This window comes from Inhella crocodyli, from assembly GCF_004004565.1.
Lineage (GTDB): Bacteria > Pseudomonadota > Gammaproteobacteria > Burkholderiales > Burkholderiaceae_C > Inhella > Inhella crocodyli.
Window position 1 is genome coordinate 282,033 of record NZ_SACM01000004.1, and the last position, 52,703, is coordinate 334,735.

The 52,703-nt window shown below is 70.5% G+C and carries 62 protein-coding genes (2 of these 62 cut by a window edge); 37 read left to right on the forward strand and 25 right to left on the reverse strand.

Going from position 1 to position 52,703, the window contains the following annotated elements:
• The 5 genes in view from rsmG to EOD73_RS14470 are tightly spaced (at most 10 nt apart) and all read left to right on the forward strand, a layout consistent with a single transcriptional unit that may run on beyond the window.
• Positions 1-115, forward strand: the final stretch of a protein-coding gene (gene rsmG / locus EOD73_RS14450; RefSeq protein WP_127683731.1) for a 16S rRNA (guanine(527)-N(7))-methyltransferase RsmG. 548 nt of this gene lie to the left of the window's left edge; the window shows 115 of its 663 coding nt (coding positions 549-663); the start codon falls outside the window, past its left edge; its stop codon occupies positions 113-115.
• 10 nt (positions 116-125) lie between these two features.
• Entirely contained in the window at positions 126-896 is a 771-nt protein-coding gene (locus EOD73_RS14455) for a ParA family protein (RefSeq protein ID WP_127683732.1), read from the forward strand.
• A gap of 7 nt (positions 897-903) precedes the next feature.
• Entirely contained in the window at positions 904-1,701 is a 798-nt protein-coding gene (locus tag EOD73_RS14460; protein ID WP_127683733.1) for a GNAT family N-acetyltransferase, read from the forward strand.
• Positions 1,691-2,548, forward strand: a complete 858-nt coding sequence (locus EOD73_RS14465; protein ID WP_127683734.1) for a dienelactone hydrolase family protein — start codon at positions 1,691-1,693, stop codon at positions 2,546-2,548. Before EOD73_RS14460 ends, EOD73_RS14465 begins: the two co-directional genes overlap by 11 nt.
• Positions 2,538-3,020 carry a hypothetical protein gene (locus tag EOD73_RS14470; protein WP_205702478.1) on the forward strand — a complete coding sequence of 161 codons (483 nt, stop codon included), beginning with the start codon at positions 2,538-2,540 and terminating at the stop codon, positions 3,018-3,020. The genes EOD73_RS14465 and EOD73_RS14470 overlap by 11 nt, the downstream gene beginning before the upstream one ends.
• A 39-nt stretch (positions 3,021-3,059) precedes the next feature.
• Here EOD73_RS14470 and EOD73_RS14475 read toward each other — a convergent pair whose 3' ends face one another.
• On the reverse strand, positions 3,060-4,004 hold the full coding sequence (locus EOD73_RS14475) for an AraC family transcriptional regulator (RefSeq protein WP_127683735.1): 945 nt from the start codon (positions 4,002-4,004) through the stop codon (positions 3,060-3,062).
• 108 nt (positions 4,005-4,112) lie between these two features.
• Here EOD73_RS14475 and EOD73_RS14480 point away from each other — a divergent pair, with 108 nt between their 5' ends.
• Complete coding sequence (locus tag EOD73_RS14480) at positions 4,113-4,946, forward strand: SDR family oxidoreductase (RefSeq protein ID WP_127683736.1); 834 nt, start codon at positions 4,113-4,115, stop codon at positions 4,944-4,946.
• Here EOD73_RS14480 and EOD73_RS14485 read toward each other — a convergent pair whose 3' ends face one another.
• Positions 4,947-5,936: a GlxA family transcriptional regulator gene (locus EOD73_RS14485; protein ID WP_240660726.1), complete on the reverse strand. Its 990-nt coding sequence runs from the start codon at positions 5,934-5,936 to the stop codon at positions 4,947-4,949.
• Positions 5,937-6,009: 73 nt separating this feature from the next.
• Between EOD73_RS14485 and EOD73_RS14490 the strand changes: the two genes are divergently transcribed.
• Positions 6,010-6,657 carry a DJ-1/PfpI family protein gene (locus EOD73_RS14490; RefSeq protein ID WP_127683737.1) on the forward strand — a complete coding sequence of 216 codons (648 nt, stop codon included), beginning with the start codon at positions 6,010-6,012 and terminating at the stop codon, positions 6,655-6,657.
• A gap of 153 nt (positions 6,658-6,810) precedes the next feature.
• Positions 6,811-7,386: a PEP-CTERM sorting domain-containing protein gene (locus EOD73_RS14495; protein ID WP_127683738.1), complete on the forward strand. Its 576-nt coding sequence runs from the start codon at positions 6,811-6,813 to the stop codon at positions 7,384-7,386.
• A 78-nt stretch (positions 7,387-7,464) separates the two neighbouring features.
• Here the strand turns inward: EOD73_RS14495 and EOD73_RS14500 are convergent, their stop codons facing one another.
• Together EOD73_RS14500 and argC are read right to left on the reverse strand one after the other, a co-directional pair.
• Positions 7,465-8,106, reverse strand: coding sequence for a hypothetical protein (locus EOD73_RS14500; RefSeq protein WP_127683739.1), 642 nt, complete (start codon positions 8,104-8,106; stop codon positions 7,465-7,467).
• The gene (gene argC, locus EOD73_RS14505; protein WP_127683740.1) at positions 8,103-9,044 is read right to left on the reverse strand and encodes an N-acetyl-gamma-glutamyl-phosphate reductase; all 942 of its coding nucleotides are present in this window, start codon (positions 9,042-9,044) and stop codon (positions 8,103-8,105) included. The genes EOD73_RS14500 and argC overlap by 4 nt, the downstream gene beginning before the upstream one ends.
• A 37-nt stretch (positions 9,045-9,081) precedes the next feature.
• Here argC and EOD73_RS14510 point away from each other — a divergent pair, with 37 nt between their 5' ends.
• A complete protein-coding gene (locus tag EOD73_RS14510) occupies positions 9,082-9,645 on the forward strand; it encodes an RBBP9/YdeN family alpha/beta hydrolase (protein ID WP_240660727.1) in 564 nt (187 codons plus the stop codon).
• Positions 9,635-10,207 (forward strand): hypothetical protein, encoded by a 573-nt coding sequence (locus tag EOD73_RS14515; protein ID WP_127683742.1) that lies wholly within the window; start codon positions 9,635-9,637, stop codon positions 10,205-10,207. The genes EOD73_RS14510 and EOD73_RS14515 overlap by 11 nt, the downstream gene beginning before the upstream one ends.
• A gap of 19 nt (positions 10,208-10,226) precedes the next feature.
• Here the strand turns inward: EOD73_RS14515 and EOD73_RS14520 are convergent, their stop codons facing one another.
• The gene (locus tag EOD73_RS14520) at positions 10,227-11,066 is read right to left on the reverse strand and encodes a hypothetical protein (protein WP_127683743.1); all 840 of its coding nucleotides are present in this window, start codon (positions 11,064-11,066) and stop codon (positions 10,227-10,229) included.
• A 56-nt stretch (positions 11,067-11,122) separates the two neighbouring features.
• Here EOD73_RS14520 and EOD73_RS14525 point away from each other — a divergent pair, with 56 nt between their 5' ends.
• The 5 genes from EOD73_RS14525 to EOD73_RS14545 all read left to right on the forward strand — a co-directional run bounded on the left by EOD73_RS14525 (position 11,123) and on the right by EOD73_RS14545 (position 17,981).
• Positions 11,123-12,007: a ParB/RepB/Spo0J family partition protein gene (locus EOD73_RS14525; RefSeq protein WP_127683744.1), complete on the forward strand. Its 885-nt coding sequence runs from the start codon at positions 11,123-11,125 to the stop codon at positions 12,005-12,007.
• 7 nt (positions 12,008-12,014) lie between these two features.
• The gene (locus EOD73_RS14530) at positions 12,015-12,533 is read left to right on the forward strand and encodes a GNAT family N-acetyltransferase (protein WP_164846088.1); all 519 of its coding nucleotides are present in this window, start codon (positions 12,015-12,017) and stop codon (positions 12,531-12,533) included.
• A 207-nt stretch (positions 12,534-12,740) separates the two neighbouring features.
• Complete coding sequence (locus EOD73_RS14535) at positions 12,741-14,663, forward strand: PrkA family serine protein kinase (protein WP_127683746.1); 1,923 nt, start codon at positions 12,741-12,743, stop codon at positions 14,661-14,663.
• Between the two features lie 23 nt (positions 14,664-14,686).
• Positions 14,687-15,943 (forward strand): YeaH/YhbH family protein, encoded by a 1,257-nt coding sequence (locus EOD73_RS14540; protein WP_127683848.1) that lies wholly within the window; start codon positions 14,687-14,689, stop codon positions 15,941-15,943.
• Between the two features lie 535 nt (positions 15,944-16,478).
• A complete protein-coding gene (locus EOD73_RS14545; RefSeq protein WP_240660735.1) occupies positions 16,479-17,981 on the forward strand; it encodes a SpoVR family protein in 1,503 nt (500 codons plus the stop codon).
• A 61-nt stretch (positions 17,982-18,042) separates the two neighbouring features.
• Here EOD73_RS14545 and EOD73_RS17580 read toward each other — a convergent pair whose 3' ends face one another.
• The 5 genes from EOD73_RS17580 to EOD73_RS14570 form a co-directional block, all read right to left on the reverse strand.
• Positions 18,043-18,303 carry a hypothetical protein gene (locus EOD73_RS17580; RefSeq protein WP_164846089.1) on the reverse strand — a complete coding sequence of 87 codons (261 nt, stop codon included), beginning with the start codon at positions 18,301-18,303 and terminating at the stop codon, positions 18,043-18,045.
• Positions 18,304-18,416: 113 nt separating this feature from the next.
• On the reverse strand, positions 18,417-19,151 hold the full coding sequence (locus tag EOD73_RS14555; protein ID WP_127683748.1) for a YoaK family protein: 735 nt from the start codon (positions 19,149-19,151) through the stop codon (positions 18,417-18,419).
• Positions 19,151-19,912, reverse strand: a complete 762-nt coding sequence (locus tag EOD73_RS14560) for a spermine/spermidine synthase domain-containing protein (protein WP_127683749.1) — start codon at positions 19,910-19,912, stop codon at positions 19,151-19,153. Before EOD73_RS14560 ends, EOD73_RS14555 begins: the two co-directional genes overlap by 1 nt.
• Before the next feature lie 37 nt (positions 19,913-19,949).
• Positions 19,950-21,209 (reverse strand): cytochrome c, encoded by a 1,260-nt coding sequence (locus EOD73_RS17970; protein ID WP_127683750.1) that lies wholly within the window; start codon positions 21,207-21,209, stop codon positions 19,950-19,952.
• Positions 21,206-21,901, reverse strand: coding sequence for a c-type cytochrome (locus EOD73_RS14570; RefSeq protein WP_127683751.1), 696 nt, complete (start codon positions 21,899-21,901; stop codon positions 21,206-21,208). The genes EOD73_RS17970 and EOD73_RS14570 overlap by 4 nt, the downstream gene beginning before the upstream one ends.
• An 83-nt stretch (positions 21,902-21,984) precedes the next feature.
• Between EOD73_RS14570 and EOD73_RS14575 the strand changes: the two genes are divergently transcribed.
• A complete protein-coding gene (locus tag EOD73_RS14575) occupies positions 21,985-23,124 on the forward strand; it encodes a hypothetical protein (protein WP_127683752.1) in 1,140 nt (379 codons plus the stop codon).
• 13 nt (positions 23,125-23,137) lie between these two features.
• On the opposite strand, the gene EOD73_RS14580 is transcribed toward EOD73_RS14575, so the two are convergent.
• The 3 genes from EOD73_RS14580 to EOD73_RS14590 are packed head-to-tail and all read right to left on the reverse strand — an operon-like array spanning position 23,138 to position 27,835.
• Positions 23,138-24,976, reverse strand: coding sequence for a S8/S53 family peptidase (locus EOD73_RS14580; RefSeq protein WP_127683753.1), 1,839 nt, complete (start codon positions 24,974-24,976; stop codon positions 23,138-23,140).
• Entirely contained in the window at positions 24,973-26,061 is a 1,089-nt protein-coding gene (locus EOD73_RS14585) for a phosphatase PAP2 family protein (RefSeq protein ID WP_127683754.1), read from the reverse strand. Before EOD73_RS14585 ends, EOD73_RS14580 begins: the two co-directional genes overlap by 4 nt.
• Positions 26,062-26,098: 37 nt before the next feature.
• Positions 26,099-27,835 (reverse strand): tetratricopeptide repeat protein, encoded by a 1,737-nt coding sequence (locus EOD73_RS14590; protein ID WP_127683755.1) that lies wholly within the window; start codon positions 27,833-27,835, stop codon positions 26,099-26,101.
• A gap of 190 nt (positions 27,836-28,025) precedes the next feature.
• Here EOD73_RS14590 and EOD73_RS14595 point away from each other — a divergent pair, with 190 nt between their 5' ends.
• Positions 28,026-28,214, forward strand: coding sequence for a hypothetical protein (locus tag EOD73_RS14595; protein WP_127683756.1), 189 nt, complete (start codon positions 28,026-28,028; stop codon positions 28,212-28,214).
• A gap of 8 nt (positions 28,215-28,222) precedes the next feature.
• Here the strand turns inward: EOD73_RS14595 and EOD73_RS14600 are convergent, their stop codons facing one another.
• Both EOD73_RS14600 and proC read right to left on the reverse strand, forming a co-directional pair.
• Positions 28,223-28,816 carry a chorismate--pyruvate lyase family protein gene (locus tag EOD73_RS14600; protein ID WP_127683757.1) on the reverse strand — a complete coding sequence of 198 codons (594 nt, stop codon included), beginning with the start codon at positions 28,814-28,816 and terminating at the stop codon, positions 28,223-28,225.
• Complete coding sequence (proC, locus tag EOD73_RS14605) at positions 28,813-29,622, reverse strand: pyrroline-5-carboxylate reductase (RefSeq protein ID WP_127683758.1); 810 nt, start codon at positions 29,620-29,622, stop codon at positions 28,813-28,815. Before proC ends, EOD73_RS14600 begins: the two co-directional genes overlap by 4 nt.
• Before the next feature lie 84 nt (positions 29,623-29,706).
• On the opposite strand from proC, the gene EOD73_RS14610 reads away from it, so the two are divergent.
• The gene (locus EOD73_RS14610; RefSeq protein ID WP_127683759.1) at positions 29,707-31,041 is read left to right on the forward strand and encodes a TrkH family potassium uptake protein; all 1,335 of its coding nucleotides are present in this window, start codon (positions 29,707-29,709) and stop codon (positions 31,039-31,041) included.
• The gene (locus EOD73_RS14615; RefSeq protein WP_127683760.1) at positions 31,031-31,705 is read left to right on the forward strand and encodes a potassium channel family protein; all 675 of its coding nucleotides are present in this window, start codon (positions 31,031-31,033) and stop codon (positions 31,703-31,705) included. Before EOD73_RS14610 ends, EOD73_RS14615 begins: the two co-directional genes overlap by 11 nt.
• 4 nt (positions 31,706-31,709) lie before the next feature.
• On the opposite strand, the gene EOD73_RS14620 is transcribed toward EOD73_RS14615, so the two are convergent.
• A complete protein-coding gene (locus EOD73_RS14620) occupies positions 31,710-32,687 on the reverse strand; it encodes a helix-turn-helix transcriptional regulator (RefSeq protein WP_127683761.1) in 978 nt (325 codons plus the stop codon).
• 103 nt (positions 32,688-32,790) lie between these two features.
• Here EOD73_RS14620 and EOD73_RS14625 point away from each other — a divergent pair, with 103 nt between their 5' ends.
• Positions 32,791-33,828: a hypothetical protein gene (locus EOD73_RS14625; protein ID WP_127683762.1), complete on the forward strand. Its 1,038-nt coding sequence runs from the start codon at positions 32,791-32,793 to the stop codon at positions 33,826-33,828.
• A 13-nt stretch (positions 33,829-33,841) separates the two neighbouring features.
• Here EOD73_RS14625 and EOD73_RS14630 read toward each other — a convergent pair whose 3' ends face one another.
• The 4 genes from EOD73_RS14630 to EOD73_RS14645 all read right to left on the reverse strand — a co-directional run bounded on the left by EOD73_RS14630 (position 33,842) and on the right by EOD73_RS14645 (position 35,759).
• The gene (locus EOD73_RS14630; protein ID WP_164846090.1) at positions 33,842-34,360 is read right to left on the reverse strand and encodes an Lcl domain-containing protein; all 519 of its coding nucleotides are present in this window, start codon (positions 34,358-34,360) and stop codon (positions 33,842-33,844) included.
• An 81-nt stretch (positions 34,361-34,441) separates the two neighbouring features.
• Positions 34,442-34,624, reverse strand: a complete 183-nt coding sequence (locus EOD73_RS14635) for a hypothetical protein (RefSeq protein ID WP_127683764.1) — start codon at positions 34,622-34,624, stop codon at positions 34,442-34,444.
• A gap of 130 nt (positions 34,625-34,754) precedes the next feature.
• The gene (locus EOD73_RS14640) at positions 34,755-35,420 is read right to left on the reverse strand and encodes a 3'-5' exonuclease (protein ID WP_127683765.1); all 666 of its coding nucleotides are present in this window, start codon (positions 35,418-35,420) and stop codon (positions 34,755-34,757) included.
• A gap of 15 nt (positions 35,421-35,435) precedes the next feature.
• Positions 35,436-35,759 (reverse strand): nucleotide pyrophosphohydrolase, encoded by a 324-nt coding sequence (locus EOD73_RS14645; RefSeq protein ID WP_127683766.1) that lies wholly within the window; start codon positions 35,757-35,759, stop codon positions 35,436-35,438.
• A gap of 433 nt (positions 35,760-36,192) precedes the next feature.
• On the opposite strand from EOD73_RS14645, the gene EOD73_RS14650 reads away from it, so the two are divergent.
• The 13 genes from EOD73_RS14650 to EOD73_RS14710 all read left to right on the forward strand — a co-directional run bounded on the left by EOD73_RS14650 (position 36,193) and on the right by EOD73_RS14710 (position 46,797).
• The gene (locus EOD73_RS14650) at positions 36,193-36,996 is read left to right on the forward strand and encodes an enoyl-CoA hydratase-related protein (protein WP_127683767.1); all 804 of its coding nucleotides are present in this window, start codon (positions 36,193-36,195) and stop codon (positions 36,994-36,996) included.
• A gap of 2 nt (positions 36,997-36,998) precedes the next feature.
• A complete protein-coding gene (paaI, locus tag EOD73_RS14655; RefSeq protein WP_127683768.1) occupies positions 36,999-37,448 on the forward strand; it encodes a hydroxyphenylacetyl-CoA thioesterase PaaI in 450 nt (149 codons plus the stop codon).
• A gap of 1 nt (position 37,449) precedes the next feature.
• Positions 37,450-38,451: a 1,2-phenylacetyl-CoA epoxidase subunit PaaA gene (gene paaA / locus EOD73_RS14660; protein WP_127683769.1), complete on the forward strand. Its 1,002-nt coding sequence runs from the start codon at positions 37,450-37,452 to the stop codon at positions 38,449-38,451.
• Positions 38,448-38,741 carry a 1,2-phenylacetyl-CoA epoxidase subunit PaaB gene (gene paaB, locus EOD73_RS14665; protein WP_127683770.1) on the forward strand — a complete coding sequence of 98 codons (294 nt, stop codon included), beginning with the start codon at positions 38,448-38,450 and terminating at the stop codon, positions 38,739-38,741. Before paaA ends, paaB begins: the two co-directional genes overlap by 4 nt.
• A complete protein-coding gene (paaC, locus tag EOD73_RS14670) occupies positions 38,741-39,517 on the forward strand; it encodes a 1,2-phenylacetyl-CoA epoxidase subunit PaaC (protein WP_127683771.1) in 777 nt (258 codons plus the stop codon). Before paaB ends, paaC begins: the two co-directional genes overlap by 1 nt.
• A complete protein-coding gene (gene paaD, locus EOD73_RS14675) occupies positions 39,514-40,026 on the forward strand; it encodes a 1,2-phenylacetyl-CoA epoxidase subunit PaaD (RefSeq protein WP_127683772.1) in 513 nt (170 codons plus the stop codon). The genes paaC and paaD overlap by 4 nt, the downstream gene beginning before the upstream one ends.
• Positions 40,023-41,102: a 1,2-phenylacetyl-CoA epoxidase subunit PaaE gene (paaE, locus tag EOD73_RS14680; protein ID WP_127683773.1), complete on the forward strand. Its 1,080-nt coding sequence runs from the start codon at positions 40,023-40,025 to the stop codon at positions 41,100-41,102. Before paaD ends, paaE begins: the two co-directional genes overlap by 4 nt.
• A 43-nt stretch (positions 41,103-41,145) precedes the next feature.
• Positions 41,146-41,388: a hypothetical protein gene (locus EOD73_RS14685; RefSeq protein ID WP_127683774.1), complete on the forward strand. Its 243-nt coding sequence runs from the start codon at positions 41,146-41,148 to the stop codon at positions 41,386-41,388.
• Positions 41,385-41,981 (forward strand): TetR/AcrR family transcriptional regulator, encoded by a 597-nt coding sequence (locus EOD73_RS14690; protein ID WP_127683775.1) that lies wholly within the window; start codon positions 41,385-41,387, stop codon positions 41,979-41,981. The genes EOD73_RS14685 and EOD73_RS14690 overlap by 4 nt, the downstream gene beginning before the upstream one ends.
• Positions 41,978-42,505, forward strand: a complete 528-nt coding sequence (locus EOD73_RS14695; RefSeq protein ID WP_127683776.1) for a GNAT family N-acetyltransferase — start codon at positions 41,978-41,980, stop codon at positions 42,503-42,505. Before EOD73_RS14690 ends, EOD73_RS14695 begins: the two co-directional genes overlap by 4 nt.
• Before the next feature lie 10 nt (positions 42,506-42,515).
• Positions 42,516-44,570 (forward strand): phenylacetic acid degradation bifunctional protein PaaZ, encoded by a 2,055-nt coding sequence (paaZ, locus tag EOD73_RS14700; RefSeq protein WP_127683777.1) that lies wholly within the window; start codon positions 42,516-42,518, stop codon positions 44,568-44,570.
• Complete coding sequence (locus EOD73_RS14705) at positions 44,570-45,061, forward strand: ankyrin repeat domain-containing protein (protein ID WP_127683778.1); 492 nt, start codon at positions 44,570-44,572, stop codon at positions 45,059-45,061. Before paaZ ends, EOD73_RS14705 begins: the two co-directional genes overlap by 1 nt.
• A gap of 107 nt (positions 45,062-45,168) precedes the next feature.
• Complete coding sequence (locus EOD73_RS14710; RefSeq protein ID WP_127683779.1) at positions 45,169-46,797, forward strand: GGDEF domain-containing protein; 1,629 nt, start codon at positions 45,169-45,171, stop codon at positions 46,795-46,797.
• Between the two features lie 58 nt (positions 46,798-46,855).
• On the opposite strand, the gene EOD73_RS14715 is transcribed toward EOD73_RS14710, so the two are convergent.
• A complete protein-coding gene (locus tag EOD73_RS14715) occupies positions 46,856-47,044 on the reverse strand; it encodes a hypothetical protein (RefSeq protein ID WP_127683780.1) in 189 nt (62 codons plus the stop codon).
• A gap of 154 nt (positions 47,045-47,198) precedes the next feature.
• On the opposite strand from EOD73_RS14715, the gene EOD73_RS14720 reads away from it, so the two are divergent.
• Positions 47,199-47,552 carry a PilZ domain-containing protein gene (locus EOD73_RS14720; RefSeq protein WP_164846091.1) on the forward strand — a complete coding sequence of 118 codons (354 nt, stop codon included), beginning with the start codon at positions 47,199-47,201 and terminating at the stop codon, positions 47,550-47,552.
• A gap of 21 nt (positions 47,553-47,573) precedes the next feature.
• Here EOD73_RS14720 and EOD73_RS14725 read toward each other — a convergent pair whose 3' ends face one another.
• Both EOD73_RS14725 and EOD73_RS14730 read right to left on the reverse strand, forming a co-directional pair.
• The gene (locus tag EOD73_RS14725) at positions 47,574-48,872 is read right to left on the reverse strand and encodes a glycosyltransferase (RefSeq protein ID WP_127683782.1); all 1,299 of its coding nucleotides are present in this window, start codon (positions 48,870-48,872) and stop codon (positions 47,574-47,576) included.
• Between the two features lie 34 nt (positions 48,873-48,906).
• The gene (locus EOD73_RS14730; RefSeq protein ID WP_127683783.1) at positions 48,907-49,296 is read right to left on the reverse strand and encodes a hypothetical protein; all 390 of its coding nucleotides are present in this window, start codon (positions 49,294-49,296) and stop codon (positions 48,907-48,909) included.
• A gap of 276 nt (positions 49,297-49,572) precedes the next feature.
• Here EOD73_RS14730 and EOD73_RS14735 point away from each other — a divergent pair, with 276 nt between their 5' ends.
• From EOD73_RS14735 to EOD73_RS14740, 3 genes are all read left to right on the forward strand, one after another.
• Entirely contained in the window at positions 49,573-50,394 is an 822-nt protein-coding gene (locus EOD73_RS14735) for an SDR family oxidoreductase (protein WP_127683784.1), read from the forward strand.
• Positions 50,391-50,522 carry a hypothetical protein gene (locus EOD73_RS17905; protein ID WP_259370333.1) on the forward strand — a complete coding sequence of 44 codons (132 nt, stop codon included), beginning with the start codon at positions 50,391-50,393 and terminating at the stop codon, positions 50,520-50,522. Before EOD73_RS14735 ends, EOD73_RS17905 begins: the two co-directional genes overlap by 4 nt.
• Positions 50,523-50,766: 244 nt before the next feature.
• The gene (locus tag EOD73_RS14740; RefSeq protein ID WP_127683785.1) at positions 50,767-51,174 is read left to right on the forward strand and encodes a hypothetical protein; all 408 of its coding nucleotides are present in this window, start codon (positions 50,767-50,769) and stop codon (positions 51,172-51,174) included.
• Between the two features lie 30 nt (positions 51,175-51,204).
• On the opposite strand, the gene EOD73_RS14745 is transcribed toward EOD73_RS14740, so the two are convergent.
• Positions 51,205-52,212 carry a pseudouridine synthase gene (locus tag EOD73_RS14745; protein ID WP_127683786.1) on the reverse strand — a complete coding sequence of 336 codons (1,008 nt, stop codon included), beginning with the start codon at positions 52,210-52,212 and terminating at the stop codon, positions 51,205-51,207.
• Positions 52,202-52,703 carry the 3' portion of an oxygen-dependent tRNA uridine(34) hydroxylase TrhO gene (gene trhO / locus EOD73_RS14750; protein WP_127683787.1) on the reverse strand. 335 nt of this gene lie beyond the right edge of the window, so 502 of the gene's 837 nt are visible here — the last part of the coding sequence; its start codon lies beyond the right edge, outside the window; the stop codon is at positions 52,202-52,204. The genes EOD73_RS14745 and trhO overlap by 11 nt, the downstream gene beginning before the upstream one ends.

A 52,703-nucleotide genomic window follows, 5' to 3' on the forward strand; every position in this document is an offset into this window, starting at 1 on the left:
GATCGCCGCGCTGCAGTCCGCCCACCCGGACGTCGAGGTGTTTCACGTGGAACCACTGGAAGTCCCGGGGGTCGACGCCCAGCGTTGCCTCGTGTGGATGCGCCCCAAGAACTGAGAATCCTCCGATGGCCAAGATCTTCTGCATCGCCAACCAAAAGGGCGGCGTCGGCAAAACCACCACCTGCGTCAACCTCGCCGCCGGCCTGGCCCAAATCGGCCAGCGCGTGTTGCTGGTCGACCTGGACCCGCAGGGCAATGCCACCATGGGCTCGGGCGTGGACAAGCGCAGCCTCGATCCTTCTGTGTACGACGTGCTGCTGGGCAACGCCACCGTGGCCGAAACCCGCCGCCGCAGCGAGCTCGGCGGCTACGACGTGCTGGGCGCCAACCGCGAGCTGGCCGGCGCCGAGGTCGAGCTGGTGGGTCTGGATGGCCGCGAGCGCCGCCTGAAGGACGCGCTGGCCGTGGTCGACGCCGAGTACGACATCGTGCTCGTCGACTGCCCGCCGTCCTTGAGCATGCTCACCCTCAACGGCCTGTGCAGCGCCCACGGCGTGCTGGTGCCCATGCAGTGCGAGTACTACGCGCTCGAGGGCCTGACCGACCTGGTCAACACCATCAAGCAGGTGCACGGCAATCTGAACCACGACCTCAAGGTCATCGGCCTGCTGCGCGTGATGTTCGACCCCCGCATCACCCTGCAGCAGCAGGTGGCCGACCAGCTCAAGGCCCACTTTGGCGACAAGGTGTTCAACACCGTCATCCCCCGCAACGTGCGCCTGGCCGAGGCCCCCAGCTACGGCCAGCCCGGCGTCGTCTTCGACCCCCACGCCAAAGGCGCCCAAGCCTACGTGGAGTGCGCACGGGAGATGGTGGCGCGGGTGAAAGCGCTCTGAACCTGCCATGCCCCTGCGCCCCCGCGACGCCCCCCCCACCTTCACCCTGGCGCGCCGCATCGAGGACGCCGGGCTCAACGCCAGCGCGCCACCGCAGCAGGCCTTCGTCGACGGCTGGCTGCTGCGCCTGTCCCCGGGCAAGGCCAAGCGCGCGCGCTGCATCAATGCCTTGCAGCGCGGGCGCATGCCCTTGGACGACATGCTGGCCCGCTGCCGCGCGGCCTTCGCCTCGGCCGGCCTGCCGCTGATGGTGCGCATCACGCCCTTCTCCGAGCCGCAGGACCTGGACGCACAACTGGCCGCCCGCGGCTGGCACCGCTTTGACGAAACCCGCGTGATGGCGCTCGTTCACCTCGACGCCTTGGCCGACCCGGCGCTGCAGCCCGGTCAGCGCCTGCTGCCTTTGAACGCCAGCGCCTACGCCCAGACCGTGGGCGAGCTGCGCGGCACCTCGGCCGAGGGCATCGCCGCGCACGCCGAGCGCCTGGTGGCCAGCCCCGTGCCCTACCAAGGCTTCGCGCTCACCGGGCGCGACGGCACCTTGCAGGCCGTGGGGCAATTCGCCTTGGGCGACGATGGCTTGGCCGGTTTGTACGACGTCTTCGTGCCCACGGCCCAGCGCCGCCAGGGCCACGCCCGGCGCCTGTGCCTGAGCCTGCTGCGCGCGGCCGCCGCCCAAGGGGCGCGGCATGCGTACCTGCAGGTCAGCGACGACAACGCCAGCGCCGTGGCGCTGTACGAGCAAATCGGGTTCGTGTTTGCCTACCGTTACCACTACCGCAGTGAGGAAGCCCATGTCGAATGACGTCTGTGAAGAAACCGGCTCGAACCAGCAGCGCCGTGCCTTGGTGATGGGGGCCTTTGCCGCCGCCGCCCTGCCCGTGGCGGCCAGCACCATCAAGACGCCGCACGACGGCCTGACGGCCGGCGAGATCAGCATCGACGTCAACGGCTTCGCCATGCCGGCCTACCGCGCCATGCCCGCCAAAGCCCGGGGCAAGCTGCCGGTGGTGCTGCTGGTCAGCGAAATCTTCGGCATCCACGAGCACATCGCCGACGTGGCCCGCCGCTTCGCCAAGGCCGGCTACCTGTGCATCGCCCCGGAACTCTTCGTGCGCCAGGGCGACGCGATGAACCAGCCCGACATCCAAACCCTGGTGCGCGAGGTCATCAGCAAGGTGCCCGACGCCCAGGTCATGGGCGACCTCGACGCCTGCGCCGCCTGGGCGGCCAAGAACGGCGGCGACCCCAAGAAGCTGGCCATCACCGGCTTCTGCTACGGCGGCCGCATCACCTGGCTGTACGCCGCCCACAACCCGGCCGTGAAGGCCGGCGTGGCCTGGTATGGTCGGTTGGTGGGCACTAGCTCCGCGCTGACACCTCGCCATCCCATCGATGTGGTCAGCCAGCTCAAGGCGCCGGTGCTGGGCCTGTACGCCGGCGACGACCCCGGCATCCCCAACAACACCGTGGCCCAGATGCAAAACGCGCTGGCCGCCTCGCCCAACCCGGCGGCGCGCAACAGCGACTTCGTGCTCTACCGCAACGCCAAGCACGGCTTCCACGCCGACTACCGGCCGATGTACGACGAGGCCTCGGCCAAGGACGGCTGGGCACGCTGCCTGGCCTGGTTCCAACGGCATGGGGTGTAGTCCCGGCGGGCGCCTCGGGCTTGCCCTGGCCGCCGCCGCCCTGCTGGCGGCTTGCGCCAGCAGGCCACCGGCCCCGGGTCTGCAGCCCTTCCAGACCGACGGCTGCAGCCGCTTTGCCGACCGCTCCGAGCGCTCGCGCAGCGATTGGTGCCACTGCTGCGTGGCCCACGACCTGGCCTACTGGCAAGGTGGCACTGTCGTCGAGCGCGAGGCCGCCGACGCCGCCTTGCGCCACTGCGTGACCCAAGCCAGCGGCAGCGAGGGCTTGGGCCGCCTGATGCTGGCCGGCGTGCGCGTGGGCGGTGGACCGGCCTGGCCCACGCCCTACCGCTGGGGCTACGGCTGGCCAGCCGGCCGCGGTTACGCCCCCCTGAGCCCCGACGAGGCTGCCCAGGTGCGGGCGCTGCGGGCGCAGATCGAGGTCCGGCCGGAGGTCCTGGCCTGCCCGATTACCGCGCTGCCGTCGCCCTGAGGCCTGGAAACCGTCCGCGCCCCCTGCGCCAGCCTGGAGCTAGAAACGGTAAGCCAACGCCCGGTCGGCCTCGTCCCGCCGCCGGAACTCCCGCGGGGACACGCCCACCTCGCGCTTGAAGGCCTTGCTGAAGCTGAAGGCGTCTTGGTAGCCCACGGCCTGGGCCACCTGCTCCAGCGTTTGCTCGGTGCTGCCCAGCAGGCGCATGGCGGCTTGCAGGCGCAGGGTGCGCAGGTGGGCCAAGGGGGTGTCGCCCATGGCCTCGCGGAAGCGCTCGGCCAGCGCGGTGCGCGACAGCCCGGCTTCCTGCGCCAGGGTTTCCAGCGTCCAGGCCCGCGCCGGCTCGCCCTGCATCAGGGCCAGCGCGCGGCGCACCTGCGGGTCGCGCACGGCCTGGGCCCAGCCGTGCTCGGCCGGGGCGTGGCGGGCCAGCATCTCGCGCAGCAGGTAGGTGAAGACCACGTCCATCAGGCCGTTGAGCACCGTCTCGGCGCCCAGCGGGCGTTGGCGCAGCTCGTCGATCAACAGGCCCACCGTCAAGGCCAGGGGGCCCAGCTTGGGCAGCTCGTCGGCCCGCAGCACGAACCACGCCGGCATCTCGCGGAAGAAGGGGTGCAGCGGGGGGTTCCACAGCTGGTAGGCGCCGCCGATGACGGTGGCCTCACCCGGCGCAACCGCGCCCACGTCGTCGTCCGCGCCGATGGTTTGCACCGGCAGGCCGTCCACCCCGGGCCCCAAGCTCAGCAGGTGCTCGCAGCCCCGCGCCATGAGGGCCAGGTCCCCGGCACGCAGGGCCAGGGGCGTGCCCAAGCCCGGCGCGTGCACGTGCAACTCGCCCTGCGTCACCACGTGCAGACCGATGCTCTTCTCGCAGGGGAAGCGCAGCGCCACCCCAGCGGGCACGCGCCGCTGCCCCAGCAGGCGCCGGCGCACGCCGGCCTGGCTCAGCAGGTCGGTCAACAGGTCGAGGCGGTCGGTGTTCATGGTTCAGAAGTCCGTACGGAATGACATGCATTGTGAACTTACCGCCATTTGAAGTACAGGCTTGCCGCCGAACAATGGCGCCATCGCAACCCACCCAGGAGCCTTTCCATGGCCACCCTCCTTGTCGTCGGCGCCAGCGGCACCGTCGGTTCTGAACTCTCCAAGCAACTGGCCGCCGCCGGCCACACGGTGCGCAAGGCCACGAGCCGCACGCCCTCCGCGCCCGACCAAGTCCCCCTGAACCTGCTGACCGGCGAGGGCCGCGACACCGCCTTCGCCGGCGTGGACCGCGCCTTCTTCCTGGCGCCCCCCGGGCACACCCGCCAAGACCAGCTGCTGAACCCGCTGGTGGACGCCGCCCGCGCGCAAGGCGTGCAAAAGGTGGTGCTGATGAGCGCCATGGGGGCCAATGCCGACGAGGCCGCGCCCCTGCGCGTGGCCGAGCGCCACCTGGAAACCTCAGGCTTGGCCTTCAACGTCATCCGCCCGAACTGGTTCATGCAGAACTTCAACACCTTCTGGCTGCACGGCATCCTGACGCAGGGCCAGATCCTGCTGCCGGTGGGCGACGCCAAGGGCAGCTTCATCGACGCCCGCGACATCGCCGCCGTGGCCGCCGAGCTGCTGGTCAGCGACCGCTTCAACGGCCAAGACTTCGACCTCACCGGCGCCGAAGCCCTGGACCACCACCAAGTGGCCGCGCTGTTGACGCAAGCCACCGGCAAGGCCATCGGCTACACCGACATCCCGCCCGAGGCCATGCGCGAAGGCCTGCTGGCCGCAGGCTTGCCGGCCGACTACGCCGAGTTCCTGCTGACGATCCTGGGCTACTTCAAGGCCGGCTACTCGGAGCGCATCACCGACGCGGTGCAAGCCATCACCGGCCGCGCCCCGCGCACGCTGGCGCAGTACGCGGCGGACTACAAAGCGGCGTGGGCCTGATCAGGCCTGTGGCCCGACGGGCGCGGCGTGCCCTTGGGTACGCCGGTACTCGGCAGGTGACAGGCCCAAGCGGCGCTGAAAGGCGCGGCCCATCACCGTGTCGCTGCCAAAACCCGCCGCCCGCGCGGCGGCTTTGGCGCTGGCGCCCGCGGCCAGCTGCTCGCGCGCCGCTTGCAGACGCAGCTGCTCCACAAATGCCGCGGGCGTTTGCCCCGTGGCTTCCACGAAGTGGCGGTGGAAGCTGCGCGGGCTCTCGCCCGCCTGCTCGGCCAATCGCTCCACCGTCAGCGCTTCGGTCAGGCGCGCCCGCGCCCAGTCCACCAAGGCGCCATAGCGCCCGGCCTGCGCCTGCAGCACGTCGGCGTACTGGCTTTGGTTGCCCACGCGGTGCGCCGGCAGGATCAGCTCTTGCGCCACGCGCGCCGCGAGCCATCGCCCGCCGTCGGCGGCCACCATGGCCAGCGCCATGTCAATGCCGGCCGACACGCCGCCGCTGGTCCACAGCCGACCGCTCTGCACATACAGCGCGTCCTCTTCGACCCGCACCGCCGGAAAGCCCTGCCGCAGTCGCGCCGCGCCCGCCCAGTGCGTGGTGGCGCGGTGCCCGTCCAGCAAGCCCCAGGCCGCCAGCAAGAAGGCGCCGGAGCACACCGAGCCCAAGCGTTGCAAGCGCGGGGCCGCCGCGCGCACGGCCCGGGCGGTGGTGGCATCCAGGGCGGCGGTGCGCAGCTCGGCCTCGCGTGCCGCCCCCGTCAGCAACAGCGTGTGCAGCCGGGCCAAGCGCGCCGGCGTGGCCGCCTCGGTGGCCAGGCTCACCCCACTGCTGGTGCGCACCGCGCCGCCTTCGGGCGACAACAAGCGCACGCGGTACATCGGCGTCGGGGCCAAGCGGTTGGCCACGTCGAACACGTCGGCCGGGCCGGCGGCGTCCAGCAACTGGCTGCCCGTGAACACCAGCAGACCGACGGCACGCACGTTGGCAGGATTCATCGAACCATTGTCATGGCTGCCACGGCGGATGGCGCGCACCATGGCGGCCTCGTCACTCCAAGGCCCTGCTGCCATGACCTCCCTCCAAGTTGGCCTGCTCCTCTTTCCCGGCGTCACCGCCCTCGACTTCGTCGGCCCCGCCCAGGTGCTGGCCACCCGAGCGCACACGCAGTTGCACCACGTTTGGAAGGACTTGGCCCCCGTCATGAGCGACGTAGGCCTGGCCCTGAGCCCCACCACCACGCTGGAGGCCTGCCCGCCGCTCGATCTGCTCGTCGTGGCCGGCGGCCCCGGCCAAGCCGCTTTGATGAGCGACGGCCCGCTGCTGCGTTGGATCGCCACCCGAGGCCGCGCGGCACGCTGCGTGGCCAGCGCCTGCACCGGCTCGCTGTTGCTCGGTGCGGCCGGTCTGCTGCAGGGTCGGCGTGCCGCCAGCCACTGGGCGTTTCGCGACCTGCTGGTGCACTTCGGCGCCACGCCCGACCCGGCCCGCGTCGTGGTCGACGGACCGATCGTCACGGGGGGCGGCGTGACGGCTTGCCTGGACATGGCGTTCCGGCTGCTGGCCGAGCTCGACGGGCGCGAGACCGCCGAAGATGCCATCCTGCGCCTGGAGTACGCGCCCGAGCCGCCCTTCGCCACCGGCCGGCCCGAAGGACTGCCGGCGGCGCAAGTGGCCCGCGTGCGCGAGCACCTGTGGCGCGAGGCGGGCTTGGCCTGAGCGAGAGCCCCGGGTTTCCCTGAGTCGGCATGCTTGACGCCGCCCGCGCGCGGGCCGAGCGCGGCACCGGCAAGTCCCCGCCGGCAAAGGCCATGCGTGGGGCTGGCGCATAACTTGCAGTTATTGCGCCATTCCCCACCGAGGCTCACTTCCATGAAAAAGACATTCACCGCGATCGCCCTGTCCCTGGCCAGCCTGGCCGCGTCGGCCGCGCCGACCTACGTCTACGACTTCACCTTTGACGGCACGACGACCACGACGAATGCCACGGCCGCCGGCAACCAATTGCAGAACGGCCAATCGGTGGGCATGACCCTGCGCGCCGCCGGCAACGACTTCTTCAGGGCCAACGCCACGTGGGGCGTGTGGGCCCCGATCTTGATGGGCGAGAACGCCACCCGCATCGGCGACCTCACCTTCACGTTCTGGCTGGACGGCATCGCCGTGGGCTCCGGCTCGTACAGCGCCCAAGCGCACACCTACGTCCACCTTGCCAACGCCGCGCCGCTGGCCATGGGCACGGCCTTCGACGTGTTCTCCTGGGAGTTCACCCTCGTCTCGTCGGACAGCGCCTCCAACACGATGAACAGCGTTTTCAACACGAGCAACCCCACCCTGGGCACCACCGTCTACGAGCGCGGCCAAGCCGTCCCTGAGCCCTCCAGCCTGCTCTTGCTGGCCGCCGCCGTCGGCGGCCTGTTGGCCCGCCGTCGCATCGCGAAAGCCTGAGTCTGCGGCGCCTTTGGGGCGCAGCAACGCGAAAGGGCGGTGCTTGGGCACCGCCCTTTTTTCATGGCTTGCCGCGGCTCAGCGCTCCGGCCGGTCCCACAGCGCCTGGGCCAAGTCCGACACGTCGATCGCCTCGCCGGCAATGGCCGCCGCCTGCCGCCAAGCCAGGGGCTCGGGCGCGGCCTTGCGCGGCCAGGGGGCGCCGTCCAGGCTGAGCTTCAGGGCGATCAGCACCGGCCCTTGGCGCACCACGGGCGGCAGGGTGCGGGCGGTGCGTTGGCGCAGGGCGTCGGCCAGGGCTTCGGGCAGCGGGGGCTCGACGTCCAACCACAGGCGGGCCTGCTGGCCGGGCCGCACGGCCAGCACCACGAAGCCCGCCGCCGGCTGGGGCAGGGCATGGGCGCGAATCGCCTCGAACCACGCGGCGCGAACGGCGTTGACGTAGTCGCCGTAGGCGTCCACCGAAGGCACGCGGGCGCGCAACTCGGCATCGGGCTGCAACAGCACCACCTCGTGGCGCGTGAGCTCCGCGGCCCGCGCTGGAACGAGCACGCTCAGCAGCGCCAGCGTGGCCGCGCCAACGCGCAGGGTCAAAGCCCCAGCCCTTCGGTTGCTTTGCACCTTGGGCAGGTTCAAAGCCCCAGCCCTTCGGCTGCTTTGCACCTTGGGCAGGTTCAAAGCCCCAGCCCTTCGGCTGCTTTGCACCTTGGGCAGGTTCAAAGCCCCAGCCCTTCGTCCACCCCCAGGTGGACGTTCATGCTTTGCACGGCCGCGCCGCTGGCGCCCTTGCCCAGGTTGTCCAGGCGGGCCATGACCATCGCGTGCCGCTCGCTGGCGAACACGAAGACGTCCACACGGTTGGTGTCGTTGCAGGCCTGCACGTCGAAGAAGCCGTCCTTCAACGCGTCGGCGTCGCGCAGCGGCATCACGCGCACGAAGGGCTCGCCGCTGTAGCGGGCGGCCAGGGCCGCGTGCAGCAGTTCGGGCGTGGTGCCGGGCTTCAGGTCGGCCAGGTGCAGGGGCACGCTCACCGCCAGGCCTTTGTAGAAGGGCCCGACGATGGGTTGGAACAGCGGCGGGCTCGTCAGGCCGGTGTGCGCGGCCATCTCGGGCTGGTGCTTGTGGGTCAGCGTCAGCGCGTAGGGGCGGGGGCTCAGCAGCTTGGCGTCACCGCCCGCTTCGTACTGGGCAATCATGCTTTTGCCGCCGCCCGAGTACCCGGTGATGCTGTTGGCGCTGATGCGCGCGTCCGCCGGCACCAGGCCGGCGTCCACCAGGGGGCGCAGCGCCAGGATGAAGGCGCTGGCGTGGCAGCCGGGGTTGGCGATGCGCTTGCTGGCGCGCAGCTTGGCGCGCTGGTCGCTGGCCAGCTCGGGCAGGCCAAAGGCCCAGCCGGCTTGCGTGCGGTGCGCGGTGCTGGCGTCGATGACGCAGGTGTTGGGGTTGTCGATCAGCGCCACGGCCTCCTTGGCCGCGGCGTCGGGCAGGCACAAGAAGGCGACGTCGGCCGCGTTGAGCAGGCGGGCGCGCTCGGCGCTGTCCTTGCGCTTGTCGCTGTCGATGACCAGCAGTTCGATGTCGGCGCGCTGCGCCAGATACTCGTGGATGCGCAGGCCCGTGGTGCCTTCGTGACCGTCAACGAACACCTTAGTCGTCATGTCTGTTCTTCCTCATGCGGGGGTCCGCCATTCTCCGTTGCCCACCGACCCCGCCGTGCTGCTGCTGCCCGGTTGGCAAAACAGCGGCGAGGGGCATTGGCAAACGCTGTGGGAGGGCTACTTTGGCGACCGGCGCGTGGACCAGCACGACTGGATGACCCCGCGCCGGGGTGACTGGATGACCCAGCTGGAAGAGGCCGTGCTCGCCCACGCCGCCGGGCCCGAGGCGGCGCGGCCCTTGTTGCTGGCGGCGCACAGCCTGGGCTGCCACCTGGTGGCGGCGTGGGCTGCGCACAGCCAGAACGCCGCCCGCGTGTCCGGCGCGCTGCTCGTCGCCCCGCCGGACACCGAACAGGACGACTGGCCGACCGTGCTGCCCAGCTGGCGCGAACCGGTGCGGCAGGCCCTGCCCTTCCCGGCGCTGGTGCTGAGCAGCACCGACGACCCCTACGACCGCGCCGGCCGCGCGGCGCTGCTGGCCACCGCCTGGGGCGCCACGCACCTCAGCCTGGGCAGGCGCGGCCACGTCAACGCCGACAGCGGCCTGGGCCTGTGGCCGCAGGGGCGGGCATACCTGCGGAGCTTGCTCGATGGCCAGTGAAGGCCGCGACCCCGACCCCTTGTGGCGCAACAGCCCGGTCAAGCTGGGCCTGCTGCACGCGGCGTTCTATGCGCTCTACATGGCCTTGGGGGCGCTCGCGGTGGGGGGCATCACGCGCTCTTGGCTCGGTGCGGCCATTGGTGCAGCCGTCATGGGCCTGCTTGTGCTGACGGCCGGGCTGAGCGTGGTCGACGGCTTGTTCGCACCCTTTGAATGGCTGCGCCGGGGCAGCCTGGCGCGCCTGGAAGGCCGCCACTACAGCTTCGCCGGCCAGGCCCTGGACATCCACGACGACGGCCGCGAGTGCTGGATCGCCGAGCACAGCATCCGCAAGGCCCTGGGCCACGCGCGCGACGACGCCTTCAAGGCCCGCTTCGCCAACCAATGGCGCGAGGCGCGCGAGCTCGGCCTGCCGGGCAAGGCGCTGTGGGTGCGCGTGAGCGCGCTGCACCAGCACCTGGCCGACGCGCCCGAACGCATGGACCCGCGCCGCGTGCGCCTGCGCACCTACCTCGACCGCGACGTGATGCAACCGGCCGCGCGCCGGCGAGACCGCGTCTGATTCGCGCCGACCCCGGCCCTCAATCGCTGATCGCCGTCCGCTCGGCCCGCTGGCGCAGGTACTGCTGCAGCTGCAGGCGTTGCTCGTCGCGCGCGCCGGGCGGGTAACTCAGCACCTTCAGCTGCAACCAGGCGTCTTGGCGGGACAGCTGACGCACCGCCGCGTCGATCTGCAGCAGCAAGTCCTGACCCACCGACCGGCCACACGCGACGTGCACCGGCGGCGTTTGCCGGCCCTCGCGCACCAAGCGCAGGTCCAACTGGCCCGGCTGGGTTTGGAGCCACCCGTTGGCGTTCTCCAGCAGGTAGTCCATGCGGCCCTGCTGCAGCATGGGCAGGAGCTTGGCGTCCGGGGGCATGGATTCGCGGCGCGGCTGGAACTCGTCCAGCACGCGGTCCAACTCGTCGCCATAGCTGCGCTGGCGACCGAACAGGCCGCGCAACTCGCCCGCGGCCAGCAGCTCGCGCAGCGACAACTCCGGCCCCGGCGGCAGGCGCCCGGGCAAGGCCACCAGCAGCATGCGCAGGCTGGGACTCAGCTCCACGAAGCGGGCCACCTTCAGGCGCTCGTTCGTTTTGAAAGCGTCGGCGAAGCAGACCGGGCGGCCCAAGCGCATGTCGCGCCAGACCTTCTCCAAGGACATGGCCTCGACGCGGTGCTCGACGTCTGGCAGCTGCGCCGCCAGCATCCGCAGGGTTTGGTCCATCGGCCCCTGGCCCAAGGCCTCGATGCGACGGGCCTCGGGGCGTTCGTGCTCCGGGGGGCCCTCCACGATTGCCCAGACCAGAACGGGACGCGCCCATGCCGCGGCGGGCAGCAGGGCCCACAGCAAGGCCAGGCCAAGCAGCAGCGGTCGCATGGCCTGGAATCTACCCCGAGGCCCGCTGGCGTGAGCAGGCAACGACAATCCCGGCCATGGTCACGAAACGCCCCAAAGGTCTTGGTCTCGGCCTGGACGCCCTGCTCGGCCCCAAGGTGGCCGACGCCCCCGCGCCCGCCGGTGCGCCGTCGACGCTGAAAGTTGCCCAGCTGCAGGCCGGCAAGTACCAGCCGCGCACGCGCATGGACGAGGGCTCGCTGTACGAGCTGGCCGAGAGCATCAAGTCGCAAGGCGTGATGCAACCGATCCTGGTCCGCCCGGTCGGCAAAGACCGCTACGAGATCATTGCCGGCGAGCGCCGCTTCCGCGCCTCACAACTGGCCGGCCTGAGCGAGGTGCCGGTCCTCGTCAAGGACGTGCCCGACGAAGCCGCGGCGGTCATGGCGCTGATCGAAAACATCCAGCGCGAGGACCTCAACCCGCTGGAAGAAGCGCAGGGCCTGCAGCGCCTGGTGAACGAGTTCGGCCTGACGCACGAGCAGGCCGCGCAGTCCGTCGGCCGATCGCGCAGCGCCGCCAGCAACCTGCTGCGCCTGCTGCAGCTGGCCGAGCCAGTGCAAGGCCTGCTGATGGCCGGCGACCTGGACATGGGCCACGCCCGCGCCCTGCTCGCGCTCGACAAGACCGCGCAGATCACCACCGCCCACGAGGTGGTGGCCAAGAAGCTCAGCGTGCGCGACACCGAGAAGCTCGTCGCCCGCACCGCCGCCGGCCGCCAACAGCCGCTGCTGCGCGTGAAGAACGAAAAGAGCCGCGACCTGCTGCGCCTGGAAGAAGAGCTCAGCGACCTGCTGGCCGCCGAGGTCGAGATCCGCGTGCTCAAGACCAACAAGCGCGGCCAAAGCGGCGAGATGGCCATCGCCTTCGGCTCGCTGGACGCGCTGCAGGGCGTGATCGATCGCCTGCGCGGGCCGCAGTGAGCGCGGCTTGAGCTGGACCCTGCGCGTCGCCACCCCGGCCGACGCGCTGCGCTTGAGCGTGCTGGCCACCCAGGTCTGGCTGGACACCTACTGCGCCGAGGGCGTCGACGACTCGCTGGCGCGCGAGGTGCGCCACAGCTGCGGCCCCGAGGCCTTCGACGCGCGGCTGCAAGAGCCCCTGCGCCACCACCTGCTGGCCGAGCGCGACGGTGGCTTCGTGCAGGCCTTCGTCGAGCTGTTGCCCGACCAAGCCCTCCCGCTGGCCGGCCTCGAGCCCGGGGCGGAGGTGGTGCGCCTGTACGTGCAACCGTCGGCGCAAGGCCACGGCCTGGGCGGGCGCTTGCTGTCCGCCGCCGGCGACTGGGCCCGCGCGCGTGCGCAGCGCAGCCTGTGGCTCACCGTGTGGACGGGCAACGCACGGGCGCGGCGCTTCTACGCCGGCCAGGGCTTCCACGACCTGGGGGCCACCCACTTCGAGTTCGAGGGACGGCGCTACGCCAACCAGGTGCTTCAGCGCGGCCTGTGACGCGCCTTTGAAGCCGAACAACAAGGCACCTGCGGGGGCCTTGTTCGTGTCCACCCCACCGCCCGTCGGGACGTTCAATCGAGACACTGCACAAGCCCCCCTGCTTTGGGGCAAGATGGGGCGCAACGGTTTCGCAAGGTTTCGTTTCGACGCAGGGTGTTGTCCAGCCCGGTCACCACCCTCGCGCCTTCTCAGGAGGTGAACGCGATGGACGTGATCAGCCACTTTGCGCAGCGCTACGAGCGCACCAAGGTCGAAGAGCTCTCGCTCGAGGACTACCTGGCCGAGTGCAAGCGCAACCCGATGGCCTATGCCAGTGCGGCCGAGCGCATGCTGCAGGCCATCGGCGAGCCGCAAACCATCGACACGCGCAACGACCCGCGCCTGTCGCGCATCTTCCAAAACAAGCTCATCAAGATCTACCCGGCCTTCGCCGAGTTCTACGGCCTGGAAGACGCCATCGAGCAGGTGGTGGCCTACTTCCGCCACGCGGCGCAGGGCCTGGAAGAGAAGAAGCAAATCCTCTACCTGCTGGGCCCGGTGGGCGGCGGCAAGAGCAGCATCGCCGAGCGGCTCAAGCAACTGATGGAGCAGGTGCCGTTCTTCGCCATCAAAGGCAGCCCGGTGAACGAGAGCCCCTTGGGCCTGTTCGACCCGGTGGAAGACGGGCCCATCTTGGAGCGCGAGTACGGCATCCCCAAGCGCTACCTCAACCGCATCATGAGCCCCTGGGCGGTGAAGCGCCTGGAGGAGTACGGTGGCGACATCCGGCAGTTCAAGGTCGTCAAGCGCTACCCCAGCGTGCTCAAGCAGGTCGGCGTGGCCAAGACGGAACCCGGCGACGAGAACAACCAAGACATCTCCAGCCTCGTCGGCAAGGTCGACATCCGCAAGCTCGAAACCTTCGCCCAGGACGACCCCGACGCCTACAGCTACAGCGGCGGCCTGTGCCTGGCCAACCAAGGCCTGCTGGAGTTCGTGGAGATGTTCAAGGCGCCCATCAAGGTGCTGCACCCGCTGCTGACCGCCACGCAAGAGGGCAACTTCAAGGGCACCGAGGGCTTCGGTGCCATCCCGTTTGACGGCGTGATCCTGGCGCACTCGAACGAGAGCGAGTGGAAGGCCTTCCGCAACAACAAGAACAACGAGGCCTTCCTCGACCGCATCTACATCGTCAAGGTGCCCTACTGCCTGCGCGTCACCGAAGAGATCAAGATCTACGAGAAGCTGGTGCGCCACTCGTCGCTGGCCACCGCGCCCTGCGCCCCGGGCACGCTGAAGATGATGGCGCAGTTCGCCGTGCTCACGCGCTTGAAGGAGCCCGAGAACTCGTCGCTGTTCAGCAAGATGCAGGTCTACGACGGCGAGAACCTCAAGGACACCGACCCCAAGGCCAAGTCCATCCAGGAGTACCGCGACTACGCCGGCGTCGACGAGGGCATGAGCGGCATCAGCACGCGCTTCGCCTACAAGATCTTGAGCAAGGTCTTCAACTTCGATTCGCAAGAGGTGGCCGCCAACCCGGTGCACCTGATGTACGTGCTCGAGCAGCAAATCGAACGAGAGCAGTTCCCCAAAGAAACCGAAGAGAAGTTCGTCGGCTTCATCAAAGAGCACCTGGCCCAGCGCTATGCCGAATTCATCGGCAAGGAGATCCAGACGGCTTACCTGGAGAGCTACAGCGAGTACGGCCAGAACCTGTTCGACCGCTACGTGACCTACGCCGACTACTGGATCCAGGACAGCGAGTACCGCGACAGCGACACCGGCGAGGTCTTCGACCGCGCCAGCCTGAACGCCGAACTCGAGAAGATGGAGAAGCCCGCGGGCATCGCCAACCCCAAGGACTTCCGCAACGAGATCGTCAACTTCGTGCTGCGCGCCCGCGCCAACAACGGCGGCAAGAACCCGAGTTGGACCAGCTACGAAAAGCTGCGCGCCGTCATCGAAAAGAAGATGTTCAGCAACACCGAGGACCTGCTGCCCGTCATCAGCTTCAACGCCAAGGCCAGCGCCGAGGACGCCAAGAAGCACGAGAACTTCGTGCAGCGCATGGTGGACAAGGGCTACACCGCCAAGCAGGTGCGGCTGCTGTGCGAGTGGTACTTGAGGGTGCGCAAGTCGTCGTGAGTCGTTAAGAGGAGAGCGCCTTGCTGCAATCCATCATCGACCGAAGGTTGTCGGGCAAGAACAAGAGCATCGGCAACCGCGAGCGCTTCCTGCGCCGGGTCAAGGACCAGGTCAAGGAGGCCGTGCGCCGCGCGGTCGATGGCCGCTCCATCCGCGACATGGCCCAGGGCGAAGAGGTCCGCATCCCCAAGAAGGACCTGAGCGAGCCCGTGTTCCAGCACGGGGAGGGCGGCGTGCGCGAGGTGGTGCGGCCCGGCAACCGCGAGTACGTCAAGGGCGACCGCTCGCCCAAGCCGCAGCAGGGGGGCGGCCAAGGCGGCGGTGGACAGGCCAGCGACAGCGGCGAGGGCGACGACGACTTCGTCTTCACGCTCACGCGCGAAGAGTTCATGGACGCCTTCTTCGAAGACCTGGCGCTGCCGCACCTCATCCGCACCGAGCTGACCGAGCAGCCCGAGTGGAAGTCGCACCGCGCTGGGTTCGTGAGCGACGGCTCGCCCACCAACCTGCACGTGGTGCGCAGCATGCGCGGGGCCCTGGGCCGCCGCATCGCGCTGGGCCTGGGCAAGCGCCGCACGCTGGCCGAGTTGGAGATGGAATTGGAAGGCGCCACCGAGCCGCGCCGCACGGTGCTCTTGGCCGAGATCGCGGAGCTCAAGCGCCGCATCCAGGCCATCCCCTTTCTCGACCCCATCGACCTGCGCTTTCGCAACCGCGTCCGCGTGCCCGTGCCCAGCACCAATGCGGTCATGTTCTGCCTGATGGACGTCAGCGGCAGCATGGACGAGTCGCGCAAGGACCTGGCCAAGCGCTTCTTCATCCTGCTCTACCTGTTCCTCACGCGGCACTACGAGAAGGTCGAGCTCGTCTTCATCCGCCACCACACGCAGGCCAGCGAGGTCGACGAGCAGAACTTCTTCCACGCGACGGAGACCGGCGGCACGGTGGTCAGCAGCGCGCTGCTGCTGATGCACCAAATCCAGCAAGCCCGCTACCCGGCCTCGCAATGGAACATCTACGGCGCGCAGGCCAGCGACGGCGACAACTGGCACCACGACAGCAGCTACTGCCGCGACCTGCTGAGCGACAAGCTGCTGCCGGTGTGCCGCTACTTCGCCTACGTGCAGGTGGCCGATCCCGAGCAGAACCTGTGGGACGAATACAGCGCGCTGGCCAACGAGGTGGGCCCGCACTTTGCGATGCGCAAGGCGTGCGAGGCGTCGGACATCTACCCGGTGTTTCGGGAGTTGTTTCGGAAGGATGGGAGGGTGGCGGCGTGATGCCTTTGGGTGTTCGTTTTGGCGTGAGAGCCCGTAGGGGCTTCACCCCTGCACCCGACCCCCTTTTGTCTTGCCAAAAGGGGGGAAAAGCGCAACGCTTATCAGTCCGGGCTGTTCGGTGTTTGGCGGTTGGCTGTTCGGCTGTTCCGGCTGTTGCCCCGTTCGGAAGCGCCGAGCAGCGCAGTGAAGGGGGGCGCGCGCGTCAGCGCGCTTCAAGCACTGACCCGGGATTGCTGTTTGACCGAAGCGAACGCAGTGAGCGCAGGGAGTTCAATCCCGCGGCCCCCCGGAACGAGCAGCGCAGGGAACCCCTGGCGCAGCCAGGGGCGCTGGAGCCGGGGCGGCGCTTTTGGTTCCTTTTGGCAAGACAAAAGGAACTCCGGGTGCAGGGCGGACAGCGCCTGCGGGCTCTCACTCCACGCGAACCCACATCGGGGAGCGCTCGATGACCACCATCGAAAACCGCCGCTTCACCACCGTCGGCCCCAACGCCCACGAATGGGGCGGCCGCCGCGCCCCCCAGCCGCTGCAAGAAATGAAGCCGCTGGCCCAGCGCCCAGACCAACCGCTCCCCAGCCCCAGCGACTGGACCTTCGACCTCGTCGAGCAGTACCACGAGGCCATCCGCGCCACCGCCGAGCGCTATGGCCTGGACACCTACCCGAACCAACTCGAAATCATCACCGCCGAGCAAATGATGGACGCCTACGCCAGCGTGGGCATGCCGGTGAACTACCGGCACTGGAGCTACGGCAAGGAGTTCATCCAGACCGAGCGCCACTACAAGCGCGGGCAGATGGGCTTGGCCTACGAGATCGTCATCAACTCCGACCCCTGCATCAGCTACCTGATGGAGGAGAACACCCTGGCCATGCAGGCCCTGGTCATCGCCCACGCGGCCTACGGGCACAACAGCTTCTTCAAGGGCAACTACCTGTTCCGCATGTGGACCGATGCAGCGTCCATCATCGACTACCTCGTCTACGCCAAGGGCTACATCGCCCAGTGCGAGCAGGCCCACGGCCTCGACGCGGTCGAGGCCGTGCTCGACAGCTGCCACGCGCTGATGAACCACGGCGTGGACCGATACCGCCGCCCCGCCAAGCTCAGCCTGGCCAAGGAGCGCGCCATGCAAGAGGAGCGCGAGGCCTACCTGCAGCGTCAGCTCAACGACCTGTGGCGCACCGTGCCGCGCAAAGAGAGTGCCGAGGCCGAGGCGCAAGCCCGCCGCTTCCCGGCCGAGCCGCAAGAGAACCTGCTGTACTTCATCGAGAAGAACGCACCCTTGCTCGAACCCTGGCAGCGCGAGATCGTGCGCATCGTGCGCAAGATCGCGCAGTACTTCTACCCGCAGCGACAAACGCAGGTGATGAACGAGGGCTGGGCCACGTTCTGGCACCACCGCCTGCTGAACCAGATGTACGACGACGGCCTGCTGGCCGACGGCTTGATGATCGAGTGGCTGAGCTCGCACACCAACGTCATCGCGCAGCGGCCCATGCAGGCGCTGAACCCCTATGCCCTGGGCTTCGCGATGTACACCGACATGAAGCGCATCTGCGAGGCGCCCACCGACGAAGACCGCCGCTGGTTCCCCGACCTGGCCGGCACGCCCTGGTTGCCCTCGCTGCACCACGCCATGCGCAACTTCAAGGACGAGAGCTTCATCGGCCAGTTCCTCAGCCCCAAGGTGATGCGCGACTTCCGGCTCTTCAGCATCCTGGACGACGAGAGCGAGCGCGAGTACCTGATCAGCGCCATCCACGACGACGAGGGCTACCGCCACGTGCGCCGCACCCTGGCGGCCAACTACGACCTCGGCCAGCGCGAGCCCAACATCCAGGTGTGGAACGTGAACCTGCGCGGCGACCGCGCCCTCACCCTGCGCCACACCATGCACCAAGGCAGGCCCATGGAGGGCAAGTCGGCGCAAGAGGTGCTCAAGCACGTGGCCCGGCTGTGGGGCTTTGGGGTGCACCTCGAGTCGTTCAACGCCCGCGAGGAGTTGGTGCAGCGCTGGAGCGCCCTGGCGCCCTAAAACGACAACACCCCGCCCGCCATCGCGGCGAACGGGGTGCTGGGGATCGAAACCCGGCGCTTCAGCCGGTCTTTTCGGGCTTGGCCGCGGGCTTCTTGGCCGGGTCCACCACCGGATGCACCGGCTGCGTGGGGTGCTTGTCGTCGGCCTTCTTGGCCGCGGCACTGGCCGGCGCGGCCGCCGGCTTGGGCGCCTCGGCCTTGGGCTTCGGCTTGGACGCCTCGAGGGTCGGGTGGGCCGGGGCCGTGGGGCTGGACTGGGCCAGCGCCCAAGCGGGCAGGGTCAAGGCGGCAGCGGCCAAGAGGCCGGTCAATCGACGCATGGTGAAACCCTCGAACGAGTGGAAGGAGCACCGATTCTGGGCGTCTGGCGGCGGATGAACAGCGGGTTCCCCCGGGTGATGCGACAGAACGACTGTCGCGTGCGACAGGCTGCTCAGCGCCGTCGCCAATCGTCCCAGGCCGGCACCAGCGCCATCCCAATCAACACCAGGGCCACGGGCACCGTGAACGGGTAGCCGACCGCCTTGAAGCCAAAGGCGCCGGCGATGCCCCCGCCCAAAAAGCTGGCGAACAAGCCCCCCAGCACCACCAAGCGATCGCGATCGGCACGCACCGGCTCGGCCTCGGCATGCCGGTTCCAGTACACCCACTTGCCCAGCTCGATGCCCAGGTCGGTCACCACCCCGGTCATGTGGGTGGTGCGCACGGTGGCGTTGGACAGCTTCGTGACCATCGCGTTTTGCAGGCCCATGATGAAGCACAGCAGCAGCACCGTGGCCGGCAGCAGCAGTTCTTCGTGGCTCGCCAAGCGCGCGCCCACCAGCCCGAACACGAGCACGAGGACGGCCTCCAGCATCAGGGGCAGGGCGTACTCGCTGCTCATGCCGCGCCGGCGCGCGACGTTCACCATCACGGCACAAACCATGGCCCCGACCAGGAAGGCCAGCACGGCGACCCCAGCGTCCACCACCAGGGCCAGGTGGCCCAGGGCCAATTGATCGGCGAGCGACGACACCATGCCGGTGACGTGCGAGGTGTACTGCTGCACCGCCAGGAAGCCGCCCGCGTTGAGGGCCCCGGCCACGAAGGCCAGCACCCACCCCAGCTGGCGATTGGCGGCCGCCGTGCGCTGGCGGCCGATCAGGAAGCGCGCGTAGTCGGCTGGCATCAGCGCGCGCTGGCCGACTTGGCGCGCTTGGCCAAGCGGGACATGGCGCCCATCACCCCGTGCCAGGCGGAGCGGTCTTGACGGTGCAGGCGCAGCACGGTGCTCGGGTCCAAGCGGTGCCGCAAGGGCTGCAGCGCGGCAAAGGCCACGGCGTTGCAGTCGTCCTCGTCGGGCACCAGCAGCACCTCGCCGTCGAAGGCCAGGCGCAACCGGGCCAGCTGGTCGTCGTAGCCGGGGTCGCCCGTGTGCAGGTTCACCACCAGCACGCCGGCGGGCGTGAGGCAGCGCGCGCAGGCGTCGTAAAACGCCTGGCTGGCCAGGGCCGGCGGTTGACCGCCCACGTCGAAGCCGTCGACCAGCAGGACGTCGTAATCGCGGGGTGGTGCCTGCACGAAGGCGGCGCCGTCGTCGCATCGCACGCGGAAGCGCTCGCCGTCGGGCGGCACGCCAAAGCGCTCGCGCAGCTCGATCACGAAGGGGTTGATCTCCACCACCTTGAGCTGCGCGCCGGGCAGCTGGCGGTGGATGAACTTGGCCATCGAGCCCCCACCCAGGCCGATCATGGCGATGGCCTCGGGCGCCGGGTGGAACATCAGGAAGCCCATCATGAGCTGCGTGTAGCTCAGGGTCAGGCGGTCGGGGTGCTGGGTCTGCATCTCGCTTTGCGTGGCCGCGAAGCTGAAGTGCAGGGACTGGGTCGTCAGGGTCTGGCGGACGAAGGGCGCGCAATGGGCGTCGGTGGGCGAGAAGGCGCTGTCCATGGGCGGCGATTGTCGACGCCCACGGGGCCAGCCGGCCTCAACGCCAGCGCAGCACCTCGACCTCGTCCACCGTCGACGCCTGGTGCCCCCAGCTGCGGCGCAGGTGCGTCAGCAGCGCGGCCAGCTCGGTGTCGGTGAAGCGGTGCGGCGGCATGCCGTAGGGCCGCGGGTGCGCGGCGGTGCTGGGCGCGAAGCCGCCCTCCTGGATCACCCGCGCCAGGTTGCGCGCCGTGGGCTGCAGCAGGCTGGGGTTGCCCGCCAGGGGCGGGTAGGCCATTCGGCCGCTGCCGTCCACCGCGCCTTCGCCCTGGGCCCCGTGGCAGTCGGCGCAGTGCTTCTCGTACAGCTTGGCGCCCAGGGCCAGCAGGCGCGCACTGCCTTCGCCCGCCGGGGCGTCGCGCAGGGGCTCGGCCGGCAGTTGCGCCAGGTAGCTGGCCACCGCCTGCAGGTCCTCGGCGCGCCAGTGCTGGGTGCTGCGCTGCACCACCTCGGCCATGGGCCCGGCGGCCGTGCCCCAGCGGTGCTGGCCGTCGCGCAGCAGCGCCACGGTGTCGGCCGCCGTCACGCCCAGGCCTTGGACGGGGTGCAGCGAAGGCGCGTGCCAGCCCTGGCCCGGCATGTCGCCGCCGCCCAGGCCCGCGCGCTGCGCCCCCAGCGCGTTGCGGGGCGCGTGGCAGGCGGCGCAGTGCCCCAGGCCGTTCACCAGGTAGGCCCCGCGTGCCTCCGGCGCGTCCGAGGCCGGCGGTGGCGTGCCGGGGCGGAAATGCAGCGTCTGCCACACCGCCAGGGCCAACGCCGTGTTGTAGGGGAAGCGCAGCGCCTGCGGGGCGTTGGGCTGGGCCACGGGCGGCAGGCTTTGCAGGTAGGCGAACAGCGCGTCGCTGTCCTCGCGCCGCACGTGGGTGAAGTTCTCGTACGGGAAGACCGGCAGCAAGCGCCGCCCATCGCGGCCGCGGCCGTGGTGCAGCGCGCGCCAAAAGTCGTCGGCCGTCCAGGCGCCCAGGCCGTGGTCGCGGTCGGGCGTGAGGTTGCCCGCCACGGCACTCCCAAACGGCGTGGCCAAGGGCAGGCCGCCCGCGTAGGGCGCGCCACCGGGCGCCGTGTGGCAACCGGCGCAGTTCCCCACGGTGGCCAGGTAGGCCCCGCGTTGCACGCGCTCGGCCAAGGGCACGGGGCTCGGCGCGCCGGGGGGCTCGCGGCGGCTGGGGTCGTCGGTCAGCAGCACGCCCAGACCGATGAGCACCGCCACCGCGGTGGACACCGCCAGCCGCCGCCGCAGCGAAGGCTTGGCGCTCATTTCGGCACGCTCCCGCATTCCATCGCCCAGGCCTTGGGCGCCACCGTCGTGGCCTTGGCCGGTTGGGGCACCGGCTGCGCCTGCAGCCACAGCGCCAAGCGGCCCACGTCCTCCGGCGCCAAGCGCTTGGCCACCGTGGCCATGCAGTCGGGCGCGCGGGCCCGGCGCACGTCGTGGCGCCAAGCGCCCAGCTGCCCGATCAGGTAGTCGCTGGGCAGGCCCAGCAGGCCGGGCACGGCCGGGGCGATGCCCGTCAGCGCGTCGCCGTGGCAGCTCGCACACGCTGGCACTTGGCGCGCGGGGTCGCCGCGGCGCACCAGCGCCTCGGCGCGCGCCGCATCGGCCGCGCTCTGCCGGCTGGGCACGGGCGGCGGGTAGGGGAGGTCCAGGGCCGCGAAGTGCTCGGCGATCTCGCGCAAGTAGGCGTCGCTCAGGGGCGCAATCAGGCGGGCCATGCCCTCGTGCGGCCGCCGCCCGTCGCGCAGGTTCAGCAGCTGCTCGAACAGGTAGCCGGCCGGCTTGCCCGCAATGCGCGGCAGGTAGCCCTCGGGCGAGGCCCGCCCTTGCTCGCCATGGCAGGCGGTGCAAGCGAGCGTGCGTTGGGCCAGGGTGTCGGGGACGCGGAGGGGTTCGGCCTGGGCGGCGGCACCGAAGGTGCCAAGGAGGACGAGCAGCAAGATAAGCCGGGGCATGTCGCGACTCTGCCACGCCCCATGCCGGACTTCACAATCGCGCCCCTTTCCCATCGCCTCGCCCAGAGCGCCCATCCCCCTCGATGAAACCCCTGCTCGCCCTCCTGCTTGCCCTTTGCGCCACCGCCTTGGCCTGGGCCGGCGAGCCCCGGCTCGTCAAGAGCTACCAACTCCCCCGCCCGGTCGAGCCCGGCCACGGCCCCATCCGGGAGCAGGTGCTCGATGGCGACACCCTGGTCACCCTCTACGAAATCGCCTCGGACCGGCTCTCCCCCGGGTACACCAGCCTGCTGGTGGTGCACGAGCGCGAAGGGGATGGCTGGGTGGAGCGCGGACGCTTCGATGGGTACTCACCCTGCCGCAGCTGCCACATCGGGCGCCTCGGGCAGGGCATGGTGCTCTCGGGCGACCACCTGCTGGTGGGCTCCGACGAGGGCCGCTGGGTCAGCGGGGCCGTGTACGCCTTCCACCGCACGCCCCAAGGTTGGAAGGCCAGCGCCCGTTGGGCGCCTTCGTCGCAGCTCCATGCCTCGTACGGCAGTGCCATCGCCGTGCATGGCGACTGGGCGATGGTGGGCGCGCCCAACATCGACGTCGGGTGGTTCCCGTTCCGCCAACCGGCGCGCGGGGTCGTCTACGTGTACCGCTTCGTGAACGGCGAGTGGCAGTCCGAGGGCGAGCTGGCGCCCGAAGGCGAGCCGGTGAGCGACTTCGGCCGCGCCATCGCCTTGAACGCCGACACGGCCGTGATCGGCGTGTCGCGCGGCGCACCGCGCGTGTTCCGCCTGAACCGGGGTCGGTGGCGCCAAGAGGCGGTGCTGGAGAAAGCGACGCGGCTCGCCATTGGCAGCGCGTCCGTGGACGTCGGTGCAAGGGCTGCAGTCGCCGTCACGCAAGACACCGCCCATGTGTTCCACCGACCGGCCGGGACCTGGGAGGCTGCGGTGGAAGTGCCCCGTCCGCATCCTTACGTTTACGGCACCGCTCAGCTGGCCGGCGACTGGGTGCTGGTGTTCTTCTTGGCGCCCACGCCGCCCGGGGCGCACCGTGGCCCCGGGCAGTGGCTGGTGGCGCGCTGGCGGCCGCTGGGCAGCACCGAGCGCTGGGTGCTGACGGCACCCGCAGGGTTTGAGTTCCAAGGGGACCGTGCAAAGCCCGGCCGCGAGGGTCGGTGGGTGCTGCAGGGCGACAACGGCTGGGTGCACGAGTACCAGCTGGACTGAGCCAGCACACGCCTCACTCCGCCAGCTTCGGCGGCTGCAAGAACAGCAACCACTGATCGGGCGCTTCGGGCAGTTGCCCCTTGGCCAGCCGGTTGGCCCAGTGCCGCGCCGCCACGGGCGCGGCCACGCTGGTGCCGCCCATGCGCACCCAGCTGCCGGAGGTGACGCCGCTGGCCACCAGGCCGGGGGCGAAGGCGCCTTCGTCGGCGGTGGCGCGGGCGTCGATGCGGTGGCGTTGGCGCGCCGGCCCGCGGGGCTTGGGCTGCGAGGTGTACAGGGTGTCGCGGCCGTCGCTGACGCGGGCGGCGCCGACGACCATGGGCAGGGCCCCCGTGGCCAGCCCGTTCATCGAGCCGGCAGCGCCCAGCTCCAGGCCTACGGCCCCGGCCAGCACCGACTGCACGGGCTCGGGCTCGGTCCAGCGCGGCAGGTCGCCCTGCACGCGGGCGTCGACGTCCAGCGGCTCGGGGCCGGCGTTGCGCAGGCCCAGCACCCAGCCGCCCGCGGGCAGGCAGCCGCGCGGACCGGCCACGGGCGCCAGCGACAGCTGCGCACGCAGCGTGCGGTCGCCGTCCAGGCCTTGGCTGTGCAGGCGCGCGGCCAGGGCCTCGCCCGCGAGCAAATCGCACTGCCGGTTCATGGCCACCTCCTCGCTGGGCAGGGGCGCGATCACGCGCAGGCGCAGGTCGGGGGCGGTCTTGCCCAGGGCGTGCGCCCACAGCTCCAAGAAGCTGTCGGTGGGATCGCCCGGCTGCAGGCGCCAGGTCAGGGTGGCCTCGGCCCCCGGGGCCAGGCGGCCCCCGGCGTTGGTGCCCTTGCCGGGGTCGATCAGGCGGTCGCCGCCGTTGTTGCCCGCGGCCAGCGCCACCAGCAGGCGAGGGCGGCGCTGCATCAGGTCGTCGATGGCGCGCTCGAGCGCCGAGCTGCCGTCGTGCGGGCCGGCCAGCAGGCCGAGGCTGATGTTGACCACGATGGGCGCCTCGGGGGCGTGCGCGTCCGCCAGGGCCAGCACGTAGTGCAGGCCGTCGAGCACCTGGGCCACGGTGGCCGTGCCCGTGCTTTGGCCCATGCGCGAGGGCGGCACCGAGACGAGCACCAAGGGCGCGCCGGCGGCCGCGTCGTCGTCGCTCGGTTTGGCACTGGGCGCCAAGGGCGGGCGGCGCGACAGGCCGGCCAGGGTGTCGAGCACGTGGGTGGCGTGGTCGGGCTGGCCCAGGGCGTGGGCCAGCAGCAGCTCGCGCAGGCCGAGATCGCGGTACACGCCCAGCTCGCCCTGCGGGTCGTGGCGGGCGCGCTCGCGCAGCGCGTCGATGGTGGGGCCGTCCAGCTCGCGGCCGTAGCCGGCGCTGGGCCGCAGCCAAGCGTCTTGCGTGGGGCGCTCGGCCTGGTCCCAAAAGCCGAGCAAGCGGGTCTCTTTCGGGCGCGCCCGGTGGGCAAAGGCGTCGTTGAGCACGGCGCCGCCGCGGTCGATCGCGGCCACCACCACCGCGGGGGCCTTCCGTGCGCGAGCGGGCAAGCGCAGGGGCGCGTCGGGCGGGCTCTGGAATGCCTGCGGCTGCGACATCTCGCTGCCGGGCAAGTCCCGCGCGGCAGCGGCCACGTGCTCGGCCCGCACCCACAGCACGCCCCAGCCGGTGTCGGGCGGGTTCCAGGGGCTGGCGAAGGCGTGGCCTTCGGCGCGGTGGCGGTCCAGCACGGCGTCCCAGGCCGCCCCGCGCGGCGCCAGCAAGGGCACCCACAGCGGCAGGCGGCTGGGCGGCTGGCCCGCCCAGCCCGTGGCCAGGCTCCAGTCGAGGTAGGGGTCGCGCGCCTCGGCCGGGGCCGGGGGGCGCCAGCGCAGGTCCTGGCTCAAGCCCATTCCTTTTTGACCAGCTCCCACAGGACGCGGTGGTCGGGCAGTTCGGGCGCCGGCAGCTCGCCGTCCAGCGCGCATTCGGGGCTGAGGTGGGCCCCGCCCTCTTGCAGGGGCAGGCCGGCCTCCGGCACGCCCCACTCGCCCGCGCCAAAGCGCCGCACGGCCAGTGCCGGGCGCTCGCCCACGCCGGCCAACAGGTAGTCGGCCACGGCCTCGCCCAGCAGGCGCCCGGCCAGGCTGTCCACCGGGAAGTGCACGCCGGCCACCACGCGGTTCTCGGCGATGCGCAGGGCCATGCGCCGCAGCATGGCGAGGCGCGACGGCGGCCCTTCGGCCATGAGGTGCGAGAGCACGGCCGCGACGACCGCCGATTCGCCCGCATGCCCGCTGGGCAGGCTGCGGTGGGCGGGGGGGTCGATCATCGGCAGCAAGTGCGGCGCCACCTCGTGCGGGCGGGCGCAGCCGAGTTGGTGCTTCACGCGCATCTGCAGCGCCATCTGCAGGGCCAACGCGGCGTCCAAAAACTCCAGGGTGCGTGGCATGCGCTGCACCGGCAATTGCGCGGCGCTGAGCAAGAAGGCCAGGGCCGATCCCGACTGCGCGTGCACCTCCAGCACGCGGGTTTCGCGCAGCGGCACCAACTCGTCGACGCGGGCCACCTGCCCTGCGAAGTACGCGGCCGGGGGGCGGCGGAAGCTGACGAAGTCCTTCCAGGCGCCGGCTCCTCGGCCGGTGGTCCACAAGGCCACGGTGCTGGTCTCGGCCTTGGCGTCGGGCGTCACGCGCAGGCCGCTCAGGGACTCGGCCAGCAGCATCGGCGCGCGGTGCGCCTCGCCCGTGGTGCTCCAGGGCGTGGCGCCCACGTCCGCACGCGGCGCCTGGCCATCGGTGGGCAGGTTGAGCGTGAGCGCGCCGCGCGCGGCGACGAGGCAGGCGCTGAACTCGGGGTCGCCGCCGGCGGTCAGGGGCGGCAGATCGCCCGTGCGACCGATGCCCGCCGTCCGGCCGATGCCCGCGGTGCGCCCAATGCCGGCCGTTCGGCCGATGCCGCTTTGGGGGTCGATGCCATTCAAGAGGTTCATGCCATGCCTTTCCAGGGGTGAGGGGGTCGGCGCGCGCTCAGCCGTTGGGCAGGCCCGCCAGGGCCAGCGCGCGCGCAAAGGTTTCGGCGTGCTCCGTCTCGCGGCCCCAATAGGCGCTGCGGAACTCGCTCACCGTGTAGCCGGGCCAGCGTTGCAGCAAACGGCCCAAGGCCTCGTCGGCCAGCGCGAGTTGGCCCAGCCGGGCATGCGCCAGGACCAGGTACACCAAGGTGGGCCCGTGCTGCGCGTTGAGTCGCGCCGAGTGCTGCGCGTGGACCAAGCCGGCCTCCACCTGGTTGTTGGCCAAGAGCGCGTGCGCGCACACCGAATCCATGAAGTAGCGCCAAGGGTCCAAGGGGGACAGCGCCAGGGCCAACTTGGCGGCTTCGCAGGCTTCTTGCGTCCGGCCCTGGTAGGTCTGGTGCAGCGCGTGAAACAGCCACGCCAAGCCGTTGTTCGGGTTGGCGGCCAGCGCCGCTTGGTGGTGGGCCCCGCTGTCGCTGGCGGGACGGCCCAGCATGGCCTGTGCATGGCCCGCCAAAGCGTGCGCCAGCGAATGCTGGGGGTCGCGCTCCAGCGCTTGCTCGGCCAAGGCCAAGGCCTGCGGCGCCACCACCTGGGTGCTCGCGCCCTGGGCCACCTCCAGCAAGTGCCACTGCGCCAACCACGCCAGGGGCTCCGGGTGCTGGGGCAGCTGCGCGTGCAGGTGGTCCAGCATGGCGCGGCTCTGCGCGAAGGCGGCCGGGGCCAGCTTGTGCATCAGCTGCGTGGCGGCGTTCAACAGTTGGAAGTGCTCCAAGCGCTCCCAGGGCAGGCGCTTGGTGGCCTGCAAGGTGCTGGCTTGCAGCACCGTGTGGACCTCGCTGCAGGCCTGCGACAGCGGGAAGGTGTCGCCGTACAGCAGGTCCACCAGCTCGAACTCGGCCCGGCCTTGCCACAGCGGAGCGGGCTGGCGCCGGGCGTGCAGCGACAACTGCAGGAAGACCCGGTCGTTCAGGCCCAGGCTGCCCCGGCACTGCAGCACGTGGTGGGCCTGCAGGTGCGCGAAGGCGTCGTCCAGGGCCTGGCGCGAGTGGCGCAGGCCTTGGCTGGAGCGGTGCGACACCACGCGCAGCTGCGAGGACCGCGACAGGGCGACGATCAGCGCGTCGGCCACCATCTCGGCCACCGCCTGCCCGCGATCGCCGGCGCCGCTGAGCTCCGGCGTCAGCACCGCCAGCATCGGGCCGAGGTCGGGCACCGGGGGCGGGTGCAGACCCGTGTCGGGGTCCAGCGCGAACAAGCGCAAGGGGTCTTCGGGGGCCTCGCTCGCCCGGCCCCGGTCTTGCAGCGGCAGGGCCCAGGGCTGCGTCAGCCGGTCGACGGCCTCGGCGCTGAGGCACACCCCACCGTAGGGCGCCGCCGCGGCCACGCGCTGCGCGATGACCAACTCGTCCGCGTTGGGCGCCCGCGCATCGGCCAGCGCGTGCACGCCGAAGCGAAAGCGCAGCGCCCGCTCGGTGTCGGCAGGCAAGCGCTGGCGCAGGCCACGGGCCGCGTCCACCAGGGGCTGGGTCTCGTGGGCGGTGAGCGCAAAGCCCTCGCCGGGCAGGGGCAGCAGTTGCTCGCGCGGGGGTTGGGCCAAGGCCGCTTGCAAGGCCTCGGCCGCCTGGCGCATGCCCAACTCAGCATGCAAGGGCGTGAGCGTGTGGCGGGCATCGAGCCGGGCCACCAACACCGCGGCGCCGGGGCCCTCGGCGGCGACGTGCCCCCACTCACGGTCCTCTTCGGCCATGCGGCTCCTTGTTGGCTGGAACGACTGACGGTCCAAGCCATTGTGGGCACAAGTTTCGAAGCGTGACAAGGATCGCCAACCCAGGGCAAACGCAGGTCGCAAAAAGGCCTTTGTCCCACCGGGAAGCGCTTGCGAACGGCACGGGACTGGCGCACGATGGACCCATCAGAACCCTCTCAAGGAGCGCCCCATGCCCCTGCCCTTCGTCGAAGCCTGGAAGGCCCTGGCCTTGCGCGTGGCCGAGCGTTTGGCAAGGCCGGTCGGTCCCGAGGGCCCAGCCGTGCAACGTGCCAAACGGCCCCCCAAGGGTTCCTCACCCGCGGCCCCCAACGTCTCGCACCCCCCGGCACAGCACCGCAGCGGGCGCCGTCACGGCTGAGCCGCCGGTCAGGGGCGAGACCAGCCTTCGCGCGCGCCCCAAGCCAGCGTGCGCCAGTTCGGCCGGCGCGTGCCGGGGTAGGGTGCCAGCGCGGCCACGTCGGGGTGAAACAGCTCCAGGATGCGCAGCTGCGCGCCTTGGCGCTTGAACACCGAGTGCCGGCTCCACAGCATGGCGCGCGGCGCCGCCTGCCCGGTGGCCCGTGCCCACTGCCGCGCCATGTGGCGCCGCGTGGGCCCGTGGGCGGCGATGCGCTGCGGCTGCAAGGTGCTGCGGCGCACGCGGCGGTCGCGGTAGAGCAGGTCGGCCAAGGGCCGCCGGCCCAAGCCCTTGAGCGCCTTCCAGGGCCCGGCCAGCGCGCTCTTGTGCAAGCTCGAGCGGGCCCACACCAGGGCCTGGCCGTCCACCGACAGCACGACCTCGCGCACCAAGGTGCAGCCGCGCCGTGGCGTGCCCAGCGCGCGGCGCTCGGGCGCGCGCAACTTCGCCGTGGCTTGGCGCAGCACCTGCACCTCGAAGCGACCGTGCCGCGCCAGGCGGGCACTGAGCGAGCCCGGCGCGCGCAGCCAAGCGCGCAGGGACGCGCGGGCGCTGACCGTCACGGGGCCGGCCGCCCCAGCTCCTCGGCCCGCGCCGCCGCCGCCTTCACGGCGCGCGCGAAGGCCGCCCCCACGGCATCGGCGCGCAGGCTTTCCAGCGCCGCATGGGTGGTGCCGCCCTTGCTGGTCACGCGTTCGCGCAGGGTGGCCAAGGGCTCGGGAGATTGCAAAGCCAGGGCCGCCGCGCCCCCGCAGGTGGCCAGGGCCAGCTCGCGGGCCTGCGCCTCGGGCAGGCCGAGCTCCACGCCCGCCTGCACCATGGCCTCGCAGACGTAGAAGAAGTAGGCCGGCCCGCTGCCGCTGAGGGCGGTCACCGCGTCCAACTGCGCCTCGTGCGACAGCCACAGGCTGCGGCCGGTGGGCGCCAACACCGTCTCCACCTCCGCGCGGTCCAAGGCCGTCACCGCCTCGCGCGCGAACAGGCCGGCGATGCCTTGGCCGATCAGCGCCGGCGTGTTGGGCATGGCGCGCACCACGCGCTCGGTGCCCGCGGCCTGGGCCAGGGTGTCGCTGCGCACGCCGGCCATCACGCTCAGCTGCAGGGCCTGCGACAGCCAGGGCCGGGCCGCCTGGGCCGCCTCGGCAAAGCTCTGCGGCTTGACGGCCCAAACCACCAGCTCGGCCTGCGCCAGGGCGGGCGTGGGGGCGGGCAGGGCGTCGAGGCCGAAGTCGGCGCGCAGCTTGTCGCGCTGCGGGCCGTGGGGCTCGATCACGAGGAAGGCCGCGGCCGGGCGACCGGCCTTCAACAGGCCGCCCACGATGGCGCTGGCCATGTTGCCGCCGCCGATGAATGCAAGGGTGGGGTGCATGGCCCGGATTCTCCGCCGCCCCGCCCGGGCGAGTGCCCCGCTCCTAAGATTCGCGCCCCTCCGATCGCCCGGTCTGGCCTGTCCTTGTCGCGTCGCCCGCTCAACCCCAACGTCCTGCTCGTGCTGGGCTTCGCCGGCCTGATCGGGCTCGGCACGGCCTTGCTGAGCCTGCCCTGGGCCACGGCCGACGGCCGCGGCGCGCCTTGGCTCGTGGCCCTGTTCACCGCCACCTCGGCCGTGTGCGTCACCGGCCTGGCGGTGGTCGACACCGGCAGCTACTGGTCGCACGCCGGGCAGTGGACGGTGATGGGCCTGATCCAACTTGGCGGCTTCGGCCTCATGACCGCGGCCACGCTCTTGGGCCTGGCCGTGAACCGCCAGATGCGCCTGGGCTCGCGCCTGCTGCTGCAGGCCGAGAACCGCTCGCTGTGCGTGGGCGATGTGCGCGGGGTGGCCCTGGTGGTGCTGACCGTGACGCTCAGCGTCGAGGCCCTGACGGCGCTCGTGCTGGCCCTGCGCTTCGCGCTGGGCCACGGCATGCCCTGGGGCGAGGCCGCCTGGCAAGGCCTGTTCCACGCCGTCTCGGCCTTCAACAACGCCGGCTTTTCGACCTGGAGCGACGGGCTGATGCGCTTCGTGGGCGACGCCTGGGTGCTGCTGCCCATCATGACGGCCCTGGTCGTCGGCGGCCTGGGCTTCCCGGTGATGCACGAGTGGTGGTCGCGCTGGCGCCAACCCCGCCGCGGCGCGCGGGCCAGCATCCACAGCGTGCTCACGCTCTGGGGCACGCTGCTGCTGCTGCTCGGTGGCGCCGCCGTTCTGCTGGGGTCCGAGTGGCACCACACCCTGGCCGACCAGCCCTTGGGCACCAAGCTCTTGGCCGCCCTGTTCACCTCGGCCTCGGCGCGCACCGCCGGCTTCAACGCCGTGGACATCGGCGCGCTCAGCACCGAGTCCCTGGTGCTGCACTACGCGCTGATGTTCGTCGGCGGCGGCAGCGCCGGCACGGCCGGGGGCGTCAAGATCACCACCGTCTTCGTGCTGCTGCTCATCGTGTGGAGCGAGATCCGCGGCCTGCAAGACGTCGAGTTCCGCCGCCGCCGCATCGACGCCGGTTCGCAGCGCCAGGCCCTGACGGTGCTGGTGCTCAGCGCGGCCGTGGTGGTGCTGGCCACGTTGGTGCTGGTGCCCATGACGCCCTTCCCGCTGGAGAAGGTGCTGTTCGAGGTCATCTCCGCCTTCGCCACCGTGGGCCTGTCCACCGGCATCACGCCTCAATTGCCGCCGGCCGGGCAGGGCGTGCTCATCGTGCTCATGTTCCTGGGCCGCGTCGGCATCGTCACCCTGGCCGTGGCCCTGGCCCGCCAGCACGGCCAGCGGCCCTTCCGTTACCCCGAGGAGAAGCCCCTTGTTGGATAAGACCCTGCTCCGGCCCAGCGACAGCGTGCTCGTCATCGGCCTCGGGCGCTTCGGCACCGCCGTCGCGCAAACCTTGGTGGACTCGGGCCACGAGGTGCTGGCCATCGACGCCGACGACGCCAACGTGCAGGCCCTGTCGGCCACGCTGCCGCACGTCGTGCAGGCCGACGCCACGCAGATCGAGCCGCTCAAGCAACTGGCCGCCAACGAGTTCGCCCACGCGGTGGTCAGCATCGGCACCGACCTGGAAGCCAGCGTGCTCACGGTGATGAACCTCACCCAGCTCGGCATCAAGGACATCTGGGTCAAGGCCACCACGCCGCAGCACGGCCGCATCGCCGAGCGCATCGGTGCCCACCACGTCATCTACCCCGAGGCCGACATGGGCGCGCGCGTGGCCCACCTGGTCACCGGCAAGATGCTCGACTTCATCGAGTTCGAGGACGGCTTCGGCATCGCAAAAACCCGCGCGCCCGCCGAAACCCACAACAAGGCCCTGTCGGAATCCAACGTGCGCCAGCGCCACGGGGTCACCGTCGTCGGCATCAAGCGCCGGCACGAGGACTTCATCTACGCCAAGGCCGACACCGTGGTCAAACCCGGCGACCTGCTCATCGTTTCCGGCCCCACCGACAAGGTCGAGCGCTTCTCCGCGCGCGTCTGAGGCCTCAGCCCAGCCGCGCCACCGCCGCGCGCAAGCGCTGCGCGAATTGCGCCTGCAGCGCGGGCGGGGCCAGCACCGTCACCTGGCCCGCGTGGCGCAACAGGTCCATCGTCAGCTCGGTGGCGTCCACGTAGGGCAGGCGCAGGCGCAGGGCCCCGTCGGGCTCGCGCACGGCCTCTTGCTTCGGGTGCCACTCCTCCTGCGCCACCCAGGCCGCGGCCTCGGGCTCGAAGCGCAGCTCCGCCCACTGCTCGGTGCCGCCGGCAAAGATGCCGTAACCGCGGTCCAGCTCGGCCTCCAGCGTTTTCAGCGGCAGGCGGTGGGCCTTGGCGTCTGCCTGCGCCTGCGCGCCCTCGATCGCGTCCAGCGCAAAGCGGCGCAAGCCTTCGCTGCGGTGGCACCAGGCGTCCAGGTACCAGGCGTGGCGGTAGTGCACCAGGCGCTGCGGGCTCAGGTCCCGTTCCTCCAACTGCCCCGTGGCGCGCTTGCGGTAGCGCACGGCCAGGCGCTGGTTCAGCAGCACGGCGCTGCACACGGTCTCGAAGTGCGCCGTGCTGGCGCGTCGCCGTGCCGTGCTGATCAGCTTGACGCGGCGTTGCAGCTGCTTGGCCTCCTTCTCGTCCAGGCCGAGCATGGCCTGCAGGCGCTCGGCCATGGGCTGCAAGTGACGGGCCAGCAGCTGGCCCTCGTCCAAGCCCGCCAGCATCTGGTGCAGGGTCAGCAGCGCGTGCAACTCGTGCTCGCTGAGCCACATCCCCGGCAGCTCGTGCTTGGTGTCGCGCCAGCCCTCTTGCGCAAAGCGGTAGCCGCGGCTGAAGGCGTCGTACTCGATCGGTGCGCCCAGGCGCTCGCGCAGGTAGGCCAGGTCGCGCTTGAGCGTCGCGGGCGAGACCTCCAATTCCTGTAACAGCGTGTCAAAGCGCACGGAGCCCCGCGAACGAATCAACATTTCGATCTTGTAAAAGCGCTCGGTGCGGTCCATTGTTCATAGGGAGATTACTGACGATTTATTCAGTATCGCAGGTGGCTCACGCCATGAGCTACTTGGCTTGGAAACTGGCCTCCATCAACCCAGGAGAGATGCCATGACTGCCAGCGCCCTGCACCGCATTCCCAGCCCCAACCCCCAGTTGGAACTGAGCTTGGTCGCCCCCGAACCCTTGGCCCCCGAGGCCTTGGCGCACGGCGGCAGCGACGCCGAAGGCTGGCAGCTGGGTCACGACCACGCCAAGCACGGCCTGCCCCTGCCGGCCGCGCACTTGCACGAGGGCTCGCCCCTGTTCGCCGGCTGGCAGGCCGCCCTGGCCAAGGCGGCCAACACCCGCCACCGCGACCCGGCCCCCGGCGTTCGCCCCTGGCTCGCGCTGCGCCTGCAGGCCTGGCAAGAGGGCGTGGCCTTCGAGAGCACCCTGCTCACGCCGCACTACCTGCGCCAGCTCGACACCTCGCACTGCCCGGTCACCCGCGCCCCGCTGCACGACGAAACCGGCCACGCCCAGCAGCGCACCTGGGTGCGCCTGCGCCAAGACGCCCGCTACGCCGCCGGCCACCTGGCCTGCCTGAGCCGCCGCGCCGCCCAGGCCCTGGCCGGCCGCAATGCCGCACAGCTGCGCGCCATCGCCGAGCGCGTGGCCGCCACCGGCGCCGCCGAACAAGGCCTGCACGCCGCCGAATGGGCCCGCCTGGCCGCCCTCGTGGCCCTGGTCACGCCCGGCGGCACGCCCGACGCCCTGCCCGTGCTGCCGCCCAATCGCCTGCGCCTGCTGAACCCGCTGCAGGCCCTGCAGGCCTGGATCGGCCGCCAGCTGGGCGAGAACGGCTGGGCCCAGCGCCTGCACGCCCTGCACGACGCCCTGCCCAACGTCAGCGCCCGCCAAGCGGCCACCGCCTTGACCGCGGCACTCGCCCCGCACGCCTTGGCCTTGCCGACCGAAACCTTGGCGCGGCAGCACGCGCTGGAAGACCTGTGGCTGGACGCCCGCGTCCAGCGCCGCTGGCTGCAGCTGGCGGGCTGGGTGTCGCCGCTCACCGCCGAGCGCCTGCTGACGCAACTGCCCCAGCCCCAGGGCTACTGGGTGGAGCAGCACGCCGCACAGGCCGCCACCGAGGCCTGGGCCGCCTGAAGCGCCCTCGGCCCTAGCGCGTCGACCGCACCCAGCGCACGGCCAGGCGCTGGCGTTTGAGCACCTTGCCGTCGGCCTGCCCGCCCGGTTGGTGCACCGCCCAGCCGTGCAAAAAGTTCATCTGCACCGCGTTGTCACTCGTCAGGCCGCGCTGCACGTTGCCGTAGTCGTAGGGGTTCACCGGTCGGCCGTCCACGTGCGCCGTGCCCGTCCACAGCCAGGTGCCCGGCACGTCGGGGAACACGGGCTCGCCCGCTTCGTTCATGGCCGGCGCCTGCACCACCGCGCGCTGCAACTCGGTCACCCGCGGCAGCCGCCAGGTCCCAGCGGGGGCCCTTTGGGAAGCCATCTTGAGCGCCTCCGCATGGGTCAACAGCCGGGGCACGCCCTCGCACGCCCGGCCGTTCCAGTGGGTTCCTTCCAGGCAGCGCGACCAGCTCAGCCCGGTTTGCGTGTCCAGCACCTCCAGGCCGTCGGCCGACACCTGCCAACTCGGGGGCGGCTTGGCCCCGGCCAGGCCCGTCCAACCCACGCACAACGCCAGCGCCCACCGCGTCCATCCCCGCATGCCCACCCCCCGCTTGACCGGGGGCCATGATGCACCGCCGCCGCGTCAGGGCAGACCGGGAATCAAGCGCTCCAAGGTGCCGTCTTGCGCCTGCAGGCTCACGTGGTAGCCCTGCTCGATGAAGTAGCGCGCCCAGGTCTCGGCGATCTGCCGGCTCGGCAGCCAAGGGGCTGACTTGTCCACGTTGATGCGCGGGCCCTGCCGTTCGTGGAAGACGATCTTCCACATGCCGTCCGCCTTCGTGCTGCCCAGCCTGCCGCCCATCTGACGCCGTCCGACCCGTTGTTTGCCTGTGTGGTGAGGGCCCGCAATGTACCCAAGCCCCCAGCCCTTCTCGGGGCCGAGGGGCATGAATCTTTCACAGCCCCGGCAAGCTCGTGTGCAGCAAGGCGCGGCGGGCGGCCGCCGCGTGCTTGGGCCATTGCGCCAAGGCCACGCCTTGCACGCGGTGCAAGAGGTCGACGCTCAGCGGCGCGCCCGCCAGGCTCGGCGCCAGCTGGTTCGCCGCGTCTTGCCCGATGCGCTGCCACAGCGCCGAGGTCACCAAGGCATCGGCCAAGGCCCGGTGCGCGCGGCCTTCGAACTTCAGGCCATGAAAACCCGCCAAGGTGCCCAACTTGCAGTTCGGTGCCTCGGGGTACAGGCGGCGCGACAACTTCACCGTGCAAGTGAATGGCGTGGCGCTGGCGTCCACGCCAATGCGCGCCAGCTCCGCCACCCAAAAGCCCCGGTCGAAGCTGGCGTTGTGCGCCACCATGGGACAGCCCTGCGTCAGCTCCGCGGCCTGGGCCATCACTTCCTCGGCCGGCGCTGCCTTGCGCAGCATGGCGTTGGTGATGCCCGTGAGCCTCTCGATGAACGGGGGCACCGGCACGTCCGAGCGCATCAGCTGCGCAAAGCGCGCCACCTCCACGCCGGCTTCCAGCAGCACGATGCCCACCTCCGTGGCCCGCGCGCCTTGCCCCGGCCCCATGCCCGTGGTCTCGAAGTCAACCACGGCCACGCGTTCATGGCGCTGCCACATGCCTTGCCCCCGGCCTCAGGCCTTGGCCACCGGGTACTTCTGCGCGTTCTTGGCGAACTTCGCCTCGGTCGCCGCTTCCAAATCGATGCCCGTGGCCCGCGCCATCTGCAGCAGGTACAGCAGCACGTCGGCCAACTCGTCGGCCACCTTTTCGCGCTGCACCGGCTCCGTCCGCCCAAAGGCCGCGGCTTCTTCCGGCGACGCCCATTGGTAGAGCTCCACCAGCTCGGCGGCCTCCACGGACAGCGCCATCGCGATGTTTTTCGGGTTCAAGTAAGGCTGCCAGCCGCGTTCCGCGGCGAAGGCGTCCAAGCGGTCTTGCCATGCGTTCAGGTCCATGCGCGCAGTTTCGCCGCCCGGCCAGCGCCGGGCCGCCACGACCCACCACGGTTATTCATTCAAGTCTTAAGAATTCAAAGTGGTAGCAGTAGTAGGGGGCGACCGATCCTGTGGACAAGTCCAAAACCCCAATGCTGGCAGCCACTTAGCCGGCGGTTCGGGCTGTGGGCAGCGCCCTGTCGCTGCTGCACCGCCAAACTGAACAACTTTCGATTCGGGCCGACCCCTGTGGACAAGGGGACGGTTGTGCCGGAACCATCCACAGGCTTGTGCAGGCACCGGTCCTAACTGCTTGATGGGCCTAGGAAAACCACGCGCTCGACCGACCGGTCGGTCGAATGCACAATCCGTCCCCCGCCCGTGCCCAGGCCTTGCCCAGGCTGTCCACAGGTTTGTCCCCAAACGCCTCTTTTTTCAGCAGAGAGAGCCGCCCATGACCGAGCCCCTTGTCCTCGTCGAGCGCAGCGCCGACAGCGCCGTGGCGGTGATCCGCCTGAACCGCCCGCAGCAGCTCAACGCCCTGACCGCCGACATGCTGGTGCAACTGCGCGAGGCCGTGGAGCAGGCCGGTGCCGACCCCGCCGTGCGCGCGCTCTTGCTCACCGGCCAGGGCCGGGCGTTTTGCGCCGGGCAAGACCTGAGCGACCCGCTCGTGGCGCCCACGCCCGATCAGCCCGACAAAGACATCGGCCACCTGATCAACCACTACTACATCCCCCTGGTGCAAAGCTTGCGCCACTGCGCCGTGCCCACGGTGTGCGCCGTCAACGGCGTGGCCGCGGGCGCCGGGGTCAGCATCGCCTTGGGCTGCGACCTCGTCATCGCCAGCGACGCCGCCAACTTCATCCTGGGCTTCAACAAGATCGGCCTCATCCCCGACGCCGGCGCCACCTGGCTGCTGCCGCGCCTGATGGGCCGCGCCAAGGCGCTTGAGCTCGCGCTGCTGGGCGACAAGCTCAGCGCCACCGACGCCGAACTGCTCGGCCTCATCGCCCGCACGGTGCAGGCCGACCAGGTGCTGCCGCAAGCCCTGGCCACCGCCGAACGCCTGGCCGCCCTGCCGACCCGTGCGCTGGTGCAAACGCGCAAGCTCATCGACGGCGCGATGGAAAGCAACCTCGACATCGCCCTGCGCGCCGAAAGCCGCATGCAAAGCCAACTCGGCTTCAGCTTCGACTACGCCGAGGGCGTCACCGCCTTTCAGCAAAAGCGCCCGCCGCAGTTCCGCGATCGTTGACCATGCGTGCTGATCAAAAAGCACGCGCCGTGGCCGACGCCATGTGGGCGCAAGACCGCGCCTCGCAGGCCATGGGCATGCGCTTGCTGGACGTGGGCGCCGGCACGGCCACGCTCGCCATGACGGTGCAGCCCGAACACTGCAACGGCTTCGGCATCCTGCACGGCGGCCTGCTGGCCGCCTTGGCCGACAGCGCCTTTGCCTTCGCCTGCAACAGCGCCAACGCGCTGACCGTGGCCTCGGGCTTCGACATCGACATCGTCCGCAGCGCCCTGGTGGGCGACGAACTCACGGCCCGCGCCGTGGCCGCGCACCAAGGCGGCCGCAGCGGGGTTTATGACGTCACCGTCACCCGCGGGACCGTTCCCAATGAAGAACTGATTGCCGTGTTCCGCGGCCGCGCCACGCGCTTGAAAGACCGCTTCGTGGTGCCTGAACTGGAGAACCACTGACATGTACACCCAAGCCCTCAGCCTGGAGCAGCAAGAGCTGCGCGCGGCGGCCAGCGCCGAAGAGGCGGCCAAGGAAGCCGCTTTTGAGGCCCGCATCGAAGCCGGCGACTTCATCGAAGCCAAAGACTGGATGCCCGCGCACTACCGCAAGACCTTGGTGCGCCAAATCAGCCAGCACGCCCACTCCGAAATCGTCGGCATGCTGCCCGAGGGCAACTGGATCACCCGCGCCCCCACGCTCAAGCGCAAGGCCATCTTGTTGGCCAAGGTGCAAGACGAGGGCGGCCACGGCCTGTACCTCTACGCCGCCGCCGAAACCCTGGGCACCAGCCGCGACGAGATGACCCGCGCGCTGCTCACCGGCAAGGCCAAGTACAGCTCCATCTTCAACTACCCCACCCTCACGTGGGCCGACGTCGGCGTCATCGGCTGGCTGGTGGATGGCGCGGCCATCATGAACCAGGTGCCCCTGTGCCGCTGCAGCTACGGGCCCTACGCGCGGGCCATGATCCGCGTCTGCCGCGAAGAGTCCTTCCACCAGCGCCAGGGCTACGAGAGCCTGCTGGTCATCATGCAAAACGGCACCGCCGCGCAGAAGGCCATGGTGCAAGACGCCGTGAACCGCTGGTGGTGGCCCAGCCTGATGATGTTCGGCCCGCCCGACGACCAAAGCCCCAACAGCGAGCAAAGCCTGCGCTGGGGCATCAAGCGCTTCACCAACGACGAGCTGCGCCAAAAGTTCGTCGACGCCACCGTCGACCAGGCCAAGGTCTTGGGCGTCACCCTGCCCGACCCCGACATCCGTTGGAACGAAGCCCGCGGCCACCACGACTTCGGCGCCATCAACTGGGACGAGTTCTGGCGCGTGGTGGGCGGCAACGGCCCCTGCAACCGCGAGCGCCTGGCCGCCCGCAACCGCGCCTGGGACGAGGGCGCCTGGGTGCGCGAAGCCGCCATGGCCCACGCCGCCAAACAACAAGCCCAACACAAGGAGGCCGCATGAGCACCCCCCAACAAGAATGGCCGCTGTGGGAAGTCTTCGTCCGCAGCAAAAGCGGTCTGGACCACAAGCACTGCGGCAGCGTGCACGCCCCTGACAGCACCCTGGCCCTGCAAATGGCCCGCGACGTCTACACCCGCCGCCAAGAGGGCGTGAGCATCTGGGTCGTCAAGAGCGACCAGATCGTGGCCAGCGACCCCGGCGAAAAGGGCCAGCTCTTCGACCCGGCCGACGACAAGGTGTACCGCCACCCGACCTTCTACAAACTGCCCGCGTCCGTGGACCACATGTGATGGATGCCAGTTTTTCGCCCCGCGACCGCTACCTGCTGCGCATCGCCGACACCGCCCTGATCCTGAGCCAGCGCAACAGCGAGTGGTGCGGCCACGCGCCCGTGCTGGAAGAAGACCTGGCCCAAAGCAACATGGCGCTGGACTGGTTGGGCCAGGCCCGCGCGCTGCTCACGCACGTGGGCGCCGCGCACGGACTGGACGAAGACCAGCTCGCCATGCACCGCCTGGAGCACCAGTTCTTCAACGCCGTGCTGGCCGAACTGCCCCATGCCCCCGACGGCCGCCAGCCCGGCGACTTCGCCTTCACCGTGGCGCGCAACACCGCGCTCAGCCTGTGGTTCACGCTGCTGTGGGAACGCCTGCTCGCCAGCAGCGACCCCGAGGTGGCCGCCATTGCCGCCAAGGCCCTGAAGGAAAGCCGCTACCACCTGCAGCACAGCGGCGACTGGCTCGTGCGCCTGGGCGACGGCACCGCCGAGAGCCACGCCCGCCTGCAAGCCGCCATCGATCGCCTGTGGCCGCTGCTGCCGGAACTGTTCGAAGACGACGAGGTCGATGCCGCGGCGGAAAGCCTGGGCCTGGGCCCGCGCTGGCGCGACCTGCAAGCCCCCTGGCGCGCGCAGATGGACGCCCTGCTGGCCCGCGCCACGTTGAAAGCGCCAGCCGACGTGCCCAACGCCCACGGCGGCCGCCGCGGCGTGCACAGCGAGCACCTGGGCCACCTGTTGAGCGAGCTGCAGTACCTGCAGCGCGCCTACCCCGGCGGCGTGTGGTGACCACCCCCACCGCCTCGGCCCGCGTCGAGCAAGCCTGGGACGTCCTGCACACCGTGCTGGACCCCGAGGTGCCGGCGCTGTCCCTGGTCGAACTGGGCATCGTGCGCGAGGTGAACGAGGCCGCCGACGGCACGCTCACCGTCGTCCTCACGCCCACCTACAGCGGCTGCCCCGCCACCGAGCTGATCGAGACCGAGGTCCGCAACGCCCTGGCGCCCGCCTTCGGCGCCGTGCGCATCGAGCAGCGCCGCACCCCCGCCTGGACCACCGACTGGATCGGCCCCGAGGCCCGCGAAAAGCTCCGCCAGTACGGCATCGCGCCGCCCAGTGGCCTGGCCGCGGTCGATCAACCTAATACGTCCACGATTCGCCTGCACGAGCGCATCCCTTGCCCGCGCTGCGGCTCGACCTCGAGCGAGCGCCTCAGCGCCTTCGGCGCCACCGCCTGCAAGGCCCTTTACCGCTGCACCGCCTGCCGCGAGCCCTTCGAGTACTTCAAGCCGATATGAGCCTGCACTTTCATGCCCTCACGGTCGCCGCCGTTGAGCGCGACACCGACGACGCCGTTGTCGTCCGCTTCGACGTGCCCGCCGCGCTGCGCGACACCTTCGCCTTCGAGGCCGGCCAGTACCTGACCCTGCGCGCCGTGGTGAAGGGCGACGACCTGCGCCGCAGCTACTCCATCTGCGCCGGGGCCGACGAGGGCGTGCTGCGCGTGGGCGTGCGCCGCGTCAAAGGCGGCGTGTTCTCCGGCTGGGTGCACGAGCACCTGAAGGCCGGCGACACGATCGAGGTCTTCCCGCCCCAAGGCCGCTTCGTGCTGCCGCCCGCCACCGGCGAAGGCCGCCACGTCGTCGGCATCGCCGGCGGCTCGGGCATCACGCCCATCCTGTCCATCGTCAAGACCGTGCTGGCGCGCGAGCCCCAAAGCCGCTTCACCTTGCTGTACGCCAACCGCCGCGTGGCCAGCACCATGTTCAAGGACGAGCTGGAAGACCTCAAGAACCAGCACATGGGCCGCTTCGTGCTGCACCCCGTGTTCAGCCAAGAGGCCGTGGACAGCCCCTTGCACAGCGGCCGCTTGGACGCCGGCAAGCTCGCGCTCTACGCCTCCACCGTGCTGCCCGTGAAGGGCATCGACCAGGCCTTCGTCTGCGGCCCGCACGAGTTCAACGACGGCGCCGAGTCCGCCCTGCGCGCCCTGGGCCTGAAGCCTGAGCGCCTGCACATCGAGCGCTTCGGCACGCCCGAGATGGCGCGCGGCGAGGCCCCGCCGCACCACACCGAAGTCGACGACGCCCCCGAGGCGCGCGTCACCATCGTGCGCGACGGCCTCACCCGCACCATCGAGGTGATGAGCAGCGAACACACCCTGCTCGATGCCGCCAACCACGCCGGCCTGGACCTGCCCTACTCCTGCAAGAGCGGCGTGTGCAGCACCTGCCGCTGCAAGGTGCTCGAAGGCCGCGTGCGCATGGACCGCAACTTCGCGCTCGAAAAGCACGAGATCGAGGCCGGCTTCGTGCTCAGCTGCCAGGCCCACGCGCTGACGCCGGAAGTGACCCTGAGCTTCGACGAGCGCTGAGGTAAGTCGCATGACTTCAAACAGTGCCCACCTGACGCTGTCGTTGACCGAGGACGAGGCCTTGGTGCTGTCAGCGTTCTTTGCGCGGTTTGAAAAGGACGGTGAGTTTTCATTGGCAAGCAATGCCGAGTTCATCGCCTTCTCGGCGGTGTCTCGTCAGATCGATCAGCGCCTGGTGCAACCTTTCCAGGACGACTACTGCGAGCTTGTGAGCCAGGCCCGAAACCGACTTCAACAAGGAACCGAGGGGTTGCTCCCAGGCGTGCAACCCAGGAGCGAAGCATGAGCACGCCCACCCCCCGCGAACAAGACCTCCTCCTCGTCGCCGCCCGCCTGTTCGCCCAGAACGGCTACCCCGGCACCGCGATGAGCCAGGTGGCGGCGGCCTGCGGCCTCTCCAAGCCGGCGCTGTACCACTACGTGCCCGACAAGGCCGAGCTGCTGGCCCGCATCTGCGAGGCCCACGTGGAAAAGCTCGCCGGCCTGGTGCGCGAGGTGCAGCTGCTCAACCTCGGCCCCGAGCAGCAGCTGCGCGCGTTGGTGCAACGCTTCTTGGGCGTCTACACCGAGGCCCGGCACGAGCACCGCGTGCTGACCGAAGACCTCAAGTTCCTGCCCGAGTCGCGCCAGCAGCGCATCCGCGCGCTGGAGCGCGAGGTGGTCAACGGCTTTGCCAACGCGCTGGCCGCCATCCAGCCCAAGCTGGCCCCCGCCGCCCTGGCCAAGCCAGTGACCATGCTGCTCTTCGGCATGATCAATTGGACCTACACCTGGCACCGCCCCGACGGCGCGCTGACCGACACGCAGCTGGCCGAGATCGTGTCCCAGCTGCTGCTGGGCGGCCTGGCGGCGCTGCAGCCGGAACGGCTGCCCGCATGACGGTGCGGCGCCTCACGCCGGCCGACCTGGCGGCCTACCGCGCGCTCAGCTTGCGCGCCTACGCCTTCGCGCCCGACGCGTTTGTGGCCACCGTGGACGAGCGCGCCGCCAAGCCCGAATCGTTCTGGGCCGCCCGCGTGAACGACGCCCCCGACGCCGCCGAGCTGGTGGTGGGCGCCTTCGACGGCGACACCCTGGTGGGCAGCGCCGGTCTCGAGTTCGCAGCCCGCCCCAAGACCCGCCACAAGGCCAGCTTGTTCGGCATGTTCGTCGCCCCCGAACACCAAGGCCGTGGCCTGGGCCAGGCCCTGGTGCAGGCCGCGCTGGCACAGGCCCGCGCGCGGTCGGGCGTGCGCGTCGTCACCCTCACCGTCACCGAAGGCAACGCCCGCGCCGAAGGCCTGTACGCCCGCTGCGGCTTCGTGCGCTTCGGCGTCGAGCCCCTGGCCATGCGCGACCTCGCCACCGGCGCCTACTTCGCCAAAGTTCACATGCAGTGCGATTTGCAATCGCATGCCACCTGAAAGCCCCCCAATGACCACCCCCCTCCAACTCCAAAGCCTCGTGGCCGACCGCTGGATCGGCGCCGCGCCCAAGCAAGCCCTGCGCAGCGCCATCAACGGCCGCGTGGTGGCCCACACGCACGACGAGGCGCTGGACTTCGCCGAGATGGTGGCCCACGCCCGCGGCCCCGGCCTCAAGAACCTGCTGGCCACGCACTTCCAAGACCGCGCCCGCGTGCTCAAGGCCCTGGCCGTGTTCCTGATGGAACGCAAGGAACAGCTCTACGCCATCAGCGCCCACACCGGCGCCACGCGCAGCGACTCCTGGATCGACGTCGAAGGCGGCATCGGCACCCTGTTCGCCTACGCCTCCATCGGCGGCAAAGATCTGCCCAGCAGCAACGTGCTGCACGAAGGCCCGCCCATGCGCCTGGGCGCCGAGAACCACTTCATCGGCAGCCACGTGCTGGTGCCGCGCCGCGGCATCGCGCTGCACATCAACGCCTTCAACTTCCCCATCTGGGGCATGTTGGAAAAGTTCGCCCCCAGCTTCCTGGCCGGCATGCCCTGCTTGGTCAAGCCGGCCTCGGCCACCAGCTACGTGGCCGTGGAGGCCGTGCGCTTGATGATGGACTCGGGCCTGCTGCCCGCCGGCTGCCTGCAGCTCATCGTCGGCGGCACGGGCGATTTGTTCGAGCGCCTGGAAGAGCCCGACGTCGTCACCTTCACTGGCAGCGCCGACACCGCCATGAGCCTGCGCAGCCACCCCAACGTGCTGCGCCGCTCCATCCCCTTCAACGCCGAGGCCGACAGCCTGAACTGCGCCATCCTGGCGCCCGACGTGACCGCCGACGACCCCGAGTTCGAACTCTTCGTCAAAGAAGTCGCCCGCGAGATGACGGCCAAGGCCGGCCAGAAGTGCACCGCCATCCGCCGCGTCATCGTGCCGCGCAAGCTCATCGGTGCCGTGGGCGCCGCGCTCAAGGCCCGCTTGGCCAAGGTGACGGTGGGCGACCCCGCGCTGGAAGGCATCCGCATGGGCGCGCTGGCCAGCCATGCGCAACAGGCCGACGTGGCCGAGAAGGTGGCCCTGCTGGCCGAGGGCAACATGATGCTGCTCGACGGCAACAAGGGCTTCGCCCCCAAGGGCGAGGGCACCGACCAAGGCGCCTTCTTCGCCCCCACCCTGCTGATGTGCCCCAAGCCCCTGGCCAACGAGCGCGTGCACAGCGTCGAGGCCTTCGGTCCCGTCAGCACCCTCATGCCTTACGACGACTTCGACGAAGGTCTGCACCTCGCCACCCTGGGCCGCGGCAGCCTCGTCGGCACCCTGGCCACCAAAACCCCCGCCCTGGCCGCGCACGCCGTGCCCACCTTCGCCGCCTGGCACGGCCGCCTGCTGGTGCTGGACCGCGAAGCCGCGATGGAAAGCACCGGCCACGGCAGCCCCCTGCCCAAGCTCAAGCACGGCGGCCCCGGCCGCGCCGGGGGCGGTGAAGAGCTGGGCGGCCTGCGCTCGGTCAAGCACTTCCTGCAGCGCTGCGCCGTGCAGGGCTCGCCCACCATGCTGAGCGCCGTCACCGGCGAGTACCAGCGCGGCGGCGCCGTCACCGAAAGCGACATCCACCCCTTCCGCCGCCACTTCGAAGACGTGGAAGTGGGCATGAGCCTGCTCACCCACCGCCGCACCGTCAGCGAGGCCGACATCGTCAACTTCGGCGGCTTGAGCGGCGACTACTTCTACATGCACTTCGACGACGTGGCCGCCAAGCAGTCCGCCTTCGGCCAGCGCATCGCCCACGGCTACTTCGTGCTCTCGGCCGCGGCCGGCCTCTTCGTCAGCCCCGCCCCCGGCCCCGTGCTGGCCAATTACGGCCTGGAGAACCTGCGCTTCGTCACCCCCGTGGCCATCGGCGACACCATCCAAGCCCGTCTCACCGCCAAGCGCAAGATCGACCGCCCGCCGCGCGACGACCAACCCGCCCAAGGCGTCATCGGCTGGGACGTGGCCGTGACCAACCAGCGCGGCGAGCTGTGCGCCAGCTACGAGATCTTGACGCTGGTGGCCAAGCGCAACGCCGGCTGATGCCGCAGCGCGCGCGGCGCGCCGCCCTCGGCGCGGTCATGGCGTGGGCCTTGGGGTGGGTCTTGGGGTTCATGCCCCTGGCCGCGCCGGCGCAAGAACTCCCCGACCACCTGGCCCGCGCCGGGTTCACGCCCCTGCACGCCGCCGTTTGGCGCCACGACGTGGCTGCCATCCAGCGCCTGGTGCAGCAAGGCGCGCCCATCGACCGCGCGTCCGATGCCGGCATCACGCCGCTGCACTCGGCGGCCATGCAGCCCCAACCCGAAGCCCTGCGGGCCTTGATCGCGCTGGGCGCGAAGCTGGAACTGCGCGACCGGCATGGCCGCACGCCGCTCTTTGTGGCCGCCGAGGTCAACCCCGAGCCCCAGGCCGTCATCGAAGCGCTGTTGGCGGCGGGGGCGGATCGGGGGGCCGTGGATCGGTTCGGGAAGACGCCGGCGCAGGTTTGTTGGAAGCCCGCAGCGTGTGACTTGCTGCGGCATCCTGCGTGACGGCGGTGCGTTGTCCGCCATGGAGGGATTGCGAAGCAGGGCATCGTGCATCGACAGGTCGTCGTGCGGACAATCCCATTGCGATTGAGCAGACGTCATTTGGCGCCATGGACCCCACCTCTTTTGACCCCAGCTCGTTGAGCCTTGGCTCAACGGCCACCGACGACGGCGCCGCATCTCAAGCAGCCGAACTTGCCGACCAACGGCTGTTCGACGAGATCAATGGGTTGCTTGAACTTCCCCCTCACGAGGTAGAGGCGGCCTTGGAGCAGCGGCTTCAGATCGCCAGGGCAGCAGGTCCTGAGAGCACGCATGAACAAGCCTTCTTGCGCTTGGTGCAGGTGAGAAGCCGAGGCCTGGATGGCGGGTCTGAGGACGGCCTGCAGGCGTGCCACGAGGCCCTTTCTTTGTTGAAGGGACGAGCGACCGAGTCCGGCCGACTGGCCGCGTTGACCGTTTTGGCCACGCTTCATGGGATTCGTGGAGAACTCGACAAGGCCTTGACGCTGCTGGAGCCCGTGCTCTCGAGGGCACGGGCCTTGAGCTGGGATTCCTTGCTGGTCTTGGGACTGAACAGCTTTTCGGTCGTGCAGATTCAGTCGGGGGCACTCCAGCAAGCCGTCGAGACCTTGACCGAAGCAGCGCAACTGGCCGCCGGCGGCAGCCGCCGCCAAAGGTGCATCGTGCGCAGCAATTTGGCATTGACCCTGACCAAGTGGGCTCGCGAGCAAAGGGACGAAGGCAATGCTCCGGCGTCCTGGCGAGCGGACGCCGAAAGGGCGGTGTCACTGTTGCGGGAAGAGCTGGATGGCATCCACCGCCCCTCCCAAACGTCCGACCGGACGCTGCAATACTGCTTTGGCACTTTGGCGTCGGCCTTGGTGGTTCTGGATGAACTTTCCGAGGCACGGACCTTGCTCGAAGAGTTGCGGCCCCTGTATGAGGCCGCCAACGATGCCCGGGCGGTACTTTTCGTGGACACAGAGCTGACACGCATCGCGCTGCAGCAGCACGACCATGCAGAGGCCGTGCGCCGAGCGGGCATCGGCCTTCGCGAAGGCCAAGCGTCAGGCCACGATGCCGAGCTGGCAGAGCTTTATCGCCTGGAGGCCGACGCCCTGGAGGCCGTCGGCGACGCGCACGGAGCCCTCCGCTCGTTCCGCCAGTTTCATCGGCTTCATGAACGGAGTGTGTTGAAAACGGCGGCGTATCGAAGCCAAGCCCTGGCGGTCATGATGGACACCGAGCGCGCGCGTCAAGAGTCCAGGCTCGATGCGCTTACGGGCCTGGCCAATCGCCGTGCTTTCGACGAAGCCCTTGCCGTGGCGGCGGCCGTTCCGGGGCGCTGGCTCAGCCTCGCTCTGCTGGACTTGGACTTCTTCAAGCAGGTCAACGACACCCACGGGCATGGAGGAGGGGATGCCGCTCTGTGCCATGTCGCCGAGTTGCTTCAAAGCCACTTGCGGGCGGGCGACACCGCCGCCCGCCTTGGTGGGGATGAATTTGTTCTGCTCGTCGCCGGAGGAGAGGCGGCCATCACCAGCTTGTGCTCGCGCTTGCGCTTGGCCTTGCGCGAGTCCAGTCGCCAGAAATGGCCTGAACGAACGCCACTGACACTGAGCATCGGAATCGCTGTCGACAGCGGGCCGGTTGAACCGCAGGAGTTGATGGCGCGAGCCGACCGAGCCCTCTATGCCGTGAAGGCGAGAGGCCGAGATGGGCAAGCGTTAGCCTGAGCCAGGCGCGGGGCTGTGTCCCCAGGCGCACCTGCGTCAGGCATCGACCTTTGCCCCCTCAGCCGTAACACTGTCTGAGTGCCGCTTGCTCATGCGTCGTGCTGCCGCCGCCACCACCAAAACGCAGCACGGCCAGCAAGCCGAACACGCCCGCCCAGTCCTTGTCCTTCTTGTAGGTCCGATCCCGCTCCGCCGCGCTGACGGGCGGCTCGCCCTGGCCCAGGGGCAGCCGCAGCGCATGGCGCAAGGGCCCGCAGTATTGAAGCCCGCGCCGGGCCCACGGGCCCCGGGGCGACCCTGAAAAGCGCCGGGGCTCCTCCGAAATGGGGAGGAGCGCGGGGGCCCCAAGGCCACCGCCCCCGGCTCAGAATGGGGCGTGTTCCAGGGAGAGCCACAAGAGCATGGAATCCATTGCCCTGCGTGAGCAGCGTGCTCACGACCGACGCCCTTTGCGCACGCAGGTGGAGCTGCTGCTCCCCGGCCGGCCGCCGCTGCCCATGCGCACCACCGACATCAGCCTCTCGGGCATCGGCCTGCTGGCCAGCGCCAACCCGCCCATGGGCTTGCGCGTGGGCCTGCGCCTGCGGCTGCCCAACCCCCTCTCGCCTTCGGGCCCGCCCACGGTGTTCGAGCTGCAGGCGGTGGTGCGGCACAGCGTGTTCAGCCGCAGCGAGGGCGCCTACCGAATTGGCATGCAGTTCCAGCAGCCCAGCGACAAGCTGCTGGTGGCCATCGGGAACTACATCGCGGGTTGAGCTTGCGGTGGGGCGGGCGCCTCAGGCGGCCGCCACCACTTGCTGGGCCTGTGGCGAGAAGCGTGCTTCGATCAGCCGCACGGCCGTAGCCACGCCGTCTTCGCCAGCCAGCCGCGCGCTCAGCGCCTGGGCGGCTTGGCGCATCGCGTCCGACCGCGTGGCCTGCCGCAGGGCCTCGGCCACGCGATCGACGGTGGCCCGGCGGCGGGCGATGGGCGCGGCCGCCACGCCCAAGCGCTGCAGCTCGCGGCCCCAGAGTTCTTGCTCGGCCGTGTGGGCCAGCACCACCGAGGGCACGCCGGCCCGCAGCGCCGCTTGCGAGGTGCCGGCCCCGCCGTGGTGCAGCACGGCGCCGCAACGCGGAAACACCTGCGCGTGCGGCGCCGCGCTGACGAAGTGCAGCTGCTCGCTGTTGGCGAACCCCGCAGGAGCGCCGGACGGTGCTTGCACGACGGCTCGCACGTCGGCGGCACGCGCAGCGTCCACGAGCAGGGTCACGGTTCGCGCCTCGTCGTTGCCGGACATCATGCTGCCCAGGGTCAGGTAGACCGGCGGCGCGCCGGCCGACAAGAAGGCCTCGAGCGACTCGGGCACCGCGCCTTCGGCCACGGAGTCGGGCGTGTCCAACGGCCCGGTCACTTGGTAGTTCGCGGGCCAGTCGGGGCGGGGCTCGCACAGGGTGGGGCTGACGGCCAGCAGCGTCAGCGCCGGCGAGGCCCACACGGTGTCGACCACGTCGCCCGCCGGGGGCAGGCCCTGCTGGGCGCGCAAGCGGTCTGCGACCCACTTGAAGTCCCGGTTCAAGACCCAGCGGGCCAAGCGCCAGGCCAGGCGGTTGCAGAAGGCGCCCCAGTTCGGCACGCCCAGCGGCGGCTGGAAGGCCGAGGGCACCGCGCCGTGGGCCAGGGCCACGCTCACGCAGGGGCGGCCCTGCTTCTCGGCCGCGATGGCCAAGGTGTGCAGGATGTAGTGCCCGATGACGAGCTCGTTGTCCGCGCACAGCCGCTCGGACGCGCGATACATCGCCGCCTCGGCCGGCAGCAAGAGTTGCTCAATGACCAGGCGCGTTTGTCGGCTGACGTTGCGCTCGGCCACGATGGCGGCGCCCCAGCGCTCGAGCGCGGCGCGGTCGGGCACCACGGGCGAGGCCACCACCTCCAGCGCGTAGGGCACGGTGCCCTGCAGCGCGGCGTAGCGGTCGCTGTCCACGCAGGTGACGACCAACGTGACCTCGTGGCCCGCGGCGTGCAGGCCCTGGGCCAGCGCGACGAAGGGGCGGATGTCGCCGTGGCTGCCCCAGGTTTGAAGGCCAATCTTCATGGGAGATGGAGGGATTGCATCGTGGAGGAAGCCGTCAGCCGGGCAGGCCGAGCCAGGTCAGCACCGCCACGCCGGTGAGGCCGATCCAACCGGGGTGCCGCCCGCGCGTGCCGATCAGCACCAACACGCCCGAGGCCAGCATCGCCCAGGCGATGAGCTTCAACAGGCCCAGGTGAAGCGGGCCGAGCAGGGGCTCGTTCGCCAGCATCAGCAGCACGCCGGCCACCGCCGCCCCCAGCACCGAGACCACGTGCCACGTGGCCCACAAGATGCGCACGTGGTGCCCCCGCAGCAGCGTGCCGCCCTGCGTGGGCACCAGGGTGCCTTGCCGAAGGCGAGAGAACACCAAACGCTCGCCGAGCACCGAGTGCACGAGGGCGATGACGACGGTGAGCGCAGCGGCGGCGGCGAGGGGGGTGTTCATGGCGGCGGAGTATCGAGTGGCTCTTCGGCCTTCGTGCCGGCTAGCGCCTGATCGGTAAGGGGTAGAGCCAAGGGTCGCGCAGGGTGCCGGAGGGTGGGATCTGCGCTTGCGGGCCCAACCTCTGGCTCAACAGATGACCCAGGGGGCGGCGGCCTTGGGCCTGGGCTGGGGGTGCGTCTGCGCCGGTCGAGCCCGAGCGCCGCAGGTACAAATGCCATTCGAGGCCAGCCTTTCACCGCACCCAGGCCCTGCGCTGACGCTCGAAGAGAGGAACTCATGAACCGACTGCAACACCGCGTGGCCCTGGTGACTGGGGCTGCGCGCGGCATCGGCGCCGCCATCGCCGAAGCCTTCGCGCGCGAAGGCGCGCAGGTGCTGGTGTCCGATCTGGACGAAGCCACCGGCCGCGCCACCGCCGAGCGCTTGGGAGCCGCCTGGCTCAAATTGGACGTGCGGGACGAACTGGCCTGGATCGGCGCGATGGCCCGCTTGCTGGACACCCACGGCCGCCTGGACGTGCTGGTCAACAACGCCGGCATCAGTGGCCTTGAGGCCGGGGCCGCGCACGACCCGGAGCACGCGGCCTTGGCCGACTGGCGCGCCGTGATGGCCACCAACCTGGACGGCGTGTTCCTCGGCTGCAAGCACGGCCTGCGCGCCATGCGCCGCACCACGCGCAGTGGTGCCATCGTCAACATCGCCTCGCGCAGCGGCGTGGTCGGCATCCCGGCGGCGGCCGCCTACGCCGCGAGCAAAGCCGCTGTGCGCAACCACACCAAGACCGTGGCGCTGTACTGCGCCGAGCAGCGCCTGCCCATCCGCTGCAACGCCATCCTGCCCGCGGCCATCCTCACGCCGATGTGGGAGCCGATGCTGGGCAGCGGGCCCGAGCGCGAGGCGAACCTGGCCACCTTCGTCGCCGACACGCCGCTGCGCCGCTTCGGTCGGCCCGAGGAAGTGGCGCAAGTCGCCGTGCTGCTGACCAGCGACGAATGCCCCTACATGACCGGCAGCGAGCTGCACGTGGACGGCGGCCTGCTGGCGGGCAGCGCGGCGGTGCCCGACACCTACCCGGCCTCCGCGGCGCCATCGGCATGACATCCCCCAGGCCATTGCCGCCGCCCGTGCCGGTCGGTCCGGTGCGCTTGCGGGCCCTGCGCGAGGCCGACCTGCCCGACTTCTTGGCCTACCGCAGCGACCTCGAGGTGGCGCGCTTCCAGGGCTGATCGCCCCTGGGCTTGCGTGCGGGCCTGCGCATTCCGCTGCCCAACGCCCTCTCGGCCACGGCCCCGCCCACGGTGCTCGAGCTGCAAGCCGTGGTGCGGCACAGCGTGTTCAGCAGCCTCGACAACGCGTAACGCATTGGCATGGCTTTCGTGCAGCCCAGCGACAAGTTGCTGGTGGCCATCGGAAACTCCATCGCGGGTTGAGGCCGCCCTTGGTCGTGACCGGGCGAGAAAGGATGCCGACTTGGTCCAGAAGCTCATCTCAATTGCACTCATGCTTCCGGCCGTGCTGTTGGTCGGCATCCAATGGATCTTGCTTCTCACGGGGTTGCCGAGTGCCTATGGCGTCGGCGGGCGGTTCGCGATCGCCGAAGTTCTTCTTGTCGCAGGGCTGGCTGCTGCGACTCATCTCATGGCGAAAGCGCGTGGTTGGAGTCCATTGGCCAAGGCTTGGATCCAAGTTCTGGTGCCAAGCTCGGTATTCCTTGTCGTCCTCGTGCTTTCGTTCGCAACCACGCCGCTGGCTGCAGCCATGGTTCGACATGGCTACCAGACCGATGCGTACAGACTCAGCCTGGCCGTCACCACTGCGCTGAGTTTCCTTCCGTTGATCTATTTCGGGATCAAGTTCATCAATAGGGACGACTGGTGAGGCCTCCCCTGCCGCCCCGGTTGGCACCAGCTAGCGGCGCGCAGAGGGCGCACTCGCAAGTCCCGATGCCTCGGGGTTCAAGCAAGCTTGAAAGGTAACTAACTGACTTTCGAACGCGCGCGCTGACCCGTCCACCGGGTCCTGAAACGCCAAGCGCCGCGCCAGCAGCATCAAGGGCCGCGCAAAGTCGTCCGGCCCCTCGGGCTGCAGCACGGGGTACACCCGGTCGCCCACGATGGGCAGGCCCAGCGCGGCCAATTGCGCGCGCAGCTGGTGCTTGCGGCCGGTGACGGGCGTGAGGCGCAGCAGGGCCACGGCTCGGCCCGGCGCGGCGCCGGGCACGGTGGCGGGCTCCAGCGCGTCGGGGCCTTGCAGCAGCTCCACGAGGGTCTCGGCGTTGGGCTCGCCCGGCGCCACCTGCATCTGGTGAAAGGCCGCGCCTTCGCCCTGGGGCTCCACCAGGCGGTGGCGGGCGGTGAAGGGAAAGGCCAGGCCCTCGCGCCAATGCACGACGGCCTCGTACACCTTGTGCACCTGCCGCTCGCGCCACAGGGCTTGGTAGGCAGGGCGGGTGGCGGGGTCGGCCGAGAAGGCGAGCACGCCGGCGGTGTCGCGGTCCAGGCGGTGCAGGGGGCTCAAGTCGCGCAGGCCCAGCTGCTGCTGCAGGCGCACCAGCACGGTTTCTTGCAGGTGCCGGCCGCTGGGCGTCACGGCCAGGAAGGGCGGCTTGTCCACCACCACCAGACGCTCGCAGCGGTGCAGCACCACCACCTCGAAGGGCACCCGGGGCTCGGGCGCGGCGGGGCGGCGCCAGTACCAAAGCAGGGTGCCGGCAGGGCAGGGCGTGGCGGCCTGCACGGGCTGGCCGGCGGCGTTCAGCACGGCCTGCTGCTGCAGGCGTTCGGGCCAGTCGGTGGCGTGCGGGAAGCGGGCTTGCAGGAAGGCGAGCACGGTGCCCGGCTCGCCGGGGCGCACGCGCACGCGGCTGGGGTTGATGCCGTCGCGAGGGGGCGGCGGGGTCAGCGCCTCAGGCTTCATCGAGCCGCTTCGCGCGGGCCAGGCGCCAGGCCTCGTCGGGCAGGGCGGGGTCGAACACGGCCTCGGCGTCGGTGCCGGTTTCTTGCAGGCGGGCGTCGAGCGCGATGCGCTTGTCGAACACGAAGCACTCGCCCTCCCAGTCGCGGTCGGCGTCGGGCAGGGTTTGGAGGTGGTTCAGGATGCCGCCGTCCAGCTGGAACACGGTGAGCCCGAGGCTGCGCATCCAGGGCGCGGTTTTGTCGCAGCGCACGCCGCCGGTGCAGTACATGGCCACGGGACGCTGCGCGGCGCGCCAGGCGGGCGCGTGGGTTTCGACGTAGGCCACGAAGTCGCGGAAGTGCTGCACGCCGGGGTCCACCGCGCCGCGAAAGCGGCCCAGGCGCCATTCGAAGTGGTTGCGGTTGTCCAGCAGCACCACGTCGTCGCGCGCCATCAGCTCGCGCCAGGCCTGCGGGCTGAGGTGGCTGGCGTCGTGCTCGTCGGGCGCGGGC

Excerpts from the sequence above, each read along its gene's own strand:
- EOD73_RS14460 (WP_127683733.1), top strand. The coding sequence starts at position 904 with ATGCCCCTGCGCCCCCGCGACGCCCCCCCCACCTTCACCCTGGCGCGC.
- paaE (WP_127683773.1), top strand. The coding sequence starts at position 40,023 with ATGAGCCTGCACTTTCATGCCCTCACGGTCGCCGCCGTTGAGCGCGAC.
- EOD73_RS14465 (WP_127683734.1), top strand. The coding sequence starts at position 1,691 with ATGTCGAATGACGTCTGTGAAGAAACCGGCTCGAACCAGCAGCGCCGT.
- EOD73_RS14625 (WP_127683762.1), top strand. The coding sequence starts at position 32,791 with ATGACTGCCAGCGCCCTGCACCGCATTCCCAGCCCCAACCCCCAGTTG.
- EOD73_RS14650 (WP_127683767.1), top strand. The coding sequence starts at position 36,193 with ATGACCGAGCCCCTTGTCCTCGTCGAGCGCAGCGCCGACAGCGCCGTG.
- EOD73_RS14525 (WP_127683744.1), top strand. The coding sequence starts at position 11,123 with ATGGTCACGAAACGCCCCAAAGGTCTTGGTCTCGGCCTGGACGCCCTG.
- EOD73_RS14745 (WP_127683786.1), bottom strand. The coding sequence starts at position 52,212 with ATGAAGCCTGAGGCGCTGACCCCGCCGCCCCCTCGCGACGGCATCAAC.
- EOD73_RS14570 (WP_127683751.1), bottom strand. The coding sequence starts at position 21,901 with ATGCCCCGGCTTATCTTGCTGCTCGTCCTCCTTGGCACCTTCGGTGCC.
- EOD73_RS14720 (WP_164846091.1), top strand. The coding sequence starts at position 47,199 with ATGGAATCCATTGCCCTGCGTGAGCAGCGTGCTCACGACCGACGCCCT.
- EOD73_RS14620 (WP_127683761.1), bottom strand. The coding sequence starts at position 32,687 with ATGGACCGCACCGAGCGCTTTTACAAGATCGAAATGTTGATTCGTTCG.
- paaA (WP_127683769.1), top strand. The coding sequence starts at position 37,450 with ATGTACACCCAAGCCCTCAGCCTGGAGCAGCAAGAGCTGCGCGCGGCG.
- EOD73_RS14595 (WP_127683756.1), top strand. The coding sequence starts at position 28,026 with ATGCCCCTGCCCTTCGTCGAAGCCTGGAAGGCCCTGGCCTTGCGCGTG.
- argC (WP_127683740.1), bottom strand. The coding sequence starts at position 9,044 with ATGACGACTAAGGTGTTCGTTGACGGTCACGAAGGCACCACGGGCCTG.
- EOD73_RS14545 (WP_240660735.1), top strand. The coding sequence starts at position 16,479 with ATGAAGCCGCTGGCCCAGCGCCCAGACCAACCGCTCCCCAGCCCCAGC.
- paaC (WP_127683771.1), top strand. The coding sequence starts at position 38,741 with ATGGATGCCAGTTTTTCGCCCCGCGACCGCTACCTGCTGCGCATCGCC.
- EOD73_RS14495 (WP_127683738.1), top strand. The coding sequence starts at position 6,811 with ATGAAAAAGACATTCACCGCGATCGCCCTGTCCCTGGCCAGCCTGGCC.
- EOD73_RS14705 (WP_127683778.1), top strand. The coding sequence starts at position 44,570 with ATGCCGCAGCGCGCGCGGCGCGCCGCCCTCGGCGCGGTCATGGCGTGG.
- EOD73_RS14725 (WP_127683782.1), bottom strand. The coding sequence starts at position 48,872 with ATGAAGATTGGCCTTCAAACCTGGGGCAGCCACGGCGACATCCGCCCC.
- EOD73_RS14635 (WP_127683764.1), bottom strand. The coding sequence starts at position 34,624 with ATGTGGAAGATCGTCTTCCACGAACGGCAGGGCCCGCGCATCAACGTG.
- EOD73_RS14455 (WP_127683732.1), top strand. The coding sequence starts at position 126 with ATGGCCAAGATCTTCTGCATCGCCAACCAAAAGGGCGGCGTCGGCAAA.
- EOD73_RS14560 (WP_127683749.1), bottom strand. The coding sequence starts at position 19,912 with ATGGACAGCGCCTTCTCGCCCACCGACGCCCATTGCGCGCCCTTCGTC.
- EOD73_RS14640 (WP_127683765.1), bottom strand. The coding sequence starts at position 35,420 with ATGTGGCAGCGCCATGAACGCGTGGCCGTGGTTGACTTCGAGACCACG.
- EOD73_RS14535 (WP_127683746.1), top strand. The coding sequence starts at position 12,741 with ATGGACGTGATCAGCCACTTTGCGCAGCGCTACGAGCGCACCAAGGTC.
- EOD73_RS14475 (WP_127683735.1), bottom strand. The coding sequence starts at position 4,004 with ATGAACACCGACCGCCTCGACCTGTTGACCGACCTGCTGAGCCAGGCC.
- EOD73_RS14695 (WP_127683776.1), top strand. The coding sequence starts at position 41,978 with ATGACGGTGCGGCGCCTCACGCCGGCCGACCTGGCGGCCTACCGCGCG.
- paaZ (WP_127683777.1), top strand. The coding sequence starts at position 42,516 with ATGACCACCCCCCTCCAACTCCAAAGCCTCGTGGCCGACCGCTGGATC.
- EOD73_RS14515 (WP_127683742.1), top strand. The coding sequence starts at position 9,635 with ATGGCCAGTGAAGGCCGCGACCCCGACCCCTTGTGGCGCAACAGCCCG.
- EOD73_RS17905 (WP_259370333.1), top strand. The coding sequence starts at position 50,391 with ATGACATCCCCCAGGCCATTGCCGCCGCCCGTGCCGGTCGGTCCGGTG.
- EOD73_RS14710 (WP_127683779.1), top strand. The coding sequence starts at position 45,169 with ATGGACCCCACCTCTTTTGACCCCAGCTCGTTGAGCCTTGGCTCAACG.
- EOD73_RS14585 (WP_127683754.1), bottom strand. The coding sequence starts at position 26,061 with ATGAACCTCTTGAATGGCATCGACCCCCAAAGCGGCATCGGCCGAACG.
- EOD73_RS14555 (WP_127683748.1), bottom strand. The coding sequence starts at position 19,151 with ATGCCAGCCGACTACGCGCGCTTCCTGATCGGCCGCCAGCGCACGGCG.
- paaI (WP_127683768.1), top strand. The coding sequence starts at position 36,999 with ATGCGTGCTGATCAAAAAGCACGCGCCGTGGCCGACGCCATGTGGGCG.
- EOD73_RS14690 (WP_127683775.1), top strand. The coding sequence starts at position 41,385 with ATGAGCACGCCCACCCCCCGCGAACAAGACCTCCTCCTCGTCGCCGCC.
- EOD73_RS14490 (WP_127683737.1), top strand. The coding sequence starts at position 6,010 with ATGACCTCCCTCCAAGTTGGCCTGCTCCTCTTTCCCGGCGTCACCGCC.
- EOD73_RS14730 (WP_127683783.1), bottom strand. The coding sequence starts at position 49,296 with ATGAACACCCCCCTCGCCGCCGCCGCTGCGCTCACCGTCGTCATCGCC.
- EOD73_RS14735 (WP_127683784.1), top strand. The coding sequence starts at position 49,573 with ATGAACCGACTGCAACACCGCGTGGCCCTGGTGACTGGGGCTGCGCGC.
- proC (WP_127683758.1), bottom strand. The coding sequence starts at position 29,622 with ATGCACCCCACCCTTGCATTCATCGGCGGCGGCAACATGGCCAGCGCC.
- EOD73_RS14590 (WP_127683755.1), bottom strand. The coding sequence starts at position 27,835 with ATGGCCGAAGAGGACCGTGAGTGGGGGCACGTCGCCGCCGAGGGCCCC.
- EOD73_RS14485 (WP_240660726.1), bottom strand. The coding sequence starts at position 5,936 with ATGAATCCTGCCAACGTGCGTGCCGTCGGTCTGCTGGTGTTCACGGGC.
- EOD73_RS14480 (WP_127683736.1), top strand. The coding sequence starts at position 4,113 with ATGGCCACCCTCCTTGTCGTCGGCGCCAGCGGCACCGTCGGTTCTGAA.
- paaB (WP_127683770.1), top strand. The coding sequence starts at position 38,448 with ATGAGCACCCCCCAACAAGAATGGCCGCTGTGGGAAGTCTTCGTCCGC.
- EOD73_RS14520 (WP_127683743.1), bottom strand. The coding sequence starts at position 11,066 with ATGCGACCGCTGCTGCTTGGCCTGGCCTTGCTGTGGGCCCTGCTGCCC.
- EOD73_RS14645 (WP_127683766.1), bottom strand. The coding sequence starts at position 35,759 with ATGGACCTGAACGCATGGCAAGACCGCTTGGACGCCTTCGCCGCGGAA.
- EOD73_RS17580 (WP_164846089.1), bottom strand. The coding sequence starts at position 18,303 with ATGCGTCGATTGACCGGCCTCTTGGCCGCTGCCGCCTTGACCCTGCCC.
- EOD73_RS17970 (WP_127683750.1), bottom strand. The coding sequence starts at position 21,209 with ATGAGCGCCAAGCCTTCGCTGCGGCGGCGGCTGGCGGTGTCCACCGCG.
- EOD73_RS14470 (WP_205702478.1), top strand. The coding sequence starts at position 2,538 with ATGGGGTGTAGTCCCGGCGGGCGCCTCGGGCTTGCCCTGGCCGCCGCC.
- EOD73_RS14575 (WP_127683752.1), top strand. The coding sequence starts at position 21,985 with ATGAAACCCCTGCTCGCCCTCCTGCTTGCCCTTTGCGCCACCGCCTTG.